The following is a 57671-nucleotide window of genomic DNA, read 5'->3' on the forward strand; positions in this document are numbered from 1 at the left end:
ATTTTTTTCGCCACAGTCGTTTTCTCCTTCCTTCCTAATTCCGCTTCAGTTCGTCAGCAGCTCGAACCGGCGCTGCGCTTCGAACTTGATCCGCTCTTCGTCAAGCGTCAAGCATTCGCCGCCTCTTACGATCTGCTTTCCGTCCACGAATACGTCCGTGACGTCTTTGGCCGAGGCGGAATATACGATATGGGAAATATAATCGCTCTTCGGCAAAAAGTGCGCTTGGTCGATGTCGAGCGCGATAAAGTCCGCTTTCATGCCGGGCGACAGCGTTCCGACCTTGTCGAGCCAAATCGATTTGGCGCCGTTTACCGTGCCCAGTTTTAATGCTTCCTTCGCCGGCACCGCTACCGGATCGCCCGATACACCCTTATGGATAAGAGCGGCAAGCCGCATTTCTTCAAACATGTCCAAATTGTTGTTGCTTGCCGAGCTGTCCGTTCCGAGGGAGACGAGCACGCCCGCCTTGAGCAGATCCGGTACGCGCGCCACGCCGCTCGCCAGCTTCAGATTGCTGCCCGGATTATGCGATACCCGCACGTCATGGGCGCGCAGCGTCTCGATTTCCGCGTCGGTCAGATGAACGGCATGAGCGACGATGCTCGGACGGGAGAAGAGGCCCAGCTTGGCCAAATGGTCGACGGGACGCAAGCCGTACTGCTTCTCGTTCTCCAGCACTTCGTGCAGCGTCTCGGACATATGCGTATGCAGCGGCAAGTCCAGATCATGGGCTGCCTGAACGATTTTCTCGATATAATCGGGAGGACACGTGTAAGGGGCATGCGGCGACATCATCGCCGTAATCCGGCCGTCCGCTTTGCCGTGCCAGTCTTTGGCGAACTGAACCGCTTCGCGCAGCTTATGGTCCTGCACGTCCGGCGGACATAGTCCGATTACGCCCCGGGTCAAACATCCCCGCATGCCGGACAGTTCCACCGCTTGCGCCACTTCATCCATATGATCGTACATATCGACGAAGCTGGTCGTTCCGCCCTTGATCATTTCCAATATCGACAACAGCGTCCCCCAGCGGACGTCCTCGCCGGTAAATTTCGCTTCGTTCGGCCACATCTTCTCTTCGAGCCAAACCTGCAGCGCCATATCATCCCCGTATCCGCGAAGCAGCGACATGGCGGCATGACAATGCGTATTGACGAGACCCGGCATATAGAGCTTCCCTCTGCCGTCGATGATCGTATCGAACGGTTCGGCTCCGTCCGGAGCTTTCTCTCCTATGTATACGATCTTATCGTTTTCTATGACCATACTTCCCCGCACGATCGGGAATTCATCGGTGACGGTAACGAACGTGCCGTCCCGGATTAACGTTTTTGCCATCGCTATCAACCTTTCGAATAAGTTCGAATCAGTACGTCCGTCTTCCAATGTACCTTTTCACTTAGGCAAAATCAAGCCTAACCATGTTAGATGAAGCAAAATCGGCGAAAGTTCGACAAAACCCGTTTGCTTTTCCCTATCCCGATATGATAATTTTAATTTTGTGTAAATTAGTGATTTCATCCATTCGGACATTGGGGGTTTTATGCTTGATGATTTTCAATAAAAAGGGCGAGATCGATTTCCTGAATCTGCTCATTCAAGGCGCGGAGAACACATTGAAGGGTGCACACATGTTCCGCGAGGCGATGATGGGCGACAAGCCGCCGGCAACCTACTTCGACGCGCTGAAAGAAATCGAGAACAGAGGCGATTCGTTTACCCACGAAATTTTTAAAGGCTTGAACAAAGTGTTCATTACGCCGCTGGACCGCGAAGATATCATGGAGCTTGCCGTCCGGCTTGACGACGTGCTCGACGGAATCGAAGCATCGATCGCCCGGTTCGACTATTTGAATATCACCTTTACGAACCAATATATGAAGGATTTCTCCGAAGTGCTTGTATCCTCCTGCGAGCATCTGCTGTCCGCATTCAAGCTGCTCTCGAAGAAGAAATATATGCAGATTCAGGAGCATACCGTACAAATCAACAGTTTGGAAAACGAAGGCGACCGGCTTATGCGCGAAGGCATTCGCGAAATTTTCACCCATCCGACCGATCCTTATCACGATTTCAAGCTGAAGGAGCTGTACGAGCGGCTGGAGCAGACGACAGACAGCTGTGAGGACGTCGCGGATATTTTGGAAAGCGTCGTACTGCGTTACGCATAAGTGCTCAGACGTGTTTCGGGATGCGCAACGTTTATGAATCCAAGCGTTAGGAGAAAATCATGTTAACTTTGATCATTTTCATCGTCGTACTGGCGTTGCTGTTCGACTTCATCAACGGCTTCCACGATACGGCCAACGCAATCGCCACTTCCATCTCGACGAGGGCCATGTCTCCGCGTTTCGCGGTATTGTACGCGGCGGGATTGAATTTCGTGGGCGCCATGTTATCTTCCGAGGTCGCCAAAACGGTCGGCGGCAGCATCGCCAACCCCGCGGAAATCGATAATGGCCTCCAAGTCGTTATTGCCGCTCTGGTCGCAGCTATCGTCTGGAATTTGCTAACCTGGTACTACGGCATCCCCTCGTCATCCTCTCATACGCTGATCGGGGCACTCGCAGGTGCGGTTATCGCGGGAGCCGGAATCGATTCGCTGCACATGTCGGGCTTTCTGAAAATCGTTTATATTTTGATATTGTCGCCGATTATCGCTTTCGCCATGGGATTTCTCATCATGCTTTTGCTGAAATATATTATTCTTTTCAGTGGAAACAAATCTCGATCGAAGCTGAACCGGATGTTCCGGACGTTCCAGATCCTATCCGCCGGTCTGCTGTCGTTCAGCCACGGGGGCAACGACGCACAGAAGGCGATGGGCATTATCGTGTTCGGCTTGGTTGCCGGAGGCTATCATACGAGCCTGGATGTGCCGCTCTGGGTTAAAATATCTGCCGCTACCGCAATGGGACTCGGAACTTCGATCGGCGGCTGGAAAATTATAAAGACGGTCAGCAAAAAAATAATGAAAATCGAGCCGGTTAACGGCTTCGCGTCCGATCTGACTTCTTCCATCGTCATTCAGACTTCGACGGCGCTTGGACAACCGCTGTCGACGACTCACGTTATTACGTCGGCTATTATCGGGACGGGCAGCGTAATCCGGTTTAAAGACGTGAAGTGGGCTACGGTCGGCCGGATGATCATGACCTGGCTCATCACGATTCCGATCAGCATGGTTCTTGCCTTCGTATTGTACAAGCTGTTTTTCTCTCTGTTTTGACGATTGCGAAGCGGGGATGCTCCTCGCTTTTTTTGTTTCCTGCATAAACAAAGCGGCCTGCCGAGTCCGGCAGACCGCTTTGTTTTGCGTTCCGTCAATGATCCAAATAATAAGCCAAACTCATCAGTTCCGTCGTAAAATCGGCATGGTGCACCCGAATATCGTTCGGCACCTTGATGATGACCGGAGCGAAGTTGAGGATCGCCTCGACGCCGGCCTCGACGAATTGATTGGCGACGACCTGCGCTTCGAACGCCGGCACCGTAATGATGCCGATCCGTACTTTATGCTCCTTAATCGAATCGCCAAGCGCCGCCATCGGGAGCACGGTCAAATTGTTCAATTGCAGCCCGATTTTGTCCGGGGAGCTGTCGAAGACGGCTACAATCTTCATATTGTCCTTCAAGTAAGCATTGTAGTTGCACAGAGCACGGCCCAGATTGCCCGCTCCGACCAAAGCGACGGGCAAAAGCTGGTCCAGCTTCAAGATCTGCCTGATTTTCTCGATCAAATAGGCAACGTCGTAGCCGATTCCTTTTTTGCCGAATTCTCCGAAATAAGCCAAATCTTTGCGGATTTGCGCCGGATTCAAGTCCAGCTTCTGGCCCAAATCCTGGGACGAAACCATTAATACGTTGCGTCTGCTAAGCTCGTTCAAATAACGGAGGTACACCGGAAGCCGGCGAACGACCGCCTCCGATATTTTAGGCGTCTTCATCCGTTCTCCTCTCCCATCCAAGCTGAAATTCTCGATACCAGATGCTGCGTGCTCATATGCTCGATTTTGGGACCGGGCAGCGAATACAAGAAATTGCGGCCATATGACGTCTCCAATACACGCGTATCGTATATAATAACGACGCCGCGGTCTTGAGCCGTCCGTACGAGTCGTCCGAAGCCTTGCTTGAAACGGATAACCGCTTGAGGCACAGAAAGCGCGGTAAACGGATTTTGATTGCTTTTCTTGATCTGTTCGCTCTTCGCTTCCACAAGCGGATGATTCGGCGGCTGGAACGGCAGCCTGACGATCGCGAGACAGGTCAGCGCTTCGCCGGGGATGTCCACTCCTTCCCAGAAGCTGCTCGTCCCGAGCAGAACGCTCGCCGAGTGCGAACGGAACATGCGGATCAGCTTGCTCCGGTTCCCGCTGTCAACGCCTTGTCCGAGCACCTGGATCGCATGCGGCTTGAGCCGTTCCTTCAGCTCGGGATGAATTTGCTTGAGCATCCGGTGGGAAGTGAACAGAATGAGCATTCTGCCCTTCGTTTCTACGGCGACATCGGCTAACGAGCCGACTAGCGCTTCAAGAAATGCGGCATCCGCCGTCGCGCCCTTGACGCTCGGAAAATCCCGAGGGATTAAGACGAGAGCCTGCTGCCGGTATTGAAACGGTGACGGGAGCTGAACGGTCTTCACCTTCCGCTCGTCGGACAGCGGCTCGAGCCCTACCTGGGATGCGCTATATTGAAACGATTTGTTCACGGTCAGCGTTGCCGAAGTGAGCACGACGCTATCCTTCGCGTCGAAGAAATGCTGCTTCAATAAGTGGCTGACGTCCAGAGGGACGGCGAACAGTTGAACCGATTTACTTTTGTAATAAGGAGACGCTTCGAGCCAAAAGACGTAGTCGTTATCCTGCATGCGCATAAAAAACCGCAGCACGTCCCGATGACGCACCAGCTGTTTCACGGAGCCGGACAAATCCGTCAGCACACTGCTTGTCGAAAACTCGTCGGTTCCTTCCTTCAGCTCGGAGACGAGCTTATCGAGCTTCTTGGCGACCTCGGTCGCTTCGAGATAAATATTTTCTTCGATCACCTGCAGCGTGCTCCACGATTTCGGAAGCGTCTCGGGCTTCAGCCGCATTACGTACTGGCCGCTCTCGCTTCCTGCAGCGTCATTGCGTTCGGAAACGAGCAGGAACAGAAGCTCCGTCAGCTTATCCCATTCCTCCTTGATGCGGACTAACCGGGGGTAAACCGACTCGATCGAGGCGTTCCATTCCGTCGCCTTTTCTTCCGTCCCCCGCTCCAGCCTGAATTGAAGCGAAGGCAGCTGTCCGTTTCTGGCATCCTTGTACAGCCACAACAGCGTATTGAGCAGCGAGCCGTAATGCAGATCCATCCCCAGATGTTTGCTGGCTACTTCCTCGAAGTGGTGCGCTTCGTCGATGACGAGCTGCTTGTAGGCCGGCAGCAGCCGGTTTTCCGCCTGGATATCGGTGAACAAGAGCGAATGGTTCGTAATGACGACGTCGGCAATGTTAGCCTCGTGACGGGCGCGGTGATAGAAACATTTTTTGAACCAAGGGCACATCCGGTTGAGACACGAGTCCGTATCGCTTGCGACCGTCTGCCAAAACTCCGCACCCCGATTCGCAAAAAACAGCTCCTCGTCATCCCCGTGCTTCGTCTCGCTTAGCCATACGACCATTTGCGCGGCACTGATCCGGTCATCCTTCTCGCTCGCGAAGTCGCGGTTGTACAGCTTCTGCTCGAACTTGCGCAGGCATAAATAATGGCTGCGGCCTTTGAGCACCGCGGCACGGAACGGCACCGGAAAAATATCGTGCAGCAGCGGGATGTCCCGGCCGCGCAATTGCTCCTGCAGGTTGATCGTATGCGTGCTGACGATCACTTTCTTGTTTTCCTTGATGCCATAATACAGCGACGGAATCAAATAAGCGAGCGATTTGCCCGTTCCCGTTCCGGCTTCGACCATCAAGTGCCGTCCGGCGCCGAACGACTTCTCGACCTCGTGAATCATTTGCTCCTGCGCTTCGCGCTCCTCGAACCGTTCGAACTTGTTGCGCAAGTTTCCTTTAATCCGCTCGTAGAACGGCTCGAACGTATCGCCTTTGCCAATATCCGCCTGCTCGTCTTCTTCCCTCGCCGGCTTCTCCTCGTCCCAATCTCCGACGTTCAGCACGTATTGGCGGAAATACCGGTTCCCGTCCGGATCAATGCTGACGCTCGTCTCTTTGCGGATCCGCATCTCCTGGAAAAACCAACCGGTATCGCCCGGATCGGTCTCGAACAGCTGCGCGAGCTTCTGTACGGTCAACAGCGGCAGCGTATCGAACTTCTCCAAACATTTCAGCCAAATCAGAGCGGTCACTTCCGCGTCGCTATCCGCCTGATGGGGCCGGTCGTGCTCCAAGCCGAACGCCGCGCTGACCATCGACAGCTGCAGGCTCGTCAATGCCGGGAACAAAATGCGCAATACGGGAATCGTATCGAGCACTCGGCCGTCGAACGGCAAATATCCGCTTTTCTCGCAGGCATAGCGCAAAAACATATGATCGAATCCCGCATTGTGCGCTACCAAGGCGCTGTCGGCGAGCAGAGGCAGCATATCCGCCAGCACGTCCTCTACCTCGGGCGAGTCCGCCACCATCTCGTCGGTAATTCCGGTGAGCTGTACGATAAATTCCGGGATAGGCTTGCTCGGCTTAACGAAGGAGGCATACCGCCGGCTAATGACTCCGTCTTCTATAAGAACAAGACCAACCTGTATGATATCATCCGAAGGTTGGTCTCCCGTCGTTTCCAAATCAAGTACTGCATATCTCATCGGGCTTTTTTTCAATCCCTTCTTCGCGATTCACTCTTTAGCATACCAAATTCGAAAGCGAAAAGGGAAGGAAAGATTTTAAATTCCCCCCGGGAGCTTCCAAAGTTCAAAAACAAAAAAGCCGTCCTGGCACATTCGATAAATGCGAGCCGGGACAGCTTTATAAAGAAAAGTACGACGATCAATGAATAAATCCGGGACCCGATTGCTTCATTCCACTGTGCTGCGATAGGCAAATACCCATGTTGATCATCGGTTCGACACAAGACGGGTCGGCCGAATAGGCAAGCTTGAACAGCTGTTGGGCCTGTTCCATATTCGCATTTTTCGCTTGAATGCATCCCATGGCATTATAGGAAATTGCTTTCATTTGCGCATGCTCGGACAAAGAAGTTATGAACCGGAAATGCCGGTAAGCTTCCACATCGTTGCCGATACGCATTTGCCCCATCGCCAAGTATAACCGGGCGAGCAAATAATCGGGCTGCAGCTCGATCACTTTCTCGAACTCCTTGTTCGCATTCTCGAACATGAGCAGCTGGAAATAGCCTTGTCCTTTCCTGAACGTCTCGGATGCGGCATTCATTTCCGGCGGCGCCTCCGGCATGTTCTCCGGTATATCGTTCCAGCTATTGCCCGGGACCGTCTGCAGCACGTGGGACAGCTTTTCTTCAAAATGGAGCCACTGCTCGATAAACGAGTCGCTCATCGATTTTAATACTTCCAGCTTTTTGTGCAGATCCTGCTTTCCCTTATCGTCGGCTGTCGGATATTGCTGTATCACTTCATCCAACGTGTCGTTCATCGTAGCGAACAACTGTTTCAACATGACCTGATCCCACCTTAGCTGAGAAATCGCGGTACGTTACATGATCGTGGAGTGGGTCTCGACATTCAGCGTGTCGATCACTTTATTGTCGGCCCCCATGATGGCGATTCGCGGTTTGTACGACTTGGCCTCCTCGCGCGTCATCAGCGCATATGAAATAATGATGACCGTATCTCCGGGATGAACGAGGCGTGCCGCCGCGCCGTTCAAGCAGATGACACCGGAGCCCCGCGGACCGGGTATGACGTACGTTTCGAGCCGAGCCCCATTGTTATTATCTACAACCTGGACTTTTTCATTAGGTAAAAGTTCAACCAAATCCATTAAATCTTCGTCGATCGTGATGCTGCCTACATAATTCAAGTTCGCCTCCGTGACGGTGGCGCGATGTATTTTGGATTTCATCATCGTCAAAAACATGAAGTTCCCCTCCTTCAAGAAAAGATGCGGTTGTCGATCAGACGGGTTGCGCCGAACTTGACGGCCAGTGCGACCAGCACCGGCTCCGTCCCGTTCCATTGGTCCATCGAAGTGACCGGCTCAAGACCCGGATACGTACGGATCTCGACGTAATCGATTCGCGTAAGCGGCGCGGCCTCGATCGTATCGCGAATATTCCGCTCCAGCCGTTCTATCGTCATTCCGGGTTGATCGGCCCAGCCCTGCACTTTCCCGAGCGCTTCGGAAAGCACCAGCGCCTGCTTCCGCTCTTCTTCGTTCAAGTACACATTGCGCGAGCTCATCGCAAGTCCGTCCGGCTCACGCAGCGTCTCGCAGCGAACGATGTGGACCGGCATATTCAGATCGGCCGTGAACTGCTCGATCACGGCTACCTGCTGGGCGTCCTTCATGCCGAAATAAGCACGGTCCGGCTGTACGATTTGGAACAATTTCGTCACGACGGTCGCAACGCCTTCGAAATGCCCGGGGCGCGAAGCTCCGCACATGACGTCCGTAATTTGTTTCACGACTACCGTCGTCTTGGTCGGAGCCGGATACATTTCCTTGACACCCGGTACGAATACGAAGTCCGCCCCGGCTTCCGCGGCCAGCTTCAAATCGCGCTCCGGATCCCGCGGATATTTATCGAAATCTTCATTTTGCCCGAATTGCAGCGGGTTTACGAAAATACTGACGACGACGATGTCGCATTCCTTCCGCGCTTGCCGGATCAAGCTCATATGTCCTTCGTGCATATAGCCGAGGGTAGGCATGAAGCCGACCGTCGAGAATGGCTTCGTTTTTTCGATTTCGCGGCGGGCTTCCTTCAGTCTGGAACGCATCCCGCTTATTGTCGCTATGGACTCCATTTGCGCTATTCTCCTTATCGGTCGTCGCTTTAGCTTCGATCAGCCTTCAGACTTGCCGCCGTATAAAGGTCCGGCCGCTTCAAGCTCGGCATGAAACGCATGCTCCTGCGACGGAAAGCTGCGGTTTTTCACTTCTTTGACGTATTCGGCGATGCCGTTACGAATAGAGTCTCCAATGTTGGCGTAAGCTTTAACGAACTTTTTGGGAATGACGGGCGAAGCGTACTGCAGCAAATCGTGGAACACCAGCACTTGACCGTCGCAGTGCGGCCCGGCGCCGATCCCGATCGTCGGTATCGACAGCTGCTTCGTAATTTGCTCGGCCAGTTCGTCGGTTACGAGCTCCAACACGATCGCGAACGCTCCGGCCTGCTCCAGCACCTTGGCGTCATCGATTAATTTCCGCGCCTGTTCGTTGTTTTTCCCTTGCACCCTATAGCCGCCGATTTGATATACCGACTGAGGCGTCAGACCGATATGCCCCATAACCGGAACGCCTGCTTGAACGCTGGCCTGAACCGTATGGGCGATTTCGACGCCGCCCTCCATCTTGACCGCCTTGCACAGCCCTTCGCGCATAAGACGGCCGATATTGTGAAGCGATTGGTCCAAGGAGCCGTGATACGTCATAAACGGCATGTCGGCAACGACAAACGGTGCGGAGATGGCTCGCGTCACCAGCTTCGTATGATAAATCATTTCATCCAGCGTAACCGGCAATGTCGATTGCTGGCCCTGTACGACGTTGCCCAGCGAATCGCCGACCAGGATAACGTCTACACCCGCTTCCTCCGCAAGCTTCGCCGAAGGATAGTCGTATGCCGTAATCATCGAGATCGGTACGCCGTCAGCCTTCATCTTCTTCATTCGAATCGTACTCATGCTTCTCGGTTCCATCTCAAACACCCGCTTTCGTTTGATGGCTCCGAACCGGTCTGGAATACGCAAAAAAGCCTTTTAGCCGAGTCGCTAAAAGGCGTTGGTTGCAACAGGAAACGAATCGTCAGATCAGTTTTCCGTCTCGGTCCCTTTAGGCTCAGAGCAGAATTACTGGACTTGCATGAAACGTCATAACCGGGGGATTGCGAGTGCAGTTCCAGCTAGGATACCGCCTCTTACGGTTCATTATACCAGACTGTTCACAAAATCTACATCTTTTTTTGTCAAAATTCCGCAGAATACAGCTTCATGACGTTCCCGTCCGGCTGACGGACGAGCAGGGCGCCCATATCGTCGATCGATTCCGCGATCCCTTCCACGCTTCCTTTCGGAGTTCGGGCCCGGATCGGTTTGCCGAGCGAGATCGCGAGCGCTTCCCAGGCCGCGCGGATCGGTTCGAAGCCTTCGGCGTGATACAGCTCGTACAACATTTCAAATTGCTCGAGAAACGCCTTGATCAGCTCGGTGCGGTTCCATTCTTTTCCTGATGCGATCCGAAGCGATGTCCCGATATCCTTAAGCTCGTCCGGGTAGTCATCCTCCCGCAAGTTGACGCTGATGCCAATTCCGGCGATGACATATTTGAGCCTCTCGTCTTCGGCGCTCGATTCCAGCAATATGCCGCTTATCTTTTTGCCTTCGATGAGCAAATCGTTCGGCCATTTGATCGCCACCGGGATCGGTTCCATTTTGCGGATCGTCCTGCACAAGGAGACGGCAACGAGCAGCGTAAGCTGAGGAGTGAAGTGAATCGGAATTTGCGGCCGCAAAATAAGGCTCATCCAAACTCCCTTGCTCTTCGGCGAATGCCAGCTTCTGCCCATCCGTCCCCGCCCGGCGGTCTGCTGCTCGGCCAGTACGAGAGTCCCTTCCGCGGCGCCCTGCTCGGCCAAATTGTGCGCTATCGATTGGGTCGAATCGACCGAGTCGAAAAGCTTTATCGTCTTTCCCATCGTCTTCGTCGTTAAGCCGGTCAAAAGCTCTGCCGCTTTCAACCGGTCCGGTATTCCGGTAAGGCGGTAGCCTTTGCGTGGTATCGCTTCGAACGAATAACCTTGGTCTCTTAAGCTGCTGATATGCTTCCATACGGCGGTGCGGCTGCAGCCGAGCATGTCGCTCAGCTGCTCTCCCGATACATACCGGTCGGGGTGTTCCTCGAAGTAAGCCAGTATTTGTTGTTCCATCAATCGCATTCCTGCTTTGCTAATAGTTTCGCCTGCCGGAGCAGCGCCGGACGTTCGTTCGGCAGCCTGCGCCGAGCCGTGTCCGCGAGCAGCCGCTGCAGCAGCCGGCCGAGCCACGGCCCCGGTTTCATCCGAAGCTCCTCCGCAAGCTCGGAGCCGCTTACGTTCAGTTCATTCACTTGATCGACCGGCACACGCTTCACCCATTCGCGCCCGCGTTCGATAAGAGGAATGAAACGGTCCTCGCCCAGAACGTCCGTCCGCCATGCAGCCAACGACAGCCAGTCCGATACGACGGACTTGCCGTAGGTCACGCAGCATTCGGCCGTTAATTCGAACCCGACTTTATCGCTATCGGCAGAAGCGTCCGGAATAGAGACAGTGCCGAGCCGCTCTTCCATCCAAACGTTTGTCTGCAGCAGCTTCAGAATCGAATCGGATTTTTTGCCCGCAAATTTCAATCGTTTCATGGCTTCCTTGGCGCGAACCGAGTCCATTCCCATCAGTATGAACAATGCGGTCCATCGCAGTGACGGTCCGATTATTTTCGCAAGCGAATCCCGCTCGATCGGCTCGGGGCAACGTTCCCACCCGGAGAGAGGCCAATCGATCGGCTGCTTGAAATGCCGCGGCAGGCCGCTTTCGGTCAATAGCCGAACGGCCCTGTCCGGTGCCCGTCCTTCGATCATCTTGTCCAACTCCGCGCTTACTCTCTCCATCGCCACATGAACGAGAAGCGGAGCGTGCTGCAAGAGCCCGCTCCATGTGTCCGCTTCCAGCTCGAACCCGTATTCGCAGGCGAACCGGATGCCGCGCAGCATGCGCAGCGCATCCTCGTGAAACCGTTCCATCGGATTGCCGACGCAGCGTATCCGTCCCGCGGCCAAATCGTCCGCTCCGCCGAACGGATCGATTGAGGCTCCTTCGGCATCGAGCGCCATGGCGTTGATCGTAAAATCGCGGCGCCGCAAATCCTCGTTCAAATCGGAAATGAACTCGACTTCCTTCGGTCTCCGGAACTGCTCGTACTCGGATTCCTTCCGGAAAGTCGTTACCTCGAACGTATGCCGCTCCATAATGACGGTAACCGTTCCGTGCTGAAGTCCCGTCGGCGCTGTCCGTGCAAACAGCCGCATCACAACTTCCGGCAATGCCGACGTTGCGATATCGATATCTTTCAACGGGCGGCCGAGAAGCTTATCCCGCACGCAGCCGCCGACGAAATACGCCTCGTAACCGGCTTGGCCCAGCCGGCGCAGCACTTCTTTTCCTTCCCGCTCCATCGTTATCGACATGTCCGCATTCCCTCATATTCGTGTATGGTTACTAAGCTCTGCACATCTCGCTTACATCAATCTCCGGTACCGGACGTCCGAGTACGCGGTAATAAATTTGCTCATACTGCGCTGTAATCAGATCGTTGCAGAACGTCCTTCTCGCCCGGTCCAGACAGGCGCTGGACATCGCCTCGTACAGCTCTCTGTCGCGAAGCAAGCGGATGACGTATTCCGCCATCGTCTGCGTGTCGCCGATCGGCGCCAAAAACCCCGTCGTTCCATGAGTAATCAGCTCCGGAATGCCGCCCGCATTCGAGCCGACGGTAGGAACTCCGCAAGCCATCGCTTCCAGCGCGACAAGACCGAAGCTTTCCTTCTCCGAAGGAAGCAGCATTACATCGGCAAGCGATATGACTTGAGCGACATCGTCCTGCTTGCCCGCGAAAATGACCCGTTCGGACAATCCCAGCTCTTTTACTTTGCATATCGTCTTAGACAGCTCGGGACCTTCTCCGACGAACAGCAGCTTCGATGGAATCTCCTCGTTCACCTTGGAGAATACGTCTACAACGTCGCCGATACGTTTCACCGGGCGGAAGTTCGAAATGTGCAGAAGCAGCTTCTCGTCCGGCCTTGCGTAATCTCTGCGCAGCATGGCCACATCCCGCGGGTAATATACCCGTTTATCTACGAAATTGTACGCCAAATCTATAGGTTTCTCGATATTGAGCAATTCCCTCGTTTCACGGATCAAATCTTGCGAGACGGCTGTAACCGCGTCGCTCCGTTCGATAGCGAGACGGATCAGATCGCTCAGCGATTCATCCTGACCGAGTACCGTAATATCCGTTCCATGCAGCGTCGTAATGACCTTCAGATTGCTTCCGGCCATCTCCTTCGCCAGAAATGCACATACCGCATGAGGTACCGCGTAATGGACGTGCAGCAGATCGAGATTTTCCATTTTGGCGACCTGCGCCATTTTGCTAGCAAGCGATAGATCGTAGGGAGGATATTTGAACACGTAATAATCGTTCACTTCGACTTCATGATAAAAAATATTTTTATGGAATTTCCCTAAACGGAACGGAACGCTGTGCGTAATGAAATGCACCTGGTGCCCTTTCTCCGCGAGCAATTTCCCCAGCTCCGTGGCCACGACGCCAGAGCCTCCGAGCGAAGGATAACACGTAATTCCGATTTTCAGACGTTCGCTGTTCATTCCACGTTCTCCTCCCCCGTACGCTGGCTTGATCCGTATAGTATATTCCCGCCGGTGTCAGAATAGGTCGACAATCATCGGCAGCTTGGAAACGAAACCTTCCGCATAAGGCACCATTCGCTTTTGCCCGAGCAGCCTGTCCCGCGCCTCCACCCGTTCCAAATAGCCTTGATTGAGCGGAGTAGCCACGTAGCTGTTCCCGCCCGTCGCAGGGTCGAATTGGCTGGCGTACGCCCGTAATGCGTCCGTTTTGGACGAATACGAGTCGGTAACGTTTATCAACACGTCGGTATCAAACACATCGTTTATAAAATAAAAGTATAACTGCTCGACAAGCACCGGCTCCGTATCCGGCAAATACCGGCGAAGCTTCGCATTGAATACGGCTTCCTGTACGAGATGGCTGCATGCCACGTGATCGGGATGCCTGTCCTGCCAATAAGGAGCGAATACGATTCTCGGCTTAAACTTGCGGATTTCAAGTGTAATCGCATCCACATGCTCCTTGGTCATATACAGCCCGCGATCGGGCAGCCCAAGATTCGACCTGGAGGCCAATCCGAGTATACGGCCCGCTTCGGCCGCTTCTTCGCGTCTCGTATCGACATTGCCGTTCGAAGACATTTCGGCCAACGTCAAGTCGCAAATGCCTACCCGATAACCCGCCCGCGTATGCTTGGCGATCGTTCCGCCCATCCCGATCTCCGCGTCGTCGGGATGCGCTCCGAAAATAAGGATGTCCAATCGATCCGACATATCACATCACACCCGGTTTATATTTGTCTTTCAGCTCGCGCCAGCCGAACTCCCCGCGGTCGAGCGACCGTACGAGCAGCTCCGCCGAGGCGATATTGGTTGCGACCGGAATTCCTTGTACGTCGCACAGACGGAGCAGCGCGATGATATCCGGCTCATGCGGCTGCGCCATCAAGGGGTCCCGCAAAAAAATGACCAAATCCATTTCGTTCTGCGCAACCATCGCGCCGATCTGCTGATCCCCGCCGAGCGGTCCCGACATGAACCGGTGTACCTGCAGTTTGGTCGATTCCATAATTTTCGTACCGGTCGTGCCGGTAGCGAATAGCCGATGATGGCTGAAAACTTCCTCATAGGCGATTACGAAATTGACCATTTCTTCTTTTTTCCGGTCATGCGCGATCAATGCGATATTCATCCGGTACCCCTCCACAGTGCGCTGGTGTCATGATATGCATAAAGTTCCTTAGTCGATGAAGTGCTCGAATCCGTAGACGATGCCGCCGCTTAGCTCCAACACTTTCTGGACGGCTATTTTTACCCCCGGCATATAGCCGGCCCGCTCGTACGAATCGTGGCGTATTTTGAGCGTTTGCCCGAAGCCGCCGAAGAGCACTTCCTGCTGGGCGAATATTCCCGGCAGCCGCACGCTATGTATGCGAAAACCGCTGTAATACCCGCCTCTCGCCCCTTCGATCGTTTCATGCTCGTTCGGATTTCCTTGCCGAAGCTCTTGACGGTTTTGCGCGATCAGCTCGGCCGTCTTGATCGAAGTGCCCGACGGAGCATCCAGCTTCTGATCGCCGTGGTACTCTACGATTTCGACATGCGGCATATATTTGGCCGCTTGAGCCGCGAATTTCATCATCAGGATCGCTCCGATAGAGAAGTTCGGAGCTATAATGCCGCCGATGCCGTTCTCTTTGCATAGCTTGTCCAATTCCTCGATATCGCCCGGCGTAAAACCGGTTGTCCCGATTACGGGACGTACCCGATGACGGATCGCAATGCGGCTGTTCGCCATTACGGTATGAGGGGTAGTAAAATCGACCAATACATGGGCGTCCGCAGAAGCGAGAGCCTCTTCCAGATTGCTCTTAACCAAAACGCCGCACGGTTCTTTTCCTACAAGCGTTCCCGCATCCATACCTTCATACGAACGGCTGACTGCCGCCACTAGACGCAGCTCGGGATCCGCCAAAACCATTTTAACGACTTCCTGCCCCATTCTTCCGCTTGCTCCGGCTACTGCTACATGAATTTTTGCGTCCATGTCAAATCTCCTTTAGACGATAGTTAAGAGGTGCGATGAGGCTCCTAAGAGCGCAAGTAGCGCTTCAATTTTTCCCGATATTGTTCGAACAAACGATTCGCCTCGACATGCTGCGGATCCAGCTTGACTGCATCTTTCGCCGCCTGCAGCGCGGGACCGAATTCCTCCAGCTCCCCGTAAGCGACGGCCAGCAGCAAATAAGCTTCGATCAAAAGCGGGTCGAGAAGGAGCGCCTGCTTCAGCAAGTCTACCGCGAGATGAGGCTGGGTGTGCCCATCGATATACTTCTCCGCGTCTTGAAGCAGCTGCTTCGCCTCCAGCGTACCGGCATGGTAGCTGTAAGACTCATTGTCCGGATGAAGATTCGCTGCCGTACGCGCATGCTCGATCGCCTTTCCGAGCTTGTTGCTTCTCGCGTACGTTACGGACAGCTTGTAATGGTAAGCCGCGTTGTCCGGGTCGAGACGTACGGCCCGTTCGAACCATTCGATCGCACGCTCGAAGTCGGACTCCAATATCGAAGCGTAAGCTTTTTTGATTTCATATTCGCCGTCCATGCCGGTCCCTCCTCTGCGGGGAATCGAAGCACGCGATGGGACTTCGCTCCTTGCATACGAGCAACGCGGGGGCAATCGCCTCGCGTTCCGATTGGTACAGCATATGACGGCTAAACTTGATCGGTGTCCTTTTTCGTCCAGCGGTCGGCATCGCGGGTTTGAAACTTATGCATGACGGCGTCGTGCGCCTGGGTCAAATCGATTCCGAGCGAATTGGCGAAGCAGATCGTAATAAACAATATATCGCCCAGCTCGAGCTCGATCGAATTATCGGCTTCATCCGGTTTTTTCGGCTTCGGTCCATATTTGTGATTCACTTCCCGGGCCAATTCCCCGACTTCCTCGGACATCCGGGCCAGCATGGCCAGCGGGCTGAAATAGCCTTCTTTGAACTGCGAAATGTAGGCATCGACTTCTCGCTGCATATGGGCTAGCGATTTTTCCGGCATCATTGCTCCCCTTTCCATGGCACCCCTTGTCGGTTCTACCCTGTAAATTCGCTGATGTACAGTTATTCCGTGGTGTCGACACGAACATAAGCGTCTTTCTACATGTTAACGCAAAAGGGCGGCTGAAAACAAATCTTTTTTCATACTCAAGCCGGCGATCTCCACACGATTAGGGGCATACTACGACCATACGATCGTACAAACGATTCAATCGGGAGGAACCGCGATGGAGAAACGGCTGCTCGGAACGCTTCGATCTTGGGTTCCTATCGCTTGCGGAACAGCCATCTATGCGTTCAGTCTTCATTATTTCGTCATACCGAACGAGCTCATGGAAGGCGGCGTCACCGGCATTTCGCTGCTGCTGAACTATGCTCTTGGATTTCCGGTATCCGTAACGACGTTAGTGATCAATATCCCGTTGTTTCTAATAGGCTGGAGAAAAATCGGCAAAGCCGCGATGGTCAATACCGTCCTGGGAACTTTGACACTGTCGCTCTTTTTGCGGCTTATGGAAGTTGCTATCGGCCGCGGCTGGATCGTTCCGTTCCGGTCGGATACGGATTTCTTCCTGGCGACGCTATACGCCGGCGTTACGATCGGGATCGGACTCGGTATCGTATTCCGTTTCGGGGGCACGACGGGCGGAACCGATATCATTGCGAGCGTATTATCCAAGTCGAACGGCTGGAGCATCGGCCAAGTCATTCTTGCCGTCGACGTGCTGGTCATCGGAACTTCCCTCCTCTACATTCCGAAGGAAAAAGTGCTTTACACGCTCGTCGCGGTGTTCGTCGCCTCCCGAACGATCGATTTCATTACCGAGGGCGCTTACTCCGCCAAAGCGTTTACGATCATGTCCGACAAAGGGGAAGAGCTTGCCCAAGCGATCACCCGCGAAATGGATCGCGGCGTTACCTTGTTCGCCGCCAAGGGGGCTTATTCCAATACCGACAAATGCGTCGTATACAGCGTCGTCGGACGGCAGGAGACGAGGAAGCTGAAATCGATCGTGAAGCAGGTCGATCCTCAGGCCTTTATCGTCATATCGGATGTTCACGACGTTTTGGGTGAAGGCTTCCGGGGCCGTTGACTCTTCTACCCATAAAAATAGACACGGAGGGCGGTTGCCCTTCGTGCCTGCGATAGACAGAATCGGGAAAAAGAGAATGAGCTACCGAAAGAGGTGGGAAATGTGCAACGTAGAGTTTACGTGCCTCATTTGAAATCGCGTTCTAACCTTTTATCCATTCAGAGAACGCGATTTCAACGGGAGGCCGGAGCGCACATTCCCAGCTCTTGCCCAAATCGCTTCCTCTCGCATTTCCGGACTCCTGTTTTCATCAGCTTCGAACGATCATCGCCCTCCGTGCCGGTTCCCGCCCCCGAACGAATTGCGCTCAAACTCAAAAATACGCCAAGCCGCATAAGCAAGCACCACAATGATGATCGAGCCGAACAAAAGAATCGACGATGCAGGCACTTGACGCTCTACAATAGGCACATAGGCCGATCTGTCGCGCCGCCCGAACAATTCGTCCAATTCCTGCCGCAGATGCTCCAATGCGCCGCCGGTCTGCTTCAGATCGATTTCCGGCTGCGACAGCTGACTGCGGAAAAACGTCAACAGCGAATCCATCTTCTCTACTTGGGAAGCCGGTCGGCTGATCAATAGCGAAGGACGAATCGTAGCATAACGGAGCTGAAGCTGCTCGAGACCCGCAGCCGCTTCCTTCTTGTCCCGCTTCAGAACGCCTTGCTCCAGCCGGTAGGCGGATTCCTTCATTCCTTTATAATATTGCAGCCACATCGGCTGATTCGCATGGGTCAGCGCATCGGTGGCCAGACGGATTTTGGCCGCGGCAGCTTGTCCTTCCTCTTGGGAGAAGTGAACCGATTGAAATACCCGCTTGGCCAGGACGATCGACTCGGACAAAGCGCCTACGCCCTCCACCGAAGTAATGCCTTCAAAGCGGATTCCGGTCATTTGGCTGCCGATCTCCTCCAGCTTGTCCCGCGCTTTGTCGATAGCTCCGTCCATGACGTACCGGTACATTTCGTCAGCGGCGGCATTTAACTGTCCAACCTGCTTCAACTGCTCCGGCGTAGCTTGCGTACGGTCGGCTCCGGCAGGCCTCTCTTGCCCGCAGCCGACAGCAAAGCCCAAGACGAGGAACAGAACGAAGCATGCCACTCCTACGCGTCTTATCCCGAAAACAAACATCGGACATCCCCCCTCGCTTCATCTTATGGGGGGATGTCCGATTTTAGACCAGCGGATCACTGCGGCAACAATAGCGGTACTGATCGCCGTCATCATCCAGGTGAACAGTTCAATTGCGCCGAGGTCGTCGAGCAATATGTCCCTTAGCCAAGGGTAGATGAAGGCGTGATAATCAAGCCAATCGTTCAAGAAGAGAAGCAGTAGCGCGAAAAGAAGATGCGCTGCACGAACGCGGAAATAGCCTATAAACAGAAGCGCCTCGACGGCCATGGAGAGGTGAGACCCGATAAGCATCCATTCCTCCCAAACAAGCGATTGGCCCTGATAGGCGACGGAAGCATTCATCGCCACGGCCCAAACGCCGTACTTGACCGAGGATACCGCGCCCAAAGCGGCGATAAAACCCGCTGCATAGGTAGGTACAGCTTTAGGCGCAAACAATATCAAGCCTAACGATACCGTGAACCATAAGCTCGCGGTCGGACTATCCGGCACGAATAAGACCAGCCAGGCCGGCATACGGTTAACGGTGTACACGATTTGTTCCCAATACCAGACATAGCCGTATATCGTACCGAGCACGTTAACCGTGAACAAGGCTAACAGAAACGCCCGGTTTTGCAAAAAAACGCGGTTCAACCAGTACCAGAGCGGCACCCCAGTTCCTCCTTTTAGAAACTTAAACGGAATTACCGCCCTGACTGATGAACGGGGCTTTGTGGACCGGACGGGCAAGTTCCGGTCGTCAAAGAGCAGGGTACGTTATTCCGTTAAAGTTCCTTAAATGAAAGACCTGACCGTCGTATACGGTCAGGCCCTTTCTCATTGCGCTATTGCTTCTTTTGTTTGCCGAGCCATTCCGCCAGCGCGTCGATATCCGCGGCGGTCAAGCCTTTCTTGATATTGTCGTCGTATTGCTTCGACATTCCGCCCTTGCCCTCTTTGATGATCTTCATAATCTCATCCTTGGAGTGCTTGTCGCCGATACCGCGAAGTGCCGGCATGCCGCTGACGCCTTTCATATCTTTGGCGTGGCAGTTAATGCAAGTAGCTTTTTGGTAAATCTCGTAGCCTTTGTCGTCCTGGGCGACGATTTGAGCTCCTGCCGCCGGCTTCGGAGCCGCACCGCCTCCGCCGCCTGCTTTCTTCGCTTCTTCCATCTCGTGTTCGCGCTTGATATGCTCCGGAATGATGTTTTTGTCCGTCAGTTCCTTTTGATAGTGCATCCAAGATACGACCGTCAGATGAATACAGGCGATCAGCGTAACGAACATGAAGGCGGACGCGATGGGACGTTTGTAAAACCGTCTTTCTTTGCCCGTATCGAGAAATGGAGCAAGCATCAATCCGCCGAACATAATGCCCGGAATGATAATCGATCCGATAAAAATCTTCAATGTATCGCCCGAAACGTAAGGGTATTTCAAGAATTGATACAAGAACAAAAAGTACCAGTCCGGCATCGGAATGAAAGTCGTGTTGGTCGGATCCGCCGGATAGCCGAGCGGTGCGGCCTCTTGCATGACGAGCACCAGAACGCCTACAAGCGCGACGCAACCTACCATCCATTCCTTCAGCAGGAAGTTCGGTATGAACACTTCCGATTTACCGGGAAAAGCCGAATAATCGGGGGGAATCATCGGACCGCTTTTACGTACGCGGGAATCTCCGACGTAGACCACTTTTTCGTTTGATTTATGACCGTGTGCCACGCATTTGTCCTCCCTTCGATTATAGCGGTCCGGAAATGCCCTGCTTGCGGATCATGAAGAAGTGACCGGCGAGCAGCGCAAGGAGAACTCCCGGCAAGAAGAACACATGCAGCGCGAAGAAACGGGTAAGCGTTTGGGCGCCGACGATCTCGCCGCCTTGCAGCAGCAAGGCAATATATTCTCCAACAACGGGAACGGATGCTGCGATTCCGATACCGACCTTCGTTGCGAAGTAAGCTTTGTTATCCCAAGGCAACAAGTAACCCGTAAATCCGAGACCCAGCATTACGAAGAAAATCAGCATCCCTACTACCCAGTTCATTTCGCGCGGCGCTTTATAAGAACCTGTGAAGAACACCCGGAGGGTATGTAGGAACATCATGACGATTACAAGACTCGCGCCCCAGTGATGCATGCCGCGGACGATTACGCCGAAAGCGACTTTATTTTGCAAGTAATCGACACTCGTATAAGCATTGATAATATCGGGGACGTAATACATCGTCAGAAACATACCCGATAAAATTTGGATGACCACGAGGAAGAAGGTCAATCCGCCGAAACAGTACACGAACGCGGAAAAATGGTGCGCCGGGTTGACGTGCTCCGGAACTTCGTGATCCGCAACGTCTCTCCATAAAGGGGTTATATCAAGACGCTCGTCAATCCAGTTGTACATGCTTTTGAACATTTGATCGTAACGCCTCCTTATTTCGTGACGTGCTGATTCGGCTGCACTTTACCGAGATATACAAAACCGTTCTCGATCTTGATTAAGTACTCGTCGAGCGGAGCCGGGGCAACCGCCAGGTTTTTCCCTTCCTTGGTGTAATGCGCTTCGTGGCAAGGACAGAAAAATTGATTCTGATACCTTGCATCCGCATTCCAGTTTACCGTACAGCCCAAATGTTTGCACACCGGCGACAGGGCGTAAATCGCGCCTTTGTCGTCCTTCATGATCCACGCTTCCAGCTCGGTATCGCTCTCATACCAGCCGTCCACTTGGTGAACCTGGAACTTGAACGATTTCGGCTCGTTCGTAATCTTGCTCTCTTCCACAACCTTTACGAACGATCCTTCACCGGACGGTTGCAAGATCGGATCGACGGCAAAACGGATCATAGGGATCGTTACGCCGGCGGCCATGAAAGCAGTTGTTCCGCCAAGGGTATACGATAAAAATTGACGGCGGGACATTTCGCGCCGCGTTGGTTTCTCGGAAGAGTGCTTGTTTTGAGCGTCATGCATTCGTCTTCTACCCCCTTTTATGCCATTTATCGCACGTCGTATTACGACAATTTTTTGCACCGCACACTAGGACATTATAATAATAGCTTAGGACATGTAGGGCGTCAAGAATGTTGACTTGTGAAATCCGAGACGATTCGAAATGTACAAGGCAACATTTAACGAAATTGTCACAAGTTCATCTCGAACTTATCCTTCACATTTTTACCGCCAATCATACGCCCGAATTGATGTCGGTCGGCTAGTCAAACATTCGGCGCGGCTTCAGGCTGCCACATCGCCCGAATATCCCGGGCAACCCGTTCCTTGAACTGCTCCCCGCTCATCACATCTCCTTCCGCTGATTCCGGACACAGCAGCAGATCCGCGTCCGGAAAAGAGAGGGACGCAACGGACGGATGGCCGGAAATGACGATCACATAACGGAAGCCGGCTCCTTTGATTTTTTGGCAAACCGAATTGATTGCGGCCGCGGCGGCCGGTCCCTCGACATAATGAAAAGCCGGGTAGGTGACGATTCTCCCTTTGTACGGACCCTCCACGCAATCCATGACATCGCGCAAATATTCCAGCTCCTGAGTAGCCTCCCATGGCTGCTCGAAACCGGACAAGCCGGTGACGGGAAGCAGGCATGTATCCAAATACGGTCTAAGCCCTTCCCAATCGGAACGTTCGATCTCGCTGAATTTCAAGCTTGTCCACTCCTTCCTGGTCCCCCAAAAATAACCCCCAAAAGTGAAGCTGGTCTTCGAAGCCGATTTCGAGTACTTTTGGGGGAGCCCCCGGAAACTTGAGGCGAACGAAAGCCGCCTTCTATAATTTAACATACAATCTCCCCAAAACCCAAAAAAAAAGACGGCTGAACTGGGTTCACCGTCTCCCTTTGTCGGTTGCAAGGCTTTCGAGCCTTTAAGAATGTAGCTCTTTCCATTGCTCGGTCAGCACGATAAACGATTTCTCGTCCCCTCTCGCCAATGCGCTGTCGATTTCCCGGTAGAGCGTCTGTTCCTTTTGTTTGCGAATCGCTTCATCCAGCACCATTTCCGCGAATAGTCCCAACATAGCCGCATAACCGGATACGTCCATTTTTTCCAAAGCGCACCCCTCCCAGTAGGGAAAGCCGGATTGCCCGAAAGCGATCCATCGGCGATCTTTACGTTAATTCGCCTCTGAACTCCTTTCCTTTCAGCAAGTAGCTTTCCATCGTTCTTTTCATTCGCTGCAAATCTTGCTCCGTCAGTTCCCGCACTACTTTGGCGGGAGAACCGAGCGATAACGTGTACCCGGGTATTTTCTTGTTTTCCGTGACGAGTGAACCCGCCCCTATTAAAGCATATTCACCGACTTCCGCCCCGTTTAGGACGATAGCCCCCATACCGATTAATGTGCCGTTGCCTATCGTACAGCCGTGAATGATAGCCCCGTGCCCGACCGAAACTTCATCGCCTACGAGCAAGGGCTGGTTCGTGTTGACATGGCCGATGCTCCCGTCTTGAATGTTCGTCCTCCGGCCGATCCGGATCGGTGCGAGGTCCCCCCTCAGTACGGTGTTGTACCAGACGGATCCTTCTTCCCCGATCGTTACATCTCCTATGATCTGTACTCCCGCAGCCAAAAAGACGGTTGGATGAACTTGGGGAAATGCTTCCTTGTACTTGTGCAGCATAATCGCTCTCTCCGTTTCTCGCATCAGTTTGAAATGGAGAAAATTGTATCAAGGGAATACCGGGTTGTCAAATTCGTCCGGAACCGTCATTGGAATCGCTTCCTCATCCGCCAAGTATGTACCGGAAACGATGCTCACCCCCAGTTTCGTAAAAGCGACCGTTTTGCCCGCCTCTTCGTCTTCGCCGATCCGGATCAATCCCAAGTGCATCATCATCTGCAGGATGCGCTGATCGAATATCGAATCCGAAGAGTCGTAGTAGAACGGCCGGATAAGCGGACAAAGCGCAGAACCGAGCGATCCGGCGGAAACCCAATCCGTTGCAAGCTTGCCGATCCAATAAACGAGCGAATGCAGGTTCGGAATCGGACCTTTGTACAGCTTGAGCCAAAACCGGTACACCTGCGACAAATCCTCGCGCTTTCCGCCGAGCACGTTATTCGTTCCTTTGTCGGTCAGCACCAGCAGCCCGGGCTGCTCGGCAATAAGATCGTGATAGTAGCAGTAGTCGTAAATAAGCGACAGGCGGTTAGGCAAATCCCGGTATTTGCGCCCGTATCCGAAACGCCATCCCCCTTTCGGCACCGGTTCTTCTTTGACGGCCAGACGATCGAGCAGCTGCAGCAGGTGTCGCTTGTAAATCGATCCGTCCGACGTCAGCACTACCTCATGGTGATATATATAATGAAGAACGTTCGCTATGTCATCGACGATCAATTTTTGTTCGTCTCTGTAAACGGCGGGGGTATCGGCATACATCAGATTTTGTCCGAGCGTGCGTCCCATCGTTTCCATAAACCTTTTCTTCAAATCATGCGGAAATTGAAACAAATATTTCGTCGTATGCGAATATCCGTTGAACAGCCATCCCCGGTGCTTGAAGCTGGAAATCATATCCCGCGGATTGCGTTCTTCGCCGGCCGGCCCGAAATTCGACTGCCGGGCACGGGCGATTAGCTCCTCCAAGCTGAATAGATCGCGGGAATCGAACACGATTGAATTCAGAAACCGGATATGCTCGGTCGATAAAGCGCCGACTTCCCGTTCGAACACGTCTTTCCGGTTCACCTTCGACAAAATCGACTGAATCAATTCGTTTTTCGAATGTCCGTTGCATTTGCAGTCGTAAGTGCTGGCTATGCTGCTCAATTGTTGAATATCGGCGTAGCAAAGCATGTCGGCCAAATTCATAGCGATCCTCCTTTGCTTTACTAACCATTATCACTGTTTTTACGAAAAATAAACCTCCGGTGCCGTTTTTTCGGTACACCGGAGGTTCGTCGATTCATCCTATTTGATTAGCCCGTTCCGATTGCAAATGTGCGGTGCAATTGAACAAAGCGCACTCCCAGCTTGCGGCCCGTTTGTCGACAATCGTCAACGATGTATTCTGGATGGAGCCCTCCGGCATGTCGGCGAGCATCCCTTGCAGCATGACCGCTATAAAGGCGCCATGAGTGACAACGAGTACCCTTTTGCCTTCATATTCGGCGGACAGCTCCGAAATACAAGCGATCCCTCTTTCGAATAGACGTTCGTCGCTTTCGACGCCGTGATCCATCGACTTCCATTGTTCTCCCCATTCGGCGATCCGCTCTTCAAGCGTCGTTCCGTCCAGTCTGCCGTGAGTACGTTCCCGCAGCCGGCGTTCCGCACGGACCGGGCCGAAGTTCGACATGGCTGCGATAATGTCCGCCGTTTCTTTGGCCCGGATCAAGTCGCTGCTCACTACGGCATCCCACCGCTCCTCTATCAATCGGCGTCCGAGCTTCTGCGCCTGCCATCTTCCCGCTTCATTCAATGGAATGTCGTTCTGCCCTTGAAGTCTCCCCGATATGTTCCAATCCGTCGTGCCGTGTCTGATGAACCCTAATGTCGTCAATGAAATCAGTCTCCCATCCGGAAAAAAAGACCTCCGCTAAGAGGTCGTTGCCGAATCATTAAATTTTGGTGCGCGATAGCCAGTTCATAATGAGAATCGTTCCGGTCAAACCGAGCAGCGACATGACAACCATATAGTCGGGAACGCTTCGGAAAGGCCCCATCTTCACCATATACGGATCTTTCAGGCTGGCGGTCGCGACCGGAAGCGCCTTCGCCTTGCCGGATACGGTCTGCACGTCCGTCGTAACGCTGGCGACCGGCTTCAGTCCGTACCGGGGTGATTTGTCCTCCGCGCCTACGCCCATAATGGACAACACAAAGCCGAACACGAACAAGGTCATGCAAAGCGCGACAACCGCGGTAAAATTTCTCCTCATCTTATAGGAAAAGGCATACAGCCTCTGCGGTACCGGAATTCGCCACGACTCGTCGGCGTATATGCGGTTCATGACTTGGCTGGATACGGGCACATATTCGATCCGGTGATCCACGCTGCCGACGGTATTGCGGATCAATTCGGTACTCTCTTCCCAAATCTCGAATTCTTCCCGGCATGAAGCGCAATGCCGGATATGCTCGTCGACGGCTTGGCGCCGATCGTCATGTTCAGGCAAATCCCAATAGGCCCCCAACCATTCTTGAACATCCTGGCATTTCATCGCGGATTCATCCCTTCTTAGGAACTGTCACGTAATTATTTACCTTGCGGCCGACGCCCGCTCCAATTCATGACAAGCGGGGCGCATCTCTTGCAGATCCGTTATTACGTGACAGTTCCCTACTCTTTAAAGATCGGTTCCATATAGGGCTCCAACTGCATTTTGATGCTGGCTCTCGCCCGGAACAGAAGCGACTTGACCGAGCTGACCGTTTGGCCCAAAATCGTGGCGATTTCCTGATAATCCATCTGGTCGTATTCACGCAATATAAGCGCGGAACGCTGCTTCTCGGGCAAATTGTTGATCGCGTCGCGCACCATGCTCACTCTCTCGTTGCGCAGCATCTTTTGTTCCGGCGTATACTCGGTGGAAGCGAGTGTCATGGCGAACGACCACGTGTCGTTTTGCTCAAGCGACACGTTGACGCTTTTATTTTTGCGCAGCTCGCTGAGCACCGTATTGCGGGCAATCGTATATAACCAAGTCGAGAAAGATGCCTCGACCTCGCGGAAAGAATGCAGACTGCGGTACGCTTTGTAGAAAGTTTCGGAGCACAAATCTTCGGCCATCGTCTCCATGCGGGCGCTTTTCAGCATGTGATAGATGTACGATAAAATTTTGCGCTCGTAACGCCGCATCAATTCCTCATAATATTGTACGTTTCCGTCCTTGATTTCCCGGATTAACTGGGAATCGGTCATTACAAGCGCCCCTCCTCGCCTTCCCGAGTGACGCTCCCTGCCGCTAGTTCTACTAAATAGTACTATGGCGGGAGCAAAAAGTTGCGATGACGTATGAAAAAATATGTATCGTTGTCGGATCGTTCGCTTTAGGCTATAACAATTCTGCAAATACTAGGAAAAATCCTTCTTTTTTCGACAAGCTTATGTTAACTTTCAATGACAATATGCTTGCAAACCCGAACAAATGCAAAAAAAAAAGACCACCGAAACCGGTGGTTGCACAAAGTGCTATATTTTCGGATAGGAGTGGAGAGAAACCATACTGTACTTTTATTATATGTATCCGTTTACATTTTGTCAACAACTTTTTTGAAAACGGTTTCTCTGCGATATTCGGTTTTCACGCAAACGATACTCTCCTTATAGACGAAAAAAGCGGCGAAACGGTTGCATCGTTTCGTCGCTTTTATAAAAATATTTTCTCCTTATAACTGTACTGCGTAGTCGCTGCGCTTCAGCAGTTCAATCGCCGCGTCCATGTCGGTTTCGTTGCGGAACGACAGCCGGAGCACTCCGGGTACGTCCGCCCTGCTTTCGATAATATGAATGTTGCTCAAGTTGATACGATGATTGCCGAGAAGCGTAGCGATCTGTCCGATAATGCCCGGATGATCTTGAACGTCTACATAGACGTCGAACAGTGCGGTAATAACCCCTTTGCGTCTTTCGGGAAGCTGGCTCCGGAACGATCCGGCGCGCTCGAACTCCGACGCGATGGCTTCCCCGTCACCGGCTTCCAGCATGCAGGCGAACTTGGCGATCTCCTCGTTCCAATCCCGGAGCAGCCGGAGAAGCACGTGACGGTTGTTCAGCAAAATGTCCCGCCACATATCGGGATGACTTGAAGCGATCCTCGTAATGTCCCGAAACCCGCCGGCCGCCAAGCTGCGATACAGCCCGTCCCGTTCGTTGTAACGGGCGACCTGGTTCACGAGGGCCACCGCGATCACATGAGGCAGGTGGCTGATCGCACCGACGATTTCGTCATGATGCTTCGGATCGACCCGTACGATTTGCGCCTTCGTATATTGAAGCAGCTGCACGAGACGGTCGTATACGTCTTGGGGAGTTTCCTCGTCAGGCGTCAGCACATAGAAGGCGTTCTCGTACAGATGCGAGGCGGCCGCCTCCACACCCGACCTTTCGGAGCCGGCCATCGGATGCCCTCCGATATAATGAACCCCCGGGACGACCCGGCTCCGGGCATATTTCGCAACCGATGCCTTGGTGCTGCCGACATCCGAAATGATGCACCCGGGCTTCAGCCGAGTCTGCTGCAGCTTGTCGATGTAAGACTCCAGGGTGCCAACCGGCACGCAAAGGAAAATGAAATCGGCGTCAGCCGCAGCTTCTTCCAAGGAAGTACAGGCGTCGTCGATAACGCCGCGCTTCAAACTTTTTTCCAGCTCGGCCGGACTGATGTCGAAACCCGCAACCCGGATACCCGGCTTGCCCTTAAAGCATAGCGCCAGCGATCCGCCCATCAATCCGACGCCGATAATGGCGACTTTGCTCATTCGATTCACTCTTTATTCTTAGAATTAAGCTTGGACCGCGATCTCGTCCAGCACTTGCGTAAGCGCCGCGATAAACTTGGCGTTTTGTTCCGAGCTGCCGACCGTCACGCGGATTTTGGTCGGGAAATCGAGCGCATGTCCGCCGCGCACGATCAGTCCTTTGCGCATTAACGATTCGAATACTTCCTTCGCCGGACGCTTCACGTCGACCATAATGAAGTTGCCGTAAGCGGGATAGTACGACAAGCCGAGACGATTGAACTCACCCGTCAAATACTCGATCCCTTTCGCATTTTGCTCGCGGCAGTAGGCGATGAACTGCTGGTCCTTGACGGCCGCCTTAGCCGCCGCTTGGGCGAACCGGTTCGTATTGAACGGCTCGCGCACCTGATTGATCGAATGGATCACTTCCGGGTGACCGACGCCATAGCCGATCCGCAGCGACGCCAAACCGTATATTTTGGAGAAGGTCCGCAGCGTTATAACGTTTTTGTACTCGGCGATCACTTCGATGCCGTCCGGAAGATCCGCGGAATCGGTGTATTCGATGTAGGCTTCGTCCAGCACGACCAATACATGCGGCGGCACTTGCTTGAGGAAATCGTTTAACTCCGAACGGGTGACGACCGTTCCGGTCGGGTTGTTCGGGTTGCATACCCAGACGATCTTCGTCCGTTCGTTGATTTTTGCGAGCATCGCCGGCAAATCGTGCTTGCCGTCCTTGAGCGGAACTTCGATGGATACGGCTCCTTCGATCTCGCAGTTATGTTTGTATTGGGGAAACGTATGGGTTGCCATGACCGTTTCGTCGCCTTGTACCAAATAAGCGCGGGCGATCATCAGTATGACATCGTCGGACCCTGCGCCGAATATGATTTGATTCGGACGAACGCCCAGATGCTCGGCGAGCGCCGCCGTCAATTCGACAGCTCCGCCGTCCGGATACATGCTGATCGTAGCGGCTTCCGCGGCTATCGCTTCTCTCGCTTTCGGAGAGCATCCGAACGGATTTTCGTTGGAAGCCAATTTGATTACTTCGCTGAGCCCAAGCTCGCGCTTTACTTCTTCGATCGGTTTACCCGGCTGGTATACCGGCAGATGGATAATATTTTGTTTCGGCTGCACGGATTTCACCTCTATGAAAGGATGGGGCTTGCAATTTGCGTAATAAATAGTATTGTATCGCATTTGCTTGCGGCTTTCCAGAAAAAAAGAAACGACCACTTATCGCAAGCGGGTCGTAACGTTTGAATATGCGTCGAAGGTCATGCCCTTCTTTCTCTGCTCCACGATTCGATTTGCGCACAGAGCGTGCTCTCCGTATCCAGCCCGGCCCAATACAGCTTCAAATCGCGGTTGAGCCGGCTCAGTTCCCCCGCATTGATCCCGAGATCGGTAAAGAAACGGAAACCGGGTATCGTCTCCCGGAACAAGGAAAAACGCGACGGCCTGTACATCTTTTCTTCCCCGACCCACTCGGCGGCGGAACGCAAAGCCGGCAGGCTATACGTATGCTTGCGGATGAAAAGCTGCGCCTCGGCCGACGTCAAAAATTCGAGCAGCTTGAGCGCCGGCTCCTTTCTCTTCGACCGTCTGTTGACTGCAAGCCCGATCGACAGCAGCAGAGACCTGGGCGTACCGAAATGAGGGACGGGAGCGACATCGAAAGGCACGGGATTGTTATGCAAGTAATTCAAATAGAAGAAGCTCGTCACGATCATCGACGCTTTGCCCTTCGCCAGCATCCGCTCGGACTCTCCGGTCGCCACCCCGTCGGACAGATGGGAAAGCTCGCGTTTGATTTCCCGGCAAGTGCGCAGCGCTTCCATCATTCGGGTACCGGCCAGCCGGATAGCGCCATCGTCACCGCGCTCGAACTTCGCATCGGATTGAAGGGCTAGCAGCGGCCAGCGGTTCGCGGAATAAAAATCGAAATGAAACCCTAACCTTTCGTTAGGTACGGCAAGCAGCTCCGCCGCTCGGATCAAATCATGCCACGTCCAGCTGCTGTCCGGCTCCGACAACCCTTTCTCGGCAAAATGAGCCCGGTTGTAAGCGAGCAGCAAAGGCGAGAAAATAAAAGGCTGGACAAGCAGCTGCCCGTCCGAAGTAAATGCATCGGACAGAAACGGATAAATATCCGGATTGCGCGGCAGCGTTTCAAGCAGCTCTCTTCCGCCGCTTTCCAGGCAATCGTGGAAGTCGGTGTAGTTCATCATCACGGCATCTAGTATGCCGCCGGCAAAATAGTTGCCTATATAATGAAAGCTCGAGCTTGTCAGCGGGACGGCCTGTACTTTGATATGAGGGTTCGCCCCCTGAAACATGGCGATCAGCTGCAGGATGCTCGCCTCGCTGGCGACGGACGAGTGGAATCCGAACTTGACGGTCGAGACGGCATCGACCCGGGGGCCGACAACTTTATTGCCGACTCGCGGTATTTTGTTGATTAGTCCTTCTCCGACCAAAATGTCGAGTCCTTTGCGAACGGACTGGTTGCTCAACTCGAACTGATCGGCCAACGCTTTCTCGGACGGCAGAAATTCTCCGGATGGCCGTTTACCGGTAACGATCTCTTGGCGCAGACGGCTGACCATGTCGCTCAACCGCTCGCGCGGGCTTTTCCGGCTTGCCTGATGTTCTTCCATGTGCTACCCTCATTTGTCTTCAATACGAATACAATCATTATAGCAACTGTTCATCGTGACCTGTCAACCGTTGGAAAGTAAGGCTTTTATCAAGAAATGATAATGTTGCCCGACCGATGGCGCACCGTTTCCGACTCCGTCGGCATCCTGTCGCGGATTACGTTTTGCTCGATGCACGACGTATGAAACATATACGAGCCGATGCCGAAGGCGGAATCCGAAGCGGCGAATGTCCCTCCGATGAAATGTGCGCCGTTCGCTCTGTACTTATGCGTGCCGCCTTGAATGTCGAAGTGGGCCGTCTTCGCGTTAGCCGCCGTACTCGTGACGTTACCAAAATTCCAGGCAACTACATTGCCCGGGTCAGCGCTTTTCCAAAAAGCGCCCAGTCCGTTCGTTCCTTCGAAGATGGCGCCTCCATCTACGGTTACGGACTGCTCCGACTTGCTTCCGGCAATCACCCCGTCCTCGTCCTTGCCGTCCCACGCGCCGCCGAGCTCGAAGCCGCAATTGAGCAGACCGCCGCCCTGAATCGCGATATGCTTGCTGTTTATCCGAACGATACCGGTCGACTCCGATGCGCCTTTGAACCACGTATGGCTCAAAACTAGTCGGTTGATGCTGCCAATCCGAACTTCCTCGACGTTATGGAACCGGCTGTTCGACACTAGCAAATCCCCATCGAATGGCCGAAAGCCTACGAGCTCCGTCCCCGGGCGAACCGGGCGGGCGAGCTCGCCCCCCTTCACCATGCCGAAACCGCAGCTGTCTATTACATTGCTCCTTCGGGATCGAGAGGAGCTTCGCGATAACGTAATCATCGCCTCGGCCGTACAGCCGCGCATATTCAACCCGTCCGCATTGGTCCAGATGGAGCCGGAATCCGGAAGGCCGTCCTTTACGTAAGCATGGCAGTCCTCGAGCGTCAGATCGGTCAGCTTCTTGTGCGCCACGATCCGCGAAGCGACGTGTCTCTGAACCATTATCCGCTTGGCGCTGTCCCCCCATGTCGATCCGCTGTTGGCGAACGACAGCAGTCCCGAATTGCCGATGTAGACAAGATCGTGCTCGAACTGTCCGTGCGTAACGAACGGACCGAAATCGTCGCCGTCGCCGTGGCAGTTTTCCACCATACAGTAGCCGGCACATGTAAAATCATTCAGATGCCGAGCGTTGCTCGTATTGCAATCCCGAACATGGCCGTACAAAACGTTGATCTGCTGGGTCAAGTAGCCCGTTCCGCCCCATTCGCGCTGCTCCGGATTGATCAATTCGCATCGTTCCGTCACGAAATGCGTGCAATAACGCCTCATTATGACAGGCCAGAACACGAAGGCCGCACGAATATCCGATACGTCGCACTCCACGGCGAACTCGTAGGCGACGGGGTTCGATCCGATTTGGTCCCAATATTCAAAAGGCTTGACCGTCGTCGAATAGGTCGGCGGAACCGGCACTCCCGCGAATCTCATATTGCGCACATGACTTCGAGTTACCGGATTCATTTTCTTGTAAGTAACGACTCGCCCGGCCGCCAGGTGCCATCCGAGCTTATAATTGAACCTGATGTGTCTCGCACCGACGATTTCCGTCACTTTCAACAAATAATCCAATTCCCTTTGGGCAACGCCGCCCTCGTGATTGTTTACCCGGGCGATCCACCAATCGCCTATGGCGAAAACGGAGGAATCGGCTACTTCCAGTACGTCGGTCAGCTCCGCCAAATCTTTCGCGAGCGTCACCGATTGGGTCTCGCCGGCTGCGGTTCCCCGAAAACAAATAACGGCGCCGAACGGATTGTCCTTCGCATTCAGCTCGATCCCTTCGGTCGTTACGGTGAATCCGCCGAAATCCAGCTCGATGTGACTTCGATCGAATACGTGGCGGCGGACGAAATTCAGATCCGAGTGCGCTTCGATGCGGCGGACGGATGCATCGTGAACCATGGCATCGAGCGCATCGTCCGCATTCGCTCCGGCATCGAATAAGCCGAACCAGCGAAAATCGGCCGTACCGGCATGAATCGTCTCCCATCGTCCGCTGTTGTTCGGTTCCAGGTGCGGATCGTGTACGGTTCCGCCGTTATCCGGCTTTGTACTTGCCGCATCGTACCGGACCCATTTCCCTCCGCCGTCGCTTTCCTTCCTATATCCATTGACCCGCACGACTGCCCCGTCCTCCAGCTTTTCGGGCGGCAGATGCAGCAACGCTCCGACATCGGGTACGTGCAAGACGTTTGAATATGTGTTTGGCAATATCGACAAGTTCGAATGCTCCTTTAACCTGGATCGGTTTCTGTGGTTTGTTTCTGGTTTGTTTTTGATTATATGCCTGCCTATATTCATTGTCAACGGTTATGCCGATGTGGCCCCGTTATCACGCCTCTGCGAGAAAAAATCCCGAGAGCGTATACCCTCGGGACATCGTGCTTGTTCCTGTTCATTGAATTGTAATCGTCGCGGAACTGCCGCCCCAAGCCACGATCAAGTACGATCCCGGCGCAAGCCCTCTTGTTGAGAGCATCGTTTCCGCATTCGCGGCGGTTTGAGCTTTAATCGCTGTTCCGTCGGTGACGGCCCGCTCCAGATCGGTTTTCGTGACGCTTATTCCCCTCTTGACCACATATACCTCGGCAGCCCTATCCGTTACGACAGCGATGCTTTGTCCGGCTTTAACCGTGCTTTCGTTTGCAATTTTCAACGATGGGCCGAAGTCGAAATCGACAGTCGTACCGTTTGCCAGAAGTACGTTCTGTTTGTCTTTCAAAGAGTTTGCCGCTATTTTCAATGTACCTTTCGAAAGCTCGAGATTGGCGAACGTGATGCGCAGCACGTTATCGCGGATTTCGAGCGTATCGTTCGTCGCATAGGTGGTGCTTGTGACGGTTCCGGCGTAGGTTGTATAGGAAACGGTCCCCTTCAGCGCGGCCATGCCGGCATATCCGTTCTGAATCGGTTTGTTGAAGCCGATATCGACATACCGGCTGTTGCTGTATACGTAGAGCGAGTTTTGGCTCAATGCAGTGAGCGGAGAAGCATCCAACCTAAGCTCCTGATCCGCTCTATATTCGCTCATCGCATAGTTTTCGCTCAAGCCGATCAGCACATAGTCGCCGGCCGGCAATCCGGCGGTCGGGAAGGCCGCCTTTTCATTCGCCTTCACTTGTTTGCGGATGCCCCTGTTCTCCGACACGGCAATATCCAGCATCGATATGTATCGGGACGTCGCCCCCGGCACCAAGTACAGCGCGCCCGCTTGATCGGAGACACCGTAGACGACATTGCCGACTGTAGCGATCCGCTGGCCCACGACGTATACGTTCTCGGTTACGGTCCCGCCGAGCGGAAGCGATACATGCGGCAATACGACTTCCGGCTCGGGCTCTTCTGTACCGCCGCCTCCTCCGCCGCCAGATCCGGTATCAACAAAGCCGCCGCCGGTGGACGGCGTGGAAGGTTTTGCTTGACCGTCAATCGTTCTGTCCGTCCCGCCAATTTTGACCGAAGTCGATTTGTCGACATCGCCGCCCTGTTGAAGCGAGCCCGGCTGCTTCTCGAACTCGATGCCTCCCGCGTTAATGACCGCAAGTGGCTTATCGATCGCATAGGCGGACGGCAAGCCGGACGTCATCATCGATGCGATGACCAGAGCGATCGCATGACGCTTCATTTTCCGAAACACGCGCATGTTCTCCCTCCTCTAAGCTATCGTCAAGTTATCCGTACTGTGCTGAATCGAACCCGTCTCCGCAGGCAGCGACATCCGGTTGACTCTTTCCTCGATAATGGCGCTCATGAACAAATAGTTGCTGCCGCCGAAGCCTCCGTTCGTCACGGCGTACTTGCCTCCGACGAACCGCGATCCGTAAGCTTTCAGCTTATGGGCGCCGCCCTCGATATGGAAATGCGCCGTGTCCGCATCCGCCGCCGTGCTCGTCACGTCGCCGAAGCTCCATGTGATGACGTTCGTCGGAGCGACGCTCTTCAGAAACGCCTTCTCGCCGTTCGTCCCGCTGAACACCGCTCCGCCGTCGACCGTAATCGACTGGTCCGGCGTATTCGCCGGGTTGTTCACGTCGCCTACCCGGTCCCACGCTCCCGTGAACAGGAAGCCGCAGTTGATCAAACCGCCGCCCTGCATGATGATTTCCCGCGTCCCGACTCGGATCTTGCCCGTCGTCGGCGAGGCGCCTTTGAACCATGTGTTGATCAGCGTCAGCTTGTTGATGCTGCCCAGGTTGACGTCTTCCACGTTGTAAAATTCGCAGTTCACAATCGTCAATTCCCCGTTGCTCGGCGTATAGCCGACCGCCGTCGTGCCCGAACGGATCGGACGCGCGATCTCGTACCCGCTCAGCATCCCGAACGAGCAGCTGTCGAAGATGTTTTTGCGCTTTCCGCGCGACGAGCCTTTGCTCATCGTGATCATTTCCTGCGCCGTACAACCTCGCATCTGCAAGCCGTCCATATTGACCCAGATCGATCCCGAGTTCGCCATCTTCACGCCCGGCTTCGTATACGTCACGACCGCGTGGCAGTCTTCCAGCGTCAAGTCCGTCAGCCGCTTCATCGCCACGATCCGCGAGGCGATATGCTTCTTGACCGTCACCCGCTTCGCGCTGTCACCCCAGAACGTGCCGCTGTTCGCGAACGACAGCAGACCCGAGTTGCCCACGAACGTCAGATCGTGCTCGTATTGGCCGTGCGTCACGAACGGCCCGTATTCGTCGCCGTCCCCATGGCAGTTCTCGACCATGCAGTACGCCGCGCACGTAAAGTCGTTCAAGTGGCGCGCGTTGCTCGTGTTGCAGTCCTTCACGTGTCCGTACAGCACGTTGATCTGCTGCGTCAAGTAGCCCGTTCCACCCCAGTCGCGTTCCTCCGGGTTCATCAGCTGGCAGCGCTCGGTCAAATAGTGCGTGTTATAACGCCGCATGACGACCGGCCAGAACACCTTCGTCGCGTTGATTCCCGTCGCGTCGCATTCCACCGCGTATTCGTACGCCACCGGATTCGACCCGATCATGTCCCAGTCCGGCGTCGGACGCTGGCTCGTTCCGTTGACCGGCACCGGGATGCCGATGAAGTTCATGTTTCTGACGTGGCACCGCACCGCCGGCATGATTTTCTTGTACGTAATTTGCCGGCCAGCCGCCAGCTGCCATCCAGACTTGTAGTTGAAACGGACTCGGGTCGCGTCGAACACTTCCGTTACTTTGATCATGTAGTCGAGCTCTCGCTGCGCGCCGCCGCCCGCGTTGTTCTTGATTTGCGCGTGCCACCAGCTGCCTACCTCGAATGCGGACGAATCCCCGACTTCGAAAATGTCCGAGTATTCCTCGACATTCGCCGCCAGCGTCACCGTCTGCGTTACCCCGGTCGCCGTCCCTTGGAAAAACAGCACCGCTCCGAACGGGTTGTCCAGCGTATTGCGCTCCATCCCTTCCGTCGTCACCGTATGGTTGTGGAAGTCCACCTCGATGTTGCTGCGATGGTAGACGTGGCGGACGATAAAGTTCAAATCCGTATGCGCTTCGACCCGGTGGATCGACGGATCGTTCACGAGCGCGTCCAGCGCCGCGTCCGCATTTTGCGCCGGCCCGAAGATGCCGAACCAGCGGAAATCGCCTACTCCGTTATGCACCGCTTCGAACCGGCCTTTATACCCGCCGTCGATATAACGCGTCTCCTGGCTGTTCGCGCTTTTGACCCATCTCGCTTCCTTGCCCGCAGCAGGATTATGCACCGTGCCTCCATTGTCGGCCTTCATGCTGTCGGCGTTCCAACGGACCAGCTTGCCGCCGCCGTCGCCGTTCTTGTTATATCCGCCGACATATACAAGCTGCCCGTGTATCAGCGAATCGGGAGAAAGCGCCAGCAGTTCTTTCACATTCGCGACCTGCATTACGGAACGGCCGCCGTCCGCGTCCGCAGCCTGCGAGTTGTCCGCATACCCGATTCCGGAACCCGCCACGGCACTACCCGCAAGCACGGCTCCGCCGATGCCGAGCGTCTTCAGCAATTTTCTTCTGCTGAGCGCTTCATTCCGCTTTTCTTTATTCTTATCGAACATTCGTCAACGGCTCCTTTCCTCGAGAGGCATTAAATCGTCATGTTGCCCAAGCTGTGTTTGATCGCGGCGGCTTCCGCAGGCAGCGACGACCGGTTGACCCCTTCTTCGATGACGGCTGTCATGAATAAGTAGTTGCTGCCGCCGAAGCCACCGTTCGAAACGGTATATTTGCCGCCTTTGAAACGGGACCGCATCGCTTTCAGCTTATGGGCGCCGCCCTCGATATGGAAATGCGCCGTGTCCGCATCCGCCGCCGTGCTCGTCACGTCGCCGAAGCTCCAGGTGATGACGTTCGTCGGAGCGACGCTCTTCAGAAACGCCTTCTCGCCGTTCGTCCCGCTGAACACCGCTCCGCCGTCGACCGTAATCGACTGGTCCGGCGTATTCGCCGGGTTGTTCACGTCGCCTACCCGGTCCCACGCTCCCGTGAACAGGAAGCCGCAGTTGATCAAACCGCCGCCCTGCATAATAATTTCCCGCGTCCCGACTCGGATCTTGCCCGTCGTCGGCGAGGCGCCTTTGAACCATGTGTTGATCAGCGTCAGCTTGTTGATGCTGCCCAGGTTAACGTCCTCCACGTTGTAAAATTCACTGTTCACAATCGTCAATTCCCCGTTGCTCGGCGTATAGCCGACCGCCGTCGTGCCCGAACGGATCGGACGCGCGATCTCGTACCCGCTCAGCATCCCGAACGAGCAGCTGTCGATGATGTTTTTGCGCTTGCCGCGCGACGAGCCTTTGCTGATCGTGATCATTTCCTGCGCCGTACAGCCTCGCATCAGCAAGCCGTCCATATTGACCCAAATCGACCCCGAGTTCGCCATCTTCACGCCCGGCTTCGTATACGTCACGACCGCGTGGCAGTCTTCCAGCGTCAAGTCCGTCAGCCGCTTCATCGCCACGATCCGCGAGGCGATATGCTTCTTGACCGTTACCCGCTTCGCGCTGTCACCCCAGAACGTGCCGCTGTTCGCGAACGACAGCAGACCCGAGTTGCCCACGAACGTCAGATCGTGCTCGTATTGGCCGTGCGTCACGAACGGCCCGTATTCGTCGCCATCCCCATGGCAGTTCTCGACCATGCAGTACGCCGCGCACGTAAAGTCGTTCAAGTGACGCGCGTTGCTCGTATTGCAGTCCTTCACGTGTCCGTACAGCACGTTGATCTGCTGCGTCAAGTAGCCCGTTCCGCCCCAGTCGCGTTCCTCCGGGTTCATCAGCTGGCAGCGCTCGGTCAAATAGTGCGTGTTGTAACGCCGCATGACGACCGGCCAGAACACCTTCGTCGCATTGATTCCCGTCGCGTCGCATTCCACCGCGTATTCGTACGCCACCGGATTCGACCCGATCATGTCCCAGTCCGGCGTCGGACGCTGGCTCGTTCCGTTGACCGGCACCGGGATGCCGATGAAGTTCATGTTTCTGACGTGGCACCGCACCGCCGGCATGATCTTCTTGTACGTAATTTGCCGGCCAGCCGCCAGCTGCCATCCCGACTTGTAGTTGAACCGGACGCGGGTCGCGTCGAACACTTCCGTTACTTTGATCATGTAGTCGAGCTCGCGTTGCGCGCCGCCGCCCGCGTTGTTCTTGATTTGCGCGTGCCACCAGCTGCCTACCTCGAATGCGGACGAATCCCCGACTTCGAAAATGTCCGAGTATTCCTCGACATTCGCCGCCAGCGTCACCGTCTGCGTTACCCCGGTCGCCGTCCCTTGGAAAAACAGCACCGCTCCGAACGGGTTGTCGAGCGTATTGCGCTCCATCCCTTCCGTCGTCACCGTATGGTTGTGGAAGTCCACCTCGATGTTGCTGCGATGGTAGACGTGGCGGACGATAAAGTTCAAATCCGTATGCGCTTCGACCCGGTGGATCGACGGATCGTTCACGAGCGCGTCCAGCGCCGCGTCCGCATTTTGCGCCGGCCCGAAAATGCCAAACCAGCGGAAATCGCCTACTCCGCGATGAACCACTTCGAACCGGCCGGCTGCTCCTCCCAAACTGTGCACAGTTCCCCCGTTGTCCGCCTTGGTGCTCGCCGCATCCCAACGAACGAGCTTGGCGCCGCCGTCGCCGCTCGTGTTGTATCCGCTTACATGAACATGCTGCCCGTCCTTCAGCAATCCCGGGGGGATCTTCGCCAGCTCGGCTACGCTGCCGACTTGCAGCACCCGGCTGGACCCGTTTCCATTGGCCGAGGACATGTCGTCCGCAAGAGCAAGCTTGGAAGCAAATGCGCTCCCGGCGAGCATCGCGCCGCCAATTCCCAACGTGCGTAGTACATTTCTCCTGCTGATCGCTTCTTTCTTCAAGCTTTCCGCCGCATCCGTCTTGCCCAAGTTCTCCTCGTGATTCATAGGTAACAGCTCCTTCTCGTAAAAAGGTTAGAATATGGTGCGTTTACTCGCTTGCGTGCACGATTCCTCAGTTAAGTCCTCCTCTGATTTAATTCTGATTTAATTCTGATTTAATTCTGATTTGAAATTTGATGGAACAATGTTGAAAAACAATATTTTACAAGACTCAGGTTTATTCCTGGTTTGTTTTTCTTATTATAGCTTCCTCATGAAAACGCCGTCAACGGTCACTTTGCAACTTTACTCCGATATGGACGCTGAATTCGCGCGTCTATAATTCGTCCCGGTAACATTCGGATACAGACAACATGTCGATCTGGCAAATAAGAGCGGTTTGGGACCATTTGCAAAAAATGAAAGACCGCCGATAGCGGCGGTCTGCGCGCTTGCGTAGCGGGTAACGCAAGCTTTAGCTATTCCGATTTGTGGGCATCGACCGGTTCATGGGCACCGTCCGTCAGAAGCTCATGGCAATCTCGCGCGCCTGTCGGATCGCTATTTCTTTAATCATCGGCGCCTGATCGGAAGCTGCAGCCATACCTTCAACAAAGATGCCTTGAAAGCTGGGGACCCCAAAGAAGTCCATAATGGCCCCCAGATGGCGATGCCCCATCTCAAGCTCCGCGTCGGCTGAGCCCGGTGACAAAACGCTTCCGCTCGCTTGAATGTGAACCGCTTTTTTAGCGCTCAGCAAGCCGATCCGTCCTTTATCCGGAATATATCGAAACGTTTTGCCCGCAACGCAGATGGAATCGATGTATGCTTTCATGACGGGCGGATACGAATAATTCCATACCGGATTCACGAACACATATTTATCTGCGGCAACAAACTGATCAACCAGTTCACCGAGGCGGCTTACCTTCGCTTTCTCTGCGCATGTCAAATCTTCAAAAGCCGCGCCTGCCCCCAGTTTTCCCCAGCCGTTAAATACATCGGCGTCAAGCTGCGGAACTTCCATTTTATACAGATCGAGATGAACCACTTCATCATACGGATTTGCTGAGCGGTAGGCCTGTACGAATTGTTTTCCGACAGCCATGCTATAAGAGGTTTCATGATTGTTCGGATTTGCCGTGATGTATAATAAAGTTGCCATTATGAAAATACCACCTTTACTGTTATGGATATGATTAGATTTACAAAATGGGCACGATCGCGTCGGGACTACTCATTCTCGTTTGGCTATATAAGTTGAACTAAAGCTGCAACGAGAAAGCCAAGTGCAATGGAGAAAGGGAATTACCTTGTAAGCGAGTTTTGGCTTTGAGTTTCTACAATCCGAAGGCCAATCCAATAAAGGAAACTCAAAACAACCTGTCTGAAGCTGCAAGGTAATCCCTTTTGGAATGGAACGACAGCCAATCAATAGTTCAACTTATATAGAAAAGCCCCCCCTTATTTTCGATATCGGGCAGCCGCTGATTCGCCCCTTCAATACGTTGACGGATCGGACACAAGGGAATGTGACAGTTGTGCCGGATAAGTGAAAACCAAAACAAATGTTCGTCTTCTATGTCACATCGGCTCGATTTCATTCGTCAGTATTATAGAGGATCATTTTATTGAAGAAGGAATGTGAAGGATGAGCGAACAGGTAAAGTTGGCGGAGCAATTCGAATCGCACCGGAATCACTTGCAGGCGGTGGCTTATCGAATGCTTGGATCATTGAGCGAGGCGGAGGATGCGGTACAGGAGTGTTGGCTGCGTCTCAGCCGGTCGGATACGAGCGGTGTCGAGAATCTGGGAGGATGGCTGAACACCGTTGTCTCGCGGGTGTGCCTCGATATGCTGCGGTCACGAAAATCAAGACGAGAGGAATCGATGGAAGATCACTTGCCCGAGACGCTTGCGAGCCATGAGGATAGAAGCGACCCTGAACAAGAAGCGCTGATGGCGGAATCCGTCGGTCTCGCGTTGCTGGTCGTGCTCGGCAATCTGAACCCGGCGGAACGCGTCACGTTCGTGCTGCACGATATATTCGCCATGCCGTTCGCCGTGATTGCCCCCATAGTGGAAAAATCCGAATCCGCCGCAAGACAACTTGCGAGCCGGGCACGCCGCCGGGTACATGGGACCGGATCGGCACCTGAAGCCGACCGTGGACGACAACGCGAGCTTGTCGATGCTTTCCTTGCTGCGGCGTACGCCGGCGATTTCAATGAGCTGGTAGCGGCGCTTGATCCGGACGTAGTGCTCCGGGACGATCGCCAGCCAGGAGCCTCAAGCGTAACTCGAGGCGCAAGAGCTATAGCCAAGCAAGTTTCGGGACGCGCAAAGGCGGCTCAATCGGCCCTCGTGAACGGAACGGTCGGAGTCATCGCGGCACCGCGCGGAAGACTGCTCTACGTACTCTTGTTTACAATCAAGCACGGTAAGATCGCCGAGATCGACTTGATTTCCGACCCCGCACGGATTCGCCGACTCGATTTGGCAGTGTTTGATGATTAGTAGCACAAAAAAAGGATTCCCTTAAAAGGGAACCCTTGAAACGGCTTTTGCAGCTGCTTGATTACAATCACAACACTTGACTCTGTTATCCCCGCAGCTGCCTAACGAATTCGCGCACCTGCACCAGCCCGTCCGACCGCGACGAATCGTTCATAAGCAGCGGAGTCGCTTCTTCGATCTTGCGGACGATCGCGCTGCCGATGACGACCCCGTCGCACGTCTTGGAGAAGTGGGCGAACTGCTCACTCGTCGAGATGCCGAAGCCGATGGCGATAGGCAGATCGGTGGAACGCCGGACCGAAGCCAGGAACTCGTCGATCCCGGAGAAAAAGTCCGAGCGCATGCCGGTTACGCCGAGCGACGATACGCAGTATATAAAGCCTGAAGCGGTCGCCGTTATTTTCGCAATGCGGTCATCCGACGTCGGAGCGACTAGCGGTATGAGATGAATGTTGTAACGATCGGATAAGGCCTTGACCGGACCGTTCTCCTCGAACGGCAAATCCGGTATGATCACTCCGCTGATATCATGCTCGACGAGCAGCTCGAAAAACCGCTCCAACCCGAGCTGAAGCACCGGATTGTAATAGGTGAACAAAATAAACGGCAAATTGACGTTATGCTCGCGCGCCTGCTTGGCGATGCGGATGCAGTCCATAATCGTGATTTTATGCTTCAGAGCCCGTTCGGACGCCCGCTGGATGACGGGGCCGTCGGCGAGCGGGTCGGAATAAGGAACCCCGAGCTCGACAATATCCGCTCCGGCCAGTTCCAGCTCCCGCAGCAGCGAGAGCGATACGTCCGGATTCGGATCGCCCATCGTAATATACGGGATGAGCGCAGTGCGCCCTTGGCGCTTCAGCTCGGCGAATTTCTCATCAATGCGATTCACTTGCGCCACCTCCCAAGTATCCCATGATCGATTCGACGTCCTTGTCGCCCCGGCCGGACAAGCTCACTACGATGATCTCGTCTTTGCTCATCGTCGGCGCTACCTTGAGCGTATGCGCTATCGCATGCGAGCTTTCGAGCGCCGCAATGATGCCTTCGGTCCGGCTAAGCAGCTGGAGCGCATCCAACGCCTCCTTATCCGTTATCGGCACATATTCGGCACGTCCGCTGTCTTTCAAGTAAGAGTGTTCCGGTCCGATTCCAGGGTAATCTAGCCCTGCGGATATCGAATGCGCCGGCATCACTTGGCCGAACTCGTCTTGCAGCACATAGCTGAGAGACCCTTGGAACACGCCCGGACTTCCTTTCGTCATCGTAGCCGCGTGCTCTTCCGTATCCACACCGCGGCCGGCCGCCTCCACTCCGATTAGACGAACCGATTCGTCGTCGACGAACGGATAGAAGATGCCCATCGCGTTGCTTCCGCCGCCTACGCAGGCGATGACGGCATCGGGCAGCCGCCCTTCCTTCTCGAGTATTTGCGCGCGCGCTTCATCGCCGATGATGCGTTGAAAATCACGCACCATCATCGGATAAGGGTGCGGTCCCGTAACCGATCCGAGAATGTAAAACGTGTCATGAACGTTGCTGACCCAGTAGCGCAGCGTTTCGTTGCACGCGTCCTTCAGCGTTCGCGTACCGGACATGACAGGAACTACTTCCGCTCCAAGCAGGTTCATGCGGAATACGTTCAGCTGCTGGCGCTTCGTGTCCTCCTCACCCATGAACACTTTGCATTCCAGTCCGAGCAGCGCGGCGATCGTCGCCGAAGCGACCCCATGCTGGCCGGCTCCTGTTTCGGCAATGACTTTCTTCTTGCCCATCCGCTTCGCGAGTACCGCCTGCCCGATCGTGTTGTTGATTTTGTGAGCGCCGGTGTGGTTCAAGTCTTCGCGTTTCAAATAGATTTTCGCTCCGCCCAAATGCTCGGTCAGACGTTCGGCATAGTAGAGCCGGGACGGTCTGCCCGCATATTCGTTCAACAGCGTCCGCACTTCCCGGATGAATTCGGGATCCTGCGAATATTTGCGATACGCCTCGTCCAGCTCGATCAAAGCGTTCATTAACGTTTCCGGGACGTAACGGCCCCCGAAGGCGCCGAAGCGGCCTTGCTCGTCAGGCACTTGCATGCGACTCATGACGTTTCACCCTTTCGACGAATGCTGTAATTTTTGAAATATCTTTGACTCCGTCCGTTTCCACGCCGCTCGATACGTCCACGCCGTCCGGCGCATACGCTTCAAGCAGCTCCTCCACATTATCCGGGTGTAATCCGCCCGCGACGAGCAGCGGAATACCGCATCGGTTCGTCCACGCCAAGTAGTCCGGAATCCGGTTCCATTCGAACGTCCGGCCCGTACCGCCGCCCGCCGTATCGAGCAGCAAGCCGTCGATGCAGCCCGCATACGGGGCGAGGGCTTCCTCGATCGTTTGCGCCGACTGGTTATCGACTGAGCAGACCCGGTATACCTGTACCCGGTAAGTATCGCGCACCCATTTGCAAAAAGCGGCGTCTTCCGAGCCGTGCAGCTGGATAACGTCGATCGGCGCTTCGCGCATCACTTCCGCCAGCTGCTGCTCGGACGGATCGACGAACACCCCGACGGTTAACGGCACCCGGTTCCCCCGCTCGCGCGAACGATGGATCACCTTTACCATTTCGCCGGCCTGTGCGGGCGTTACTTGCCGTTTGCTTTTGGCGAAGAGGAAGCCGATATGGTCGATCGGCAAATGCAATACGGATCGCACCGTCTCCGTGTCTTTAAGCCCGCATATTTTGACCGTCGTCATCTTACTTGGCCTCCCGCGCTTCCGCTTGTCCCATCAGCTCGTTAACGGCATCCTCGACGACAGGCTTCCGCATGAAATGCTCTCCCACGAGCACGGCCTGCGCACCGATCGAGCGCAGATAGCCGATTTCGTCCGGGGATGAAATGCCGCTCTCGCTGACAACCGTTTTACCGGCCGGTATATCGCGGATCAGCTCTTCGGTCGTCTTCAGATCGGTCACGAACGTGCGCAGATTGCGGTTGTTGATGCCGATGAGCGTAGCATCGAGCGTAAGCACTCGTTCGAGCTCTTCCCGATCATGCACCTCCACAAGCGTATCCAAGCCGAGATCGCGTGCGGTGGCGAGAAAATCACGCATTTCCTCTGTTGTCAAAATCGCGGCGATCAGCAAAATCGCGTCCGCTCCGATCGTTCTCGCTTCATAAATTTGCCGGGCGTCGATCGTAAAGTCTTTACGCAGAATCGGCACGCGTACCGCTTGCCGGACTGCACTCAAATAATCGTTGGAGCCTTGAAAATAGTCCACATCAGTCAGCACGGATATGCAGTCCGTTCCGGCCGCTTCATAGGAACGCGCAATGCCGACCGGATCGAAATCGGGACGTATCAGCCCTTTGGACGGCGAAGCCTTCTTTACCTCGGCTATCAACCCCATGCTCCGATTGCGGTCCCGCGCAATCGCACGTTCGAAGCCGAGACATGCCGGCATAGAGGCAATTGTTTGCTCCGCTTCCGAGAGCGAGAACGTTTGCTTCAGACGTTCGACTTCCGTACGTTTTGTAGCTACGATTTTATCAAGAAACATGACTCAGTTCTCCCGTTACTTGGACTAGCTGCTCCAGCTTCTCCGCCGCTTTCCCGGAGTCGATGACCGCACCCGCTAATTTTACACCTTCCTGCAAAGTCGAGCAACGCCCGGTCACATAGAAGCAGGCTCCGGCGTTGGCAAGTATAATGTCGCGGCAAGCCCCCGTCGCCCCTCCTAACACGGAACGGATAATTTCGGCATTCGTCTTCGCATCTCCACCCACCACATCGCTCATCGGGTAGGCGCGCAGGCCGAGCTCGTCGGGACTAATATCGAACGTGTCGATTTCGCCGTCCTTCAGCTCCGTCACTTTCGTCGCGGCGGATATGCTGATTTCGTCGAGACCGTCATAGCTCGCCACTACCAATCCGCGCTTGATGCCGAGCGAAGCGAGCACTTCCGCGATCAGCTCCGTCCGGTTACGGTCGAAAATGCCGAGCAGCTGCCGATCGGCCCCTGCCGGATTCGTCAGCGGTCCGAGCAAGTTGAACACCGTGCGGATGCCGATCTCCCGGCGCGGAACGGCGGCGTATTTCATCGACGGATGGTGGGATTGGGCGAACATGAAGCATATTCCAATGCGCTCAAGACAATCCGACGCTTCTTCGGCCTTCAGCCCGATTTGGACGCCCAGCGCTTCCAGCACGTCCGCGCTGCCGCTTTTGCTCGACATCGCCCGATTGCCGTGCTTGGCCACCCGGATACCGCCGCCTGCGGCGACGATAGCCGACGCCGTGGAGATGTTGAACGTATCCGCGCCGTCACCGCCGGTACCGCACGTATCGAGCAGGTTGAACCGCTCGGAGCGCACCGCGTTCGCCTTGCCGCGCATACATTCGGCGAATCCGCCGATTTCGTCGGCCGTTTCCCCTTTCATCCGGAGCGCGGTAATGAGGCTTCCGATCTGTGCCGGCGTCGCGTCGCCCTCGAAAATAACGTTCATCGCGGCTTTCGCTTCGTCCCGGGTCAAATGTGCTCCGCTGACCACTTTCGCGATCGCTTGTTGAATCGAAATTCCGTAAGTCACGTTCGTCCCCTCCCAATGGGTCTTTATTTGCTCTTAGTACAATCATTGCGCTTCGAAGATTCGCTGCTTTTTCGGGGGCTCCCCCAAAAGTACTCGGATTACGCTTCAAAGGTTCGCTTCACTTTTGGGGGACCTTTTTGGGGGACTTAGTAGTAGTCCTGGTTCGTTACCGTCTCGAGCTTCTTCGTCTCCCCGAATATCGCTTCGGCCATCCGCACCGCTTTCAGCATCCCCATTGCCTTGTTGACCGTTTCGTTGTATTCCATCTCCGGTACGGAATCCCATACGATCCCCGCCCCGGCCTGTACGTACGCTTTGCCGTGCTTGAAGATGAGCGTGCGGATCGTGATGCACGTGTTCAAGCTGCCGGAGAAGCCGAGGTAGCCGATCGCGCCGGCATAAGCTCCACGCGCCTCGTTCTCCAGCTCCGCGATGATTTCCATCGCCCGCAGCTTAGGAGCGCCGGATACGGTGCCCGCCGGCAGGCACGAGATAAAGGCGTCGAAAAAGTCTTTGTCCTCACGCAGCTTGCCGGATACGTTCGAGACGATATGCATGACATGGGAATATCGTTCGATCTCCATGAACATGTCGCACTTCACGGTGCCGAATTCGGCCACCCGCCCGATATCGTTGCGTCCGAGGTCGACGAGCATAAGGTGCTCCGCCCGCTCCTTCTCGTCGGCCAGCAGTTCTTTCTCGAGTGCAATATCCTGCTCCGGCGTCTTCCCTCTCGGCCGCGTACCGGCGATCGGCCGGGTCTCGACCCGTTCGCCGTCCACTTTGACGAGAGCTTCCGGCGAGGTGCCTACGATCACTTCGTCGTCCATTTTCAAATAATACATATAAGGCGAAGGATTCATCGTGCGCAATACGCGGTACACGTACAGCGGATCTATTTCCGTCTCGATATGGAAACGCTGGGACAATACGACCTGGAAAATGTCTCCGGCCCGGATGTACTCCTTCGCCTTCTCCACGTTGCCGATGTACTGCTCCTTCGTCAAGTTGGAGTGCACTTCCCCCAGATCGATGTCCGCCGGAATCGCGTTTTGCTTCGTTCTTTGCGGCACAGGCTGCTGCAGCCGTTCGATCGTGGCGTCGATCTTCGCGCACGTCAACCGGTAAGCTTCGGCGATTTGCGCATCGGTGGCATGCTTCTCGATGTGCACGTTGCCGATGACTTTGATCTGCTGCTTGAAATGATCGAACGAGATGACTTGATCGCAGAACATGAACTCGATATCGTTCATCTTCAAATCATCGTAACGGTGAGCCGGCAGCGACTCATAATACTGCAGCAGATCGTAGCCGAAAAATCCGATGGCCCCTCCGGTAAACGGCGGGAAATCCGGCAGCGCCGGGCTGGAATAGCCGCGCAGCAGTCCTTTCAAAATGTCGAGCGGCTTCTCTTCCACCACTTGGCGGACTCCGTTCAGCTCGATCTCCATCCGGCCGTGCTTCCCTTTGACCATCAGAAAAGGATCCGTCCCGATAAACGAATACCGGGCCCATTTCACGCCGCCCTCCACGCTTTCCAGAAGAAACGCTCGTTGATCTTCATAGAAATGCTGGAATACGCGGATCGGCGTCTCCGTATCGGCCATCAAGTGGCGAACGACCGGGATCAGGTTGTGTGTTTTGGCGAGACGAATCACTTCATTCAGCTCGGGCGTATACATCGTCTTCATCTCCTTAAGGGCTTAGAGCCGCAATATGCAAAAAAACCTCTACCGGAGGTAGAGGTTGGAACGGTCTGATCGCAGAACATGGCATAAGCTCCTATACGAAGGCAACAACGGAAACGAAAATCGGGAATCATAAAGAACACCTCAACATGTTCCTATCCGATTATGATCCTAATTCCGCTGCACGGTTGAAACGATTACGACTATATCGCATCCGCAATCGCCACTTGCCTTACTGTACTTGAAACTTTGAAGCGAGAAACCGCTCTACGGCTCCGCCTCTCTCGCCTTACACTCTACTCTGCTCGACTCGCTCAAAACTCTCTACTCTGCTCTACATGCTCTTGCTTTGTTAACACTATACTACAAAGGTGCGCCCGCGTCAAACTGCTTTATTCGCCTGTGGAGAAGCGAATGTATTCGTTAAGGAGCACCGTGTGAGTTCAAACGTAAATGTGCATCTTGTTCGCCCATTATTACGCGTTCATGGCTTTCTACATGCAAAAAAACCGACTACCCTGCAAAACAAGGAGGCCGGCTTAACGAATAGGAATATAATGGCTTAAAACTTCGTCGCCTCCGACAAATCGGGACGCAGCTTGATCGCATTGTTCAAATAGACGTGGCGAATTTCTTTTTGCGATTTCTCGGTGTTGACGGATACCATAAGCCGTATGCATTTCGGCAAACCGCCAGGAACCGAAATTTCCAGCGCACACATGAGCGGCACCAGCTCCCACCCTTGCATCTCGCGGATCACTTTAGCCGGAAACGCCGCGTCCAAATCTTGTGTCACCGTGACGAACACGCTCGCGATGTCTTCGGGATAAATGTTGTTGTCGGACACGATTTGGCCGAGCAGTTCGGCCGTAGCATTCAAAATTTCCGTTTCCTCGTTGCGCTCAACCGTAATGGCCCCGCGTATTCCCCGTACATACATGTCGGCTTAATCCTCCCTTTTCAAACGCTCCACGACTTCCTTCACCCATGCGGCCGATACGTTCTTGTTGATCTCGACCTTGCCGATCTCCGTCGGGATAATGAATACCATCGTACCTTCCAGAAACTTCTTGTCATGCATCATCGCACTCATGATCGCATCCGTATCCAAGTGGGTCGGTATGCGCACCGGCAAACCGAACTTCCGCAGTATCCGCTCCGTCTCCACGGCGATCGTGCCGGGATTGCCGAGCTTCTCGGACAGCCGCGCGGCGCCTACCATGCCGATCGCAATCGCTTCCCCGTGCAGCAGCTCGCCATAACCGGCTACCGCCTCGAGGGCGTGGCCGATCGTATGGCCCAGATTCAGAATGGCGCGTAAGCCGCCTTCCTTCTCGTCTTCGGATACGACCTTCGCCTTGACGCCGCAGCCTACGTAAAGCGCATGCTCCAATGCCGCCGAATCGAGTGCGAGCAGCCGCTCGGCGTTGGCATCGCAGTACTCGACAAACTCGCGATCGAGGATAAATCCTTCCTTCACGAGCTCGGACAGCCCTGCGCGGACTTCCCGGTCCGGCAGCGACTTCAGCGTCGCGATATCGTATAGCACGAACTCGGGCTGATGGAAGGCGCCGATGACGTTCTTCGCCAGCTTGTGGTTGACGGCCACTTTCCCGCCTACACTGCTGTCGTGAGCCAGTATCGTCGTCGGAATTTGTACGAAACGAACGCCGCGCATGTAGCTCGCCGCGACGAAGCCCGCCAAATCGCCCACTACGCCGCCGCCCAAAGCGATAACCGCCGAGTTGCGGTCAAGACCGGCCTCAAGGGCGACCGTAATGACGTCTTCCAATACGGACAGCGACTTGGACTTCTCGCCCGAGGCCACTACCGCCGTTGCAACGCGGTAACCGCCGGCTTCGAGCAGCGACTTGACCTGCTCCAAGTAAAACTTGGCGACCTGCTCGTCGGTTACGAGCAGCAGCGGAGATTTCGTCCCGATCTTATGCTTTCCGAGCGTTGCCGCGATATCGTTCAAAATACCGTCCCCGACATAAATCGGGTACGATCTTTCTCCAAGATCTACCTTAAGCTCTTTCATATTAGTAACGCCCCACTTGAGCGAGGTAGTTCTCGTAGTTGGCGCGAATTTCTTCCATCGAATCGCCGCCGAACTTCTCCATGAAAGCTTTGGCGACTTCCCAAGCGACTACGCTCTCCATAATGACGCCCGCCGCCGGTACCGCGCACGTATCGGAGCGTTCCACCTGTGCCGAGAACGGCTGCTTCGTATCGATATCTACACTTGCCAAAGGCTTATACAAAGTAGAGATCGGCTTCATGACGCCGCGGACGATGATCGGCTCCCCTGTCGTCATGCCGCCCTCCAAGCCGCCCGCGCGGTTGGAGCCGCGATGGAACCCGTTTTCTTCGGTATACAAAATTTCGTCATGCACTTTCGAGCCGCGACGTTCAGCCGCCTCGAAGCCGATACCGAACTCGACGCCCTTGAACGCCTGAATCGAAACGACCGCCTGGGCGATCCTTCCGTCCAGCTTGCGGTCCCATTGAACATGGCTGCCGAGCCCGACCGGCACTCCCTCGACGATAACTTCCACGATGCCGCCAAGCGTATCGCCGTCGGCCTTCGCCTGATCGATCGCGGCGATCATCAGCGCCTCTGCCGCTTTGTCAACGACGCGGACCGGAGACTCTTCGGTAAGGCGGATCAGCTCGTCGATAGGCAAATCCTGACGCTGAGCGACCGTCTCGCCGATCCGGATGACTTGGCCGGCTATTTTGATGCCGAACTGGGCCAGAAACTGACGTGCAATCGCTCCGACGGCAACGCGTACCGTCGTTTCGCGGGCGCTCGACCGCTCCAGAATGTTCCGCAAATCTTTCTGATTATATTTCAAACCGCCGTTCAAATCGGCATGCCCCGGACGCGGCCGGTTCACGCGGCGTTTACCCTCGCTGCCTTCCTCGACATCCTCGATGCTCATGACCGTCGTCCAAGCTTTCCAATCGTTGTTCGCCACGACGAGCGCGACGGGCGCTCCCGTTGTTTTGCCATGACGGACGCCGCCTACGAGCTGAGCCGTATCCTTCTCGATCTGCATCCGTTTGCCCCGTCCGTGGCCTTTCTGGCGGCGGGCCAGCTGCTCGTTGATCGGCTCTCCCGTAAGCGGCAAATTGCTAGGCAATCCTTCCACGATTGCGGTAAGCTGCGGTCCGTGAGTTTCTCCTGCTGTCAAATATCTCATAAACGGTTGTCCCCTCTCATCCTGTTCCCTGCTTCAAACGCTTGTATAAGAAAATCTTCTAATCGAAGCCTTTTCCACGATGTATGACCCTGCGTAAAAGGTAGCTTTTCTTAGTACAGAAACTCGCAGTTCGCTTTAACGAAGCACCGCTTCGCAGCTGCGTCACTTTAGCGAACCTAAACTTTCTGTATCGTTAAAAGCTTTAGCGCTTTTATGCACCGAATTACCTTTGCTAATTATAGTATAGCGTCCGGGGTTTGACAAGAAATAGGGACCTTCTTTTCGTTTTCTATTTGCCTCTATCATATTGCTTTAAGGGCAGCATCGATTCGGCCGGAACATAATATTTGAACGGATTCGGATCGATCACGCCAAGCAGCTGCTTGCGTATCGGGCCGGAAGACTGAAGAAGCCGATCCGACGCCGTACGGTAATCTATCGGCCGCATCCAGATCGGGCTGTAGCCGAGAAACAGCTGCCGCCTCGTATGACCGGAACGGTTGACGGATCCGGCATGCCACAGATTTTGCCCGAAAACGAACACATCGCCGGGTTTGCCGCATATCTGCACTTCGTCCTGCAGCGCCTCGCGCACATTGTGGTGATCCGGCCGGAAAGGCCGATTGTGCGAGCCTGGCACCACTTTCGTATTCCCCCGATCGGGCTCGGACATATCGCTTAAAATATAACATGTTTTCAAATAATAAAGCGAGGTGATGCCGCTTATGCTAGGAAACTGGGGATGAGGGCCGTCCTGGTGCCAGTTGATAAAACTGCTCGTCGTCGTCTGCTCATCGTTCGGGTTCGGCTTACGAATCGTCAGATGAGAGATATGCAATTGAATGTTGTATCCTAGCAAATTGACTACAAGCGGGAGCAGCGTCGGCTCATCGATAAGGGAAGCGATCTCGTCATGACGTTCAACGCTGTTGTAAATATTGTAAGCCAAAGATTCCGGTTCCTCGGCAACGATTCCGTCAATCGCCGCGTTCAATCTGTCGACCTTCTCCCGCGGCAAAACATCCGGCAGCAGCAAGTATCCCTGCTCGTGAAATTGTTTGGATAATAAAGGGATATCAAGGTTGCTTTGTGTCGTCATTGTGCAGCACTCCTTTTACTCGAGTAAAATATAATGAAAATAAATGAAAAAGCCCTTTCCTTCGCAATCATTTCCCTTTCTCCGCCTCGATCATCTTGTTGATTTCTTCATCCGCCTGCAGCAGTGCCGTATTGACGTCTACCTGGTCCTGCAAGTATTGATTGAACTTGCTATGAACGATTGCTTCGGCTTTACTCCGGTATTGCGAGGAGACCGGATATTGGACCGGCTTGCTTTTGAAAATGCTTTGCAAATGTTTGTCCTTTAAAAACGTCATGCTCATGCCGAACGCTTGTTGAATTTCCGGGCTATGGAGCGAGGAAAGTCTTCCCTGTCTGGAGCTTTCCAGCTGCAATTCGTCCGACGTGACCGTTTGGATGACCTGCATCGCCTGGTCTTTATTTTTGCTGGATTTGGTAACCGCCATCACAAGAACGCTGGCATTGCCGTAAATGTTCGGCCGCTCCGGATAGCTCGGATATTGCGCGACGTCCCAGTTCATTCCTTCGGCCGTCGGCTTCTCCATACTGCTTAACATGTTCAGCCCGAGCAGCATCGCCAAATTTTTCGTTTTAAGGAACGCGTCTGTCGAGCCTTTCGGTTCGTTGCCTGGAATTGCGTAGATCGATTTTACCAAGGTGAACACTTTTTTCCATACTTCCGTATTCATCGATGCTATCTCGGTAACGGGGTTGACCGCGGCGGCGGATAACGGCTGGGCAATCCATATGACTCCGTTTCCCGTGTCCAGACCCCGATACTGCGTACCTCCGTCCAGCCGCGTCGCTTTTTTGGCCAGCTCGACCGTCTGGTCCCAATTCATCCCGTCCGTCGGGTAAGAGGCGCCGAATTTATCGAAAATGTCTTTGTTATAATACAGCGCATGAAAATTCAAGCTGAAAGGAAGCGCATACAATTCATCCCGAGTCGAGGCGATTATGACATCGCGGATAATGTTCGGCTCGAACCGGCTCAAATCGACGCCATGCGTTTTCATCAAGGAGGTCATATCGTAGAGCAAATCCCTGTTCCTATACGAGAGCAGGTTGCCGTTGAAAGTGAAAATGATGTCGGGTGTTTGACCGGATGTGATTAAATCGTTCAAAGTCGTACCGGCCACCGGATTGAATAGCTGGAACGTGATGTTCGGATGCTTTCGCTGCAAATGGTCCGTGATGAGCGAACGCAGCTGATCGTCTACGGATATGCCTTCGATAGCCGCTGTAATCGTTACCGGCTTCGCAGGGATCGTCGATGCCGCTCCGCCGCCCTCGCCACTTGTTTCCGGAGTGCCTCCGGCCCTATTGCAGCCGGCAAGCACGGACACGACCATCAAGGAAATAGCAAGATACCCGCACTTTTTCAATCGCATACCTCCTTAGATTCGTTGAAAACACGTTCAAAAACAATGGATACCTTGCTATGAAATCAACAGCTCCTGTTGTTGCTTGGATTTCACCCCCTTTATATCCGTCGTTCTATGAACTCGGCTCATTTCGCAAGTCGGGTGGATGCCCTTACGATGAGATCCGCTTTCATCGTCATATTGCCGGTGATTTCTCCGTTCATCAGCTTCACCAAGATGTCCATGGCCGGGACATTCAAATGTTCTCGGGGGTAGTGAATCGTCGTCAGCATCGGACTCGTGTGGGAAGACATCAGAATGTCCTCGCACCCTGCGACGGCCAAAGTCCCTGGCACATCGACCCCCGTATCCCGGCATGCCGCAATTACTCCGGCCGCCATCAGGTCGTTCGCACAAACGATCGCCGTGAAGGGAAGATCTGTCATCAGCTTGGATAGAACCGTCTTCATGACGGGATAAGCCTGCTCCAGCTTTCCTCGGCCGTTCAGAAGAAATTGATCGTCGAAGCTGCACTTTTCCCGTGTCATCGCACGCAAAAATGCTTGAAAACGATGCTCATGATGATGGCGCACATTCCCATTCGCCATAAATGCGATGCTTGTATGCCCGCTTTCCTTCAAATGTTTGACGAGACGGGCGAATTCCAGCTCCCAATCCAGATCGATCGCGGGAATATCCGGGTGCGCGACGACGGGTGTCGTAATTGACAAAACCGGAATGCCCATATTATTAAAATGGGCCAGCGTCGTTTTTTTCAAGCTTTGCCCGAGCAGCAGAAGGCCGTCGATCCTGCCCATGAATTGCGATTTCAGCTGCTCCTCCTGATCTTCGATAAAAGGTTGAAAAAATACCGTATATCCTTTCTGTCTGGCGGCCGATTCAATATGCAGCAATATCCCGGACTCGAAAGGGTTCCCGAGATCGTTCACCAACACCGCGAGCTGATGCGATTTTTTCGTCTTCAAGCTGCGCGCCACCAAGTTCGGCTGGTAACCGAGCTCTTGAATCGCGGCGAGCACCTTGCGCCGTGTCTCTTCCTTGACAAACTGCTTGTTGTTCATTACATAGGAAACGACGGCAACCGATACGCCCGCTCGATCCGCCACCTCTTTTCGGGTAATGGGCATTGTCTTGTTCCTCCGAAATTGATTTTACTCGAGTAAAAATAAAGATAAATACGATTAAGAAAATATTACCAAATCCGTTTGCGATAGTCCATACCTTATTATAAAATAAAAAGCGGATTGCGCTGATACGCATATCCGCCGCTTCCGTATAAGGGAGCATCTCGATGCTTATTTTTTCACCGCGTATTCCTCGTCGATCGCCTGCTGTACTCTTTTTTGCATAGCCGCTAAGCCATCCGAATCGCTCTTTCTGCCGTATAAAATATCCGCCATTTCTTCGCTGTTGATTAAATTTACTTTCTGTGCAAGCTGCGTGGACCATACATTGTCGCCGGTGACCGCGAAAACCGTCTTATGCGCATAAAAAGCGTCAAGCTTCCGACCTTCGACCGTCATCATGGAATCTTTGCGCGTCGATAACGATTGTGTCTTCGTCTTCGCTATCTCGGTCGCCATTGTAGTACCGGTTATTGCTTTGATAACTTCCCATGCAACAGCTTTGTTGGGCGAATCCGAGGTGATCCCGAACGGATCGGATACGTAAATTCCGAATATGGACTGGTCGGGTTGTGCCGGATTGATCGGCTCGGTCACAATATCCCATTTGATAGGAGGTATCCCAAGTCCGTTCGATTCAGCCATCGTAGCGATCAGGCTAGGACTATAGAGAGCGATGGCCGCTTCGCCGGATACAAATTTGTTTCTTAGCATGCTGTCGGTTTTGGAAGTGGAGGCTTCCATTTTTTCCGGAGCCAAGTAGATAGCGCCAGTCCGGTAGGCATCGAGAACTATATTGGCAGCCGATCCCGAAGCACCCGTCATATAATTCACAGTTCTTCTGTCACCGCTGAGGAATGGCGCTCCAATACCGGTTGCATAAATAGATGCCATTGTAAAGTGCGTAAAATTCGTATAAATCCCGTAATGCTGTTTCCCATTTTCATTTCGCGCAAGTTTTTTGGCCAATTCCATCATGCTCTGCCAGCTCATATTGTTAGTCGGGTAACTAACGCCCCATCGATCGAATTTCTCTTTATTGTAAAACGTTGCAGTCGAATTAAAGGCAGGCGATAAACTAGTAAGCTTGCCGTTTCCCAAAGCCCTCAGCTGCTCCACCGATGATTCGATAAACACGTTCAGATCGAAAGCATCCTGTTTAATAAACGCCGACAACTCCATTACTTTCCCCGACTTGCTCAATTCTTTGATCAGATTGCTTCCATTGATCAAATCCGGCTTCTGCTCCATAACTTTGTCCGTATCTATGGCGATCGCGAATCTATTGACGATCTGCATCGTCGGTATGACTTGAAACTCGATATCCGGCAAAAGCTTCTTAAGCGCATTGCCATAATCGTTCATAAAACGCTGTTGGTCGAAATAGGCTACCTTCAACGTTTTCTTCACCGGCTCAGGCTGTACTTTCGTGACGGGCTCGCTCGACTTGCCTAAACATCCGGTAAGCGCCATCATGACAGCCGTACCGATGACGGCGCCTGTAATAATCGGTTTTCGCTTTTTTGTCATTACAATTATCCACCATCCCCAGTGCTTCTCATTCTCATTTCTTCGCAGCGGCGAATTCATCCGCCAACGCTTGCTCCGCTCTTTTCTGCAAGGACGCAAGGCCTTCCGTCACCGTCTTCCTTCCGTAAATAATGCCTGTAATTTCTTCGGAACTGAGCGTAGACATTTGCTGAGACAACTGCGGGGACCATTGATTTTTTCCGATAGCCGATGTATCAATGCCGCCAAGCGCATAGAAAGCATCCATTTTACGTCCGTCTACGGCTAGAACATGATCTTTACGGGTGGAAAGCACGTAAGGCTTCGATTTGGCCAATTCGTCCGCCATTTCCGGACCCGTAATCGTCTTTATAAATTGCCACGCGGCCATTTTATCTGGGGTATCCGAAACGATGGCAAATACATCCGTCGCAACAGTGCTATACGCTGTATTCGGATTCGACGGATTCACAGGTTCGGTGACGATATCCCAAGGGAAAGCAGGTATTCCTGCGGCGGCCGCCTTCTTCAACGCCTCTATCAGTCCAGGGTTCGAGTAAGCGAGAGCTGCTTCTCCCGCGATGAACTTGTTACGAAGATACCCCTCCTTCGAGCTTGAAACAGCAGGCGGATTTTCCGGAGGCAAATAAATAGCGCCCGTCCTATATGCTTCCGCCACGACATTTACCCCTGTGCGGTAGGCATCCGATACATAGTTCACCGTCTTTCCCTCGGCATCTCTCGAACTCACCCCCGTTTGGCCTAAATATTGCGATACGAGGAGATACGGGGGTCTGTTAATATCTATGCCGTACTGCTGCTTGCCTTCCTCCACCCGGGCGAACTTTTTGGCCAATTCCAGTACACTGGGCCAGCTCATTTGATTGGTCGGGTAAGGGATTTTCAATTGATCGAATATCGCTTTATTGTAAAATAACGCCGCCGACTGGAACGTCGGTGAAAGTCCGAACAGCATACCGTCTCCGACGGCCCTGATTTGTTCGATTGCCGCACCGGAAAAAGCATTCAAGTCGAACTGATCCTGCTTCACAAGCGGCGACAGCTCCACCAACTTGCCCATTTTTTTCAGATCGGACAGCAGATTCAATCCGTAAATAATATCTGGCTTTTGCTCCAGTATACGGGTGGTATCATAAGTTATCAGTTTCCCTCCGACGATCTCGCCCGAGGGTATCACTTGAATTTGGATATCGGGTCGAATTTTTGCCAAAGAATTCCCATACTCTCTCTTGAACTGATCTTCGCTGAAATAGACTACTTTCAATGTTTTCTTCACCGTCTCGACCGGCTCTTTCGTC

The 57671-nt window shown here is 54.0% G+C and carries 55 protein-coding genes (2 of these 55 cut by a window edge); 5 read left to right on the top strand and 50 right to left on the bottom strand.

What is annotated here, in order from left to right:
• Positions 1–14, bottom strand: partial view of a cell wall elongation regulator TseB-like domain-containing protein gene (locus FE783_RS05450; protein ID WP_138878338.1) — the 5' end (the start) only. Its footprint begins 475 nt before the window's first position; only the first 14 of its 489 coding nucleotides appear in the window; it begins with the start codon at positions 12–14; the stop codon falls past the left edge of the window.
• 31 nt (positions 15–45) lie between these two features.
• On the bottom strand, positions 46–1341 hold the full coding sequence (locus FE783_RS05455; protein WP_138878339.1) for an amidohydrolase: 1296 nt from the start codon (positions 1339–1341) through the stop codon (positions 46–48).
• Positions 1342–1553: 212 nt separating this feature from the next.
• Between FE783_RS05455 and FE783_RS05460 the strand changes: the two genes are divergently transcribed.
• Both FE783_RS05460 and FE783_RS05465 read left to right on the top strand, forming a co-directional pair.
• Complete coding sequence (locus tag FE783_RS05460; protein WP_138878340.1) at positions 1554–2174, top strand: DUF47 domain-containing protein; 621 nt, start codon at positions 1554–1556, stop codon at positions 2172–2174.
• Positions 2175–2233: 59 nt separating this feature from the next.
• Complete coding sequence (locus FE783_RS05465) at positions 2234–3232, top strand: inorganic phosphate transporter (protein ID WP_138878341.1); 999 nt, start codon at positions 2234–2236, stop codon at positions 3230–3232.
• 94 nt (positions 3233–3326) lie between these two features.
• Here FE783_RS05465 and FE783_RS05470 read toward each other — a convergent pair whose 3' ends face one another.
• The 14 genes from FE783_RS05470 to FE783_RS05535 all read right to left on the bottom strand — a co-directional run bounded on the left by FE783_RS05470 (position 3327) and on the right by FE783_RS05535 (position 16601).
• The gene (locus tag FE783_RS05470) at positions 3327–3950 is read right to left on the bottom strand and encodes a redox-sensing transcriptional repressor Rex (RefSeq protein ID WP_138878342.1); all 624 of its coding nucleotides are present in this window, start codon (positions 3948–3950) and stop codon (positions 3327–3329) included.
• Positions 3947–6805 carry an ATP-dependent DNA helicase DinG gene (gene dinG, locus FE783_RS05475; protein WP_138878343.1) on the bottom strand — a complete coding sequence of 953 codons (2859 nt, stop codon included), beginning with the start codon at positions 6803–6805 and terminating at the stop codon, positions 3947–3949. The genes FE783_RS05470 and dinG overlap by 4 nt, the downstream gene beginning before the upstream one ends.
• Positions 6806–6986: 181 nt before the next feature.
• Positions 6987–7634: a tetratricopeptide repeat protein gene (locus tag FE783_RS05480; RefSeq protein WP_138878344.1), complete on the bottom strand. Its 648-nt coding sequence runs from the start codon at positions 7632–7634 to the stop codon at positions 6987–6989.
• Between the two features lie 36 nt (positions 7635–7670).
• Positions 7671–8054 (bottom strand): aspartate 1-decarboxylase, encoded by a 384-nt coding sequence (gene panD, locus FE783_RS05485; protein WP_138878345.1) that lies wholly within the window; start codon positions 8052–8054, stop codon positions 7671–7673.
• A 14-nt stretch (positions 8055–8068) separates the two neighbouring features.
• On the bottom strand, positions 8069–8944 hold the full coding sequence (gene panC, locus FE783_RS05490; RefSeq protein WP_138878346.1) for a pantoate--beta-alanine ligase: 876 nt from the start codon (positions 8942–8944) through the stop codon (positions 8069–8071).
• Positions 8945–8983: 39 nt separating this feature from the next.
• The gene (gene panB / locus FE783_RS05495) at positions 8984–9826 is read right to left on the bottom strand and encodes a 3-methyl-2-oxobutanoate hydroxymethyltransferase (protein ID WP_238402887.1); all 843 of its coding nucleotides are present in this window, start codon (positions 9824–9826) and stop codon (positions 8984–8986) included.
• Positions 9827–10107: 281 nt separating this feature from the next.
• The gene (locus FE783_RS05500; RefSeq protein WP_138878348.1) at positions 10108–11067 is read right to left on the bottom strand and encodes a biotin--[acetyl-CoA-carboxylase] ligase; all 960 of its coding nucleotides are present in this window, start codon (positions 11065–11067) and stop codon (positions 10108–10110) included.
• Complete coding sequence (locus tag FE783_RS05505) at positions 11067–12362, bottom strand: CCA tRNA nucleotidyltransferase (protein WP_138878349.1); 1296 nt, start codon at positions 12360–12362, stop codon at positions 11067–11069. The genes FE783_RS05500 and FE783_RS05505 overlap by 1 nt, the downstream gene beginning before the upstream one ends.
• Before the next feature lie 31 nt (positions 12363–12393).
• On the bottom strand, positions 12394–13566 hold the full coding sequence (gene bshA, locus FE783_RS05510; RefSeq protein ID WP_138878350.1) for an N-acetyl-alpha-D-glucosaminyl L-malate synthase BshA: 1173 nt from the start codon (positions 13564–13566) through the stop codon (positions 12394–12396).
• 57 nt (positions 13567–13623) lie between these two features.
• Positions 13624–14322 (bottom strand): bacillithiol biosynthesis deacetylase BshB1, encoded by a 699-nt coding sequence (gene bshB1 / locus FE783_RS05515; protein ID WP_138878351.1) that lies wholly within the window; start codon positions 14320–14322, stop codon positions 13624–13626.
• Between the two features lies 1 nt (position 14323).
• Positions 14324–14740 (bottom strand): methylglyoxal synthase, encoded by a 417-nt coding sequence (locus tag FE783_RS05520; RefSeq protein ID WP_138878352.1) that lies wholly within the window; start codon positions 14738–14740, stop codon positions 14324–14326.
• A gap of 48 nt (positions 14741–14788) precedes the next feature.
• Positions 14789–15595 carry a 4-hydroxy-tetrahydrodipicolinate reductase gene (gene dapB / locus FE783_RS05525; RefSeq protein WP_138878353.1) on the bottom strand — a complete coding sequence of 269 codons (807 nt, stop codon included), beginning with the start codon at positions 15593–15595 and terminating at the stop codon, positions 14789–14791.
• 44 nt (positions 15596–15639) lie between these two features.
• Positions 15640–16152: a tetratricopeptide repeat protein gene (locus FE783_RS05530; RefSeq protein ID WP_138878354.1), complete on the bottom strand. Its 513-nt coding sequence runs from the start codon at positions 16150–16152 to the stop codon at positions 15640–15642.
• Positions 16153–16262: 110 nt separating this feature from the next.
• Positions 16263–16601 carry a nucleotide pyrophosphohydrolase gene (locus tag FE783_RS05535; protein ID WP_138878752.1) on the bottom strand — a complete coding sequence of 113 codons (339 nt, stop codon included), beginning with the start codon at positions 16599–16601 and terminating at the stop codon, positions 16263–16265.
• 226 nt (positions 16602–16827) lie between these two features.
• On the opposite strand from FE783_RS05535, the gene FE783_RS05540 reads away from it, so the two are divergent.
• Positions 16828–17694, top strand: coding sequence for a YitT family protein (locus FE783_RS05540; RefSeq protein ID WP_138878355.1), 867 nt, complete (start codon positions 16828–16830; stop codon positions 17692–17694).
• 264 nt (positions 17695–17958) lie between these two features.
• Here FE783_RS05540 and FE783_RS05545 read toward each other — a convergent pair whose 3' ends face one another.
• The 12 genes from FE783_RS05545 to FE783_RS05600 form a co-directional block, all read right to left on the bottom strand.
• Complete coding sequence (locus tag FE783_RS05545) at positions 17959–18825, bottom strand: sporulation protein YpjB (RefSeq protein WP_138878356.1); 867 nt, start codon at positions 18823–18825, stop codon at positions 17959–17961.
• Positions 18826–18843: 18 nt separating this feature from the next.
• Positions 18844–19482 carry a DUF1405 domain-containing protein gene (locus FE783_RS05550; protein WP_138878357.1) on the bottom strand — a complete coding sequence of 213 codons (639 nt, stop codon included), beginning with the start codon at positions 19480–19482 and terminating at the stop codon, positions 18844–18846.
• Positions 19483–19655: 173 nt separating this feature from the next.
• Positions 19656–20537: a menaquinol-cytochrome c reductase cytochrome b/c subunit gene (locus FE783_RS05555; protein ID WP_138878358.1), complete on the bottom strand. Its 882-nt coding sequence runs from the start codon at positions 20535–20537 to the stop codon at positions 19656–19658.
• A 19-nt stretch (positions 20538–20556) separates the two neighbouring features.
• Positions 20557–21228, bottom strand: coding sequence for a menaquinol-cytochrome c reductase cytochrome b subunit (gene qcrB / locus FE783_RS05560; protein ID WP_138878359.1), 672 nt, complete (start codon positions 21226–21228; stop codon positions 20557–20559).
• Between the two features lie 17 nt (positions 21229–21245).
• Positions 21246–21785, bottom strand: a complete 540-nt coding sequence (locus tag FE783_RS05565; RefSeq protein ID WP_138878360.1) for a Rieske (2Fe-2S) protein — start codon at positions 21783–21785, stop codon at positions 21246–21248.
• Positions 21786–22030: 245 nt separating this feature from the next.
• The gene (locus FE783_RS05570) at positions 22031–22477 is read right to left on the bottom strand and encodes a DUF2487 family protein (protein WP_138878361.1); all 447 of its coding nucleotides are present in this window, start codon (positions 22475–22477) and stop codon (positions 22031–22033) included.
• 217 nt (positions 22478–22694) lie between these two features.
• Positions 22695–22871, bottom strand: coding sequence for an IDEAL domain-containing protein (locus FE783_RS05575; protein WP_420799717.1), 177 nt, complete (start codon positions 22869–22871; stop codon positions 22695–22697).
• A gap of 67 nt (positions 22872–22938) precedes the next feature.
• The gene (locus tag FE783_RS05580) at positions 22939–23451 is read right to left on the bottom strand and encodes a gamma carbonic anhydrase family protein (RefSeq protein ID WP_138878363.1); all 513 of its coding nucleotides are present in this window, start codon (positions 23449–23451) and stop codon (positions 22939–22941) included.
• 48 nt (positions 23452–23499) lie between these two features.
• Entirely contained in the window at positions 23500–24642 is a 1143-nt protein-coding gene (locus FE783_RS05585) for a hypothetical protein (protein WP_138878364.1), read from the bottom strand.
• Between the two features lie 94 nt (positions 24643–24736).
• Positions 24737–25333 carry a histidine phosphatase family protein gene (locus FE783_RS05590; protein ID WP_138878365.1) on the bottom strand — a complete coding sequence of 199 codons (597 nt, stop codon included), beginning with the start codon at positions 25331–25333 and terminating at the stop codon, positions 24737–24739.
• Positions 25334–25391: 58 nt separating this feature from the next.
• Positions 25392–25994, bottom strand: coding sequence for an anti-sigma factor family protein (locus FE783_RS05595; RefSeq protein ID WP_138878366.1), 603 nt, complete (start codon positions 25992–25994; stop codon positions 25392–25394).
• 119 nt (positions 25995–26113) lie between these two features.
• Positions 26114–26695, bottom strand: coding sequence for a sigma-70 family RNA polymerase sigma factor (locus tag FE783_RS05600; RefSeq protein ID WP_138878367.1), 582 nt, complete (start codon positions 26693–26695; stop codon positions 26114–26116).
• 86 nt (positions 26696–26781) lie between these two features.
• Between FE783_RS05600 and FE783_RS05605 the strand changes: the two genes are divergently transcribed.
• Positions 26782–27168, top strand: coding sequence for a hypothetical protein (locus FE783_RS05605; RefSeq protein ID WP_138878368.1), 387 nt, complete (start codon positions 26782–26784; stop codon positions 27166–27168).
• On the opposite strand, the gene FE783_RS05610 is transcribed toward FE783_RS05605, so the two are convergent.
• From FE783_RS05610 to FE783_RS05645, 8 genes are all read right to left on the bottom strand, one after another.
• Positions 27163–28254 carry a prephenate dehydrogenase gene (locus FE783_RS05610; RefSeq protein WP_138878369.1) on the bottom strand — a complete coding sequence of 364 codons (1092 nt, stop codon included), beginning with the start codon at positions 28252–28254 and terminating at the stop codon, positions 27163–27165. The genes FE783_RS05605 and FE783_RS05610 overlap by 6 nt on opposite strands.
• 24 nt (positions 28255–28278) lie before the next feature.
• Positions 28279–29379 (bottom strand): histidinol-phosphate transaminase, encoded by a 1101-nt coding sequence (hisC, locus tag FE783_RS05615; RefSeq protein WP_138878370.1) that lies wholly within the window; start codon positions 29377–29379, stop codon positions 28279–28281.
• A 140-nt stretch (positions 29380–29519) separates the two neighbouring features.
• Positions 29520–30902: an extracellular solute-binding protein gene (locus FE783_RS05620; protein WP_138878371.1), complete on the bottom strand. Its 1383-nt coding sequence runs from the start codon at positions 30900–30902 to the stop codon at positions 29520–29522.
• An 89-nt stretch (positions 30903–30991) separates the two neighbouring features.
• Positions 30992–33166, bottom strand: coding sequence for a hypothetical protein (locus FE783_RS05625; RefSeq protein WP_202916135.1), 2175 nt, complete (start codon positions 33164–33166; stop codon positions 30992–30994).
• Positions 33167–33341: 175 nt separating this feature from the next.
• A complete protein-coding gene (locus FE783_RS05630; protein WP_138878372.1) occupies positions 33342–34589 on the bottom strand; it encodes a hypothetical protein in 1248 nt (415 codons plus the stop codon).
• Positions 34590–34601: 12 nt separating this feature from the next.
• On the bottom strand, positions 34602–36974 hold the full coding sequence (locus tag FE783_RS05635; RefSeq protein ID WP_138878373.1) for a peptidase C14: 2373 nt from the start codon (positions 36972–36974) through the stop codon (positions 34602–34604).
• A 29-nt stretch (positions 36975–37003) separates the two neighbouring features.
• A complete protein-coding gene (locus tag FE783_RS05640) occupies positions 37004–39331 on the bottom strand; it encodes a peptidase C14 (protein ID WP_138878374.1) in 2328 nt (775 codons plus the stop codon).
• A gap of 457 nt (positions 39332–39788) precedes the next feature.
• Entirely contained in the window at positions 39789–40430 is a 642-nt protein-coding gene (locus FE783_RS05645) for an NAD(P)H-dependent oxidoreductase (RefSeq protein WP_138878375.1), read from the bottom strand.
• Positions 40431–40916: 486 nt separating this feature from the next.
• Between FE783_RS05645 and FE783_RS05650 the strand changes: the two genes are divergently transcribed.
• Entirely contained in the window at positions 40917–41783 is an 867-nt protein-coding gene (locus FE783_RS05650) for a sigma-70 family RNA polymerase sigma factor (protein ID WP_138878376.1), read from the top strand.
• Between the two features lie 85 nt (positions 41784–41868).
• On the opposite strand, the gene trpA is transcribed toward FE783_RS05650, so the two are convergent.
• The 14 genes from trpA to FE783_RS05720 form a co-directional block, all read right to left on the bottom strand.
• Entirely contained in the window at positions 41869–42675 is an 807-nt protein-coding gene (gene trpA / locus FE783_RS05655; protein WP_138878377.1) for a tryptophan synthase subunit alpha, read from the bottom strand.
• The gene (gene trpB / locus FE783_RS05660) at positions 42662–43873 is read right to left on the bottom strand and encodes a tryptophan synthase subunit beta (RefSeq protein WP_138878378.1); all 1212 of its coding nucleotides are present in this window, start codon (positions 43871–43873) and stop codon (positions 42662–42664) included. Before trpB ends, trpA begins: the two co-directional genes overlap by 14 nt.
• The gene (locus FE783_RS05665; protein WP_138878379.1) at positions 43851–44525 is read right to left on the bottom strand and encodes a phosphoribosylanthranilate isomerase; all 675 of its coding nucleotides are present in this window, start codon (positions 44523–44525) and stop codon (positions 43851–43853) included. Before FE783_RS05665 ends, trpB begins: the two co-directional genes overlap by 23 nt.
• A 1-nt stretch (position 44526) precedes the next feature.
• Positions 44527–45330, bottom strand: coding sequence for an indole-3-glycerol phosphate synthase TrpC (gene trpC, locus FE783_RS05670; protein WP_138878380.1), 804 nt, complete (start codon positions 45328–45330; stop codon positions 44527–44529).
• Positions 45320–46360: an anthranilate phosphoribosyltransferase gene (gene trpD / locus FE783_RS05675; RefSeq protein WP_238402888.1), complete on the bottom strand. Its 1041-nt coding sequence runs from the start codon at positions 46358–46360 to the stop codon at positions 45320–45322. Before trpD ends, trpC begins: the two co-directional genes overlap by 11 nt.
• 146 nt (positions 46361–46506) lie before the next feature.
• A complete protein-coding gene (trpE, locus tag FE783_RS05680; protein WP_138878381.1) occupies positions 46507–48042 on the bottom strand; it encodes an anthranilate synthase component I in 1536 nt (511 codons plus the stop codon).
• A 568-nt stretch (positions 48043–48610) separates the two neighbouring features.
• Entirely contained in the window at positions 48611–48988 is a 378-nt protein-coding gene (aroH, locus tag FE783_RS05685) for a chorismate mutase (protein WP_138878382.1), read from the bottom strand.
• Positions 48989–48994: 6 nt separating this feature from the next.
• Positions 48995–50089: a 3-dehydroquinate synthase gene (gene aroB, locus FE783_RS05690; protein WP_138878383.1), complete on the bottom strand. Its 1095-nt coding sequence runs from the start codon at positions 50087–50089 to the stop codon at positions 48995–48997.
• A gap of 1 nt (position 50090) precedes the next feature.
• A complete protein-coding gene (aroC, locus tag FE783_RS05695; RefSeq protein WP_138878384.1) occupies positions 50091–51254 on the bottom strand; it encodes a chorismate synthase in 1164 nt (387 codons plus the stop codon).
• A 289-nt stretch (positions 51255–51543) separates the two neighbouring features.
• The gene (locus FE783_RS05700; RefSeq protein ID WP_138878385.1) at positions 51544–52353 is read right to left on the bottom strand and encodes a phytanoyl-CoA dioxygenase family protein; all 810 of its coding nucleotides are present in this window, start codon (positions 52351–52353) and stop codon (positions 51544–51546) included.
• A gap of 67 nt (positions 52354–52420) precedes the next feature.
• Positions 52421–53719 (bottom strand): ABC transporter substrate-binding protein, encoded by a 1299-nt coding sequence (locus FE783_RS05705; RefSeq protein ID WP_158301640.1) that lies wholly within the window; start codon positions 53717–53719, stop codon positions 52421–52423.
• 125 nt (positions 53720–53844) lie between these two features.
• Positions 53845–54846 (bottom strand): LacI family DNA-binding transcriptional regulator, encoded by a 1002-nt coding sequence (locus tag FE783_RS05710; protein ID WP_138878387.1) that lies wholly within the window; start codon positions 54844–54846, stop codon positions 53845–53847.
• A 168-nt stretch (positions 54847–55014) separates the two neighbouring features.
• Positions 55015–56373, bottom strand: a complete 1359-nt coding sequence (locus FE783_RS05715) for an ABC transporter substrate-binding protein (RefSeq protein WP_158301641.1) — start codon at positions 56371–56373, stop codon at positions 55015–55017.
• Positions 56374–56407: 34 nt separating this feature from the next.
• A protein-coding gene (locus FE783_RS05720) for an extracellular solute-binding protein (protein ID WP_158301642.1) crosses the window boundary here: on the bottom strand, positions 56408–57671 show its 3' portion. Its footprint extends 5 nt past the window's final position; 1264 of the gene's 1269 nt are visible here — the last part of the coding sequence; the start codon falls outside the window, past its right edge — the gene reads right to left on this strand; the stop codon is at positions 56408–56410.

It is taken from the genome of Paenibacillus mesophilus, assembly GCF_005938385.1.
Lineage (GTDB): Bacteria > Bacillota > Bacilli > Paenibacillales > NBRC-103111 > Paenibacillus_AB > Paenibacillus_AB mesophilus.

Excerpts from the sequence above, each read along its gene's own strand:
- FE783_RS05455 (WP_138878339.1), bottom strand. The coding sequence starts at position 1,341 with ATGGCAAAAACGTTAATCCGGGACGGCACGTTCGTTACCGTCACCGAT.
- FE783_RS05460 (WP_138878340.1), top strand. The coding sequence starts at position 1,554 with ATGATTTTCAATAAAAAGGGCGAGATCGATTTCCTGAATCTGCTCATT.
- FE783_RS05465 (WP_138878341.1), top strand. The coding sequence starts at position 2,234 with ATGTTAACTTTGATCATTTTCATCGTCGTACTGGCGTTGCTGTTCGAC.
- FE783_RS05470 (WP_138878342.1), bottom strand. The coding sequence starts at position 3,950 with ATGAAGACGCCTAAAATATCGGAGGCGGTCGTTCGCCGGCTTCCGGTG.
- dinG (WP_138878343.1), bottom strand. The coding sequence starts at position 6,805 with ATGAGATATGCAGTACTTGATTTGGAAACGACGGGAGACCAACCTTCG.
- FE783_RS05480 (WP_138878344.1), bottom strand. The coding sequence starts at position 7,634 with ATGTTGAAACAGTTGTTCGCTACGATGAACGACACGTTGGATGAAGTG.
- panD (WP_138878345.1), bottom strand. The coding sequence starts at position 8,054 with ATGTTTTTGACGATGATGAAATCCAAAATACATCGCGCCACCGTCACG.
- panC (WP_138878346.1), bottom strand. The coding sequence starts at position 8,944 with ATGGAGTCCATAGCGACAATAAGCGGGATGCGTTCCAGACTGAAGGAA.
- panB (WP_238402887.1), bottom strand. The coding sequence starts at position 9,826 with ATGAGTACGATTCGAATGAAGAAGATGAAGGCTGACGGCGTACCGATC.
- FE783_RS05500 (WP_138878348.1), bottom strand. The coding sequence starts at position 11,067 with ATGGAACAACAAATACTGGCTTACTTCGAGGAACACCCCGACCGGTAT.
- FE783_RS05505 (WP_138878349.1), bottom strand. The coding sequence starts at position 12,362 with ATGTCGATAACGATGGAGCGGGAAGGAAAAGAAGTGCTGCGCCGGCTG.
- bshA (WP_138878350.1), bottom strand. The coding sequence starts at position 13,566 with ATGAACAGCGAACGTCTGAAAATCGGAATTACGTGTTATCCTTCGCTC.
- bshB1 (WP_138878351.1), bottom strand. The coding sequence starts at position 14,322 with ATGTCGGATCGATTGGACATCCTTATTTTCGGAGCGCATCCCGACGAC.
- FE783_RS05520 (WP_138878352.1), bottom strand. The coding sequence starts at position 14,740 with ATGAATATCGCATTGATCGCGCATGACCGGAAAAAAGAAGAAATGGTC.
- dapB (WP_138878353.1), bottom strand. The coding sequence starts at position 15,595 with ATGGACGCAAAAATTCATGTAGCAGTAGCCGGAGCAAGCGGAAGAATG.
- FE783_RS05530 (WP_138878354.1), bottom strand. The coding sequence starts at position 16,152 with ATGGACGGCGAATATGAAATCAAAAAAGCTTACGCTTCGATATTGGAG.
- FE783_RS05535 (WP_138878752.1), bottom strand. The coding sequence starts at position 16,601 with ATGCCGGAAAAATCGCTAGCCCATATGCAGCGAGAAGTCGATGCCTAC.
- FE783_RS05540 (WP_138878355.1), top strand. The coding sequence starts at position 16,828 with ATGGAGAAACGGCTGCTCGGAACGCTTCGATCTTGGGTTCCTATCGCT.
- FE783_RS05545 (WP_138878356.1), bottom strand. The coding sequence starts at position 18,825 with ATGTTTGTTTTCGGGATAAGACGCGTAGGAGTGGCATGCTTCGTTCTG.
- qcrB (WP_138878359.1), bottom strand. The coding sequence starts at position 21,228 with ATGTTCAAAAGCATGTACAACTGGATTGACGAGCGTCTTGATATAACC.
- FE783_RS05565 (WP_138878360.1), bottom strand. The coding sequence starts at position 21,785 with ATGCATGACGCTCAAAACAAGCACTCTTCCGAGAAACCAACGCGGCGC.
- FE783_RS05575 (WP_420799717.1), bottom strand. The coding sequence starts at position 22,871 with ATGGACGTATCCGGTTATGCGGCTATGTTGGGACTATTCGCGGAAATG.
- FE783_RS05580 (WP_138878363.1), bottom strand. The coding sequence starts at position 23,451 with ATGCTGCACAAGTACAAGGAAGCATTTCCCCAAGTTCATCCAACCGTC.
- FE783_RS05585 (WP_138878364.1), bottom strand. The coding sequence starts at position 24,642 with ATGAATTTGGCCGACATGCTTTGCTACGCCGATATTCAACAATTGAGC.
- FE783_RS05595 (WP_138878366.1), bottom strand. The coding sequence starts at position 25,994 with ATGAAATGCCAGGATGTTCAAGAATGGTTGGGGGCCTATTGGGATTTG.
- FE783_RS05600 (WP_138878367.1), bottom strand. The coding sequence starts at position 26,695 with ATGACCGATTCCCAGTTAATCCGGGAAATCAAGGACGGAAACGTACAA.
- FE783_RS05605 (WP_138878368.1), top strand. The coding sequence starts at position 26,782 with ATGACGTATGAAAAAATATGTATCGTTGTCGGATCGTTCGCTTTAGGC.
- FE783_RS05610 (WP_138878369.1), bottom strand. The coding sequence starts at position 28,254 with ATGAGCAAAGTCGCCATTATCGGCGTCGGATTGATGGGCGGATCGCTG.
- FE783_RS05620 (WP_138878371.1), bottom strand. The coding sequence starts at position 30,902 with ATGGAAGAACATCAGGCAAGCCGGAAAAGCCCGCGCGAGCGGTTGAGC.
- FE783_RS05630 (WP_138878372.1), bottom strand. The coding sequence starts at position 34,589 with ATGCGCGTGTTTCGGAAAATGAAGCGTCATGCGATCGCTCTGGTCATC.
- FE783_RS05635 (WP_138878373.1), bottom strand. The coding sequence starts at position 36,974 with ATGTTCGATAAGAATAAAGAAAAGCGGAATGAAGCGCTCAGCAGAAGA.
- FE783_RS05640 (WP_138878374.1), bottom strand. The coding sequence starts at position 39,331 with ATGAATCACGAGGAGAACTTGGGCAAGACGGATGCGGCGGAAAGCTTG.
- FE783_RS05645 (WP_138878375.1), bottom strand. The coding sequence starts at position 40,430 with ATGGCAACTTTATTATACATCACGGCAAATCCGAACAATCATGAAACC.
- FE783_RS05650 (WP_138878376.1), top strand. The coding sequence starts at position 40,917 with ATGAGCGAACAGGTAAAGTTGGCGGAGCAATTCGAATCGCACCGGAAT.
- trpB (WP_138878378.1), bottom strand. The coding sequence starts at position 43,873 with ATGAGTCGCATGCAAGTGCCTGACGAGCAAGGCCGCTTCGGCGCCTTC.
- FE783_RS05665 (WP_138878379.1), bottom strand. The coding sequence starts at position 44,525 with ATGACGACGGTCAAAATATGCGGGCTTAAAGACACGGAGACGGTGCGA.
- trpC (WP_138878380.1), bottom strand. The coding sequence starts at position 45,330 with ATGTTTCTTGATAAAATCGTAGCTACAAAACGTACGGAAGTCGAACGT.
- trpE (WP_138878381.1), bottom strand. The coding sequence starts at position 48,042 with ATGTATACGCCCGAGCTGAATGAAGTGATTCGTCTCGCCAAAACACAC.
- aroH (WP_138878382.1), bottom strand. The coding sequence starts at position 48,988 with ATGTATGTACGGGGAATACGCGGGGCCATTACGGTTGAGCGCAACGAG.
- aroB (WP_138878383.1), bottom strand. The coding sequence starts at position 50,089 with ATGAAAGAGCTTAAGGTAGATCTTGGAGAAAGATCGTACCCGATTTAT.
- aroC (WP_138878384.1), bottom strand. The coding sequence starts at position 51,254 with ATGAGATATTTGACAGCAGGAGAAACTCACGGACCGCAGCTTACCGCA.
- FE783_RS05700 (WP_138878385.1), bottom strand. The coding sequence starts at position 52,353 with ATGACGACACAAAGCAACCTTGATATCCCTTTATTATCCAAACAATTT.
- FE783_RS05710 (WP_138878387.1), bottom strand. The coding sequence starts at position 54,846 with ATGCCCATTACCCGAAAAGAGGTGGCGGATCGAGCGGGCGTATCGGTT.
- FE783_RS05715 (WP_158301641.1), bottom strand. The coding sequence starts at position 56,373 with ATGACAAAAAAGCGAAAACCGATTATTACAGGCGCCGTCATCGGTACG.